The organism is Lunatimonas sp. (assembly GCF_020832325.1).
In the GTDB taxonomy this organism is placed as follows: domain Bacteria; phylum Bacteroidota; class Bacteroidia; order Cytophagales; family Cyclobacteriaceae; genus Lunatimonas.
In genome coordinates, this window is record NZ_JAFIEU010000012.1 from 1 (window position 1) to 57,671 (window position 57,671).

Consider the following 57,671-nt stretch of genomic DNA (forward strand, 5'->3'; position numbering starts at 1 on the left):
CATCTGCCGCAAAGCTGTACGGCATTTCATCATTAGAGTGATAGGTTAATCTATGGGCATTTCCCCCATCCGCATCCATCACAAAAACATCGAAATTACCATAGCGGTCAGAGGCAAAAGCAATTTTCTTCCCGTCCTTGCTCCAAACTGGCATAAAGTCATGGGCTTCATGAAAAGTGAGCTGTGTAGCTCTTCCTCCATTGGAGGCAACTTTATAAAGATCCCCTTTATAGGTAAAAACAATCTGGCTTCCATCCGGTGAGATGGCCGGATACCGGAGCCAATTGGGTGCATTTTCAGCCAGAGCCAATTTGACCATTGCTGTTAGGACAAGAGCTAAACTAAATTTTATCAATCGCATACATTTAAACAGAATTTGAATCCTCTAAAATACCAAAATTCTTAAATGTTATGCGATAATAAATTACTTATGGAAACTTTGCTTTTCAACTGGTTTTCTGAATGAGTTTCCTTTTTGATTAATAAGCCAAAGCCAGTCCTGTTTTATTCGAAAATAAAGGGTTGGGGTGTGAAGCAAAGGATAAAAATTAAAATGGCCAACCAAGCAATCAGTTTTCTTTGCCGGTTCATTTCCCTGTTTCCGCTTACTTCCGGATGATTGATTCCCATTACCCTGCCCAATAAAAAAGCAAAGAGTAACCAGCCAGAGTATCCTTCCAAAGTTGGAAAAATAAAAGTCAGGCCATATTGAACTGCAGCCATCAATAGAATAAGGGCCCATTTGCTGTCATTTGGCAGGTTGGCCTTCCTGTAAATGATATACAAGAACCCAATATATAAGGGAATCCGAATCAGCAAGTCGCTTATATCCTGGTAGGGATTGATAATACCGAGACCTGCGTAAAACACAAATGCTGTAAAAAAGACCAAAGAAATTTTCGAGTGGTGCTTAGGGAAAAGGCCAAAAATAACATGTCCTCCGTCCAATTGCCCTATGGGGAGCAGGTTTAATGCTGTAAAGAACAAAGCCAAATAGCCTGCGAATAAATAAGGGTAATGGATCACCTCGTACATATCCGGCATTTTTTCGGGGTCAGCTAAGGCGTTTTCCATGATGAAAAAAAGCAGATTATATCCTAATCTCAGATTGACATATCCTTCTTCTTCTGCCTTTCCTTTGAAATCAGGGTCCAGGTATTCCGGGTGAATTTCATAAATGTATTCTGCCTCAGGGAGATGGGTAAAACCATACCAAAGGACGAAAAAGGCAACTATAAATCCAGCAAGAGGACCCGCAACCCCGATGTCAAAAAACTTTCTTCTACTATTGATAAAACCTTTCATTTGGATAATAGCTCCAAATGTTCCAAGAGAAAGTGAACCGAGAAAACCAAGCCATCCAGGTATAAAATAGGGCATTGAGGATTTTACACGATGATGGATGGAGGTCAATAAATGTCCCATTTCATGAACAAAAAGAATTCCAATAAAGGGAACAGAAAAATGCATGGATTTCAAAAAATATTCCCAGGTAAGCGCGTGTTCATCACTCCCGAAAAGCCACTTCCCGTACAGCCATTCTCCACCTGCCAATGTGGTGGTAATGATGGTGACCAGAAATAAAGAAATATGTATGAGGTATTCTTTGGGTTTGTACATTTAGGAAAATTAAATCAATCCAAAAAATTCAACCAAGCCCCTTGGATGGGTAATCTGATAACTCTGCATACCTGCTTTCTTTGCGCCTTCCACATTGGCAGCCAAATCATCAAAGAATAAAACTTTCTCACCCGGTATTTTGATTTCATCCAATACAGCCTCGTAAATGGCTATATCTGGCTTGGCCAAACCCATCTCATGGCTTAAAAACACCGAATGGCAAAGTGCATAAACAGAACTTTCCCCATTTTGATCCTGAAGAATTTCTGCCATTTTTTCAATATGAATGGCGTTGGTATTACTTAATATTCCAGTACCATACTCAGATTTCAAACGGCGCACCAAATCAATTCTTTCCTGTGGAATAGTCCGCAACAGACTATTCCAAACACGATCTATTTGGGAATCTGTCCAATCTTCATCGTACAAACGTCTCACTTCATTTCGGAATTCATCCGAATTTATATCCCCTTTCTCATAATCCTTATGGAACTGGGAAGGAAAAAATTGAGCAGTAAGCTCATGTTTATGTGCTGGAAGTATTTTTTTCAACTCATTGATACTGAAATCATAATCTATATCAATAATCACATTGCCTAAATCAAATATAAAAAAATCAATGTTCGGTGGTATTTTCATGATTTTTGAAGTTGTAAATTTAAATTCAAATATGTAACATTGCAGTCCCAAAAGCAAAGTCAATTGCTAAAAAAAACGGGCCTATAACTCAGCTGGTTAGAGTATCTGACTCATAATCAGAAAGTCCCTGGTTCGAGCCCAGGTGGGCCCACTCCCAAGCCGCTTAGAATTCTAAGCGGTTTTTTTATTTTTTGGATAGGGAAAAGTCCTTTGTTTACATTCTTTATTCAAAGAAATTAGACCGGTTTTATAAAGGAAAAACCACCATTATTGTGGCAGAAAGGTTCGAAAATCCTTTATCTTAGCCAATGAAATGTTTTTCAATCAGGGGCAAAACTTGACCTCCTAAAAAATAGGCCGGTCCAAAAACGTTCAAGCCAACAATTTTATGTCAGAAGACCAAAAACAACTGCTGGAAACCCAGCTCTGGAATATAGCCAATGTCCTACGGGGAAAAGTCAGCGCGGATGACTACCGCGACTATATCCTGGGCTTCATCTTTTACAAATACCTCTCCGAAAGGCAGCAAATCTACGCTAACACATTACTGGAAACGGAAGAGTTGAAAGACTATCTCCAACTTACAGACCCTGAACTTCTGGAGGCCATCAAGGATGAATCACTACAGAGCCTTGGATATTTTCTGAAGCCAGAGGAACTCTTTGAGTCAATCACGGCCAAGGGCAATGCCTCCACAGAGACGGACAGCAACTATATACTCGAAGACTTAAAAGCCGTCCTCAACCACATCGAGCAAAGCACCATGGGTACAGATTCTGAAGAAGACTTCAACGACCTTTTCTCAGACATAGATCTCAGTTCCAGCAAAATCGGACGCACACCCAAAGCCCGAAATGAAGTGGTGGTACAGATCCTCAACCACCTTAGCAAGATAGATTTTCGTTTGGAAGATATAGAATCAGACGTTCTGGGAGATGCCTACGAGTACCTGATCGGTAAGTTTGCCGCAGGTGCAGGAAAGACTGCCGGAGAATTTTATACTCCACAGCAGGTGTCAAAAATCTTGGCCAAGATCGTGACCACGGGAAAGGAGAAACTCAAATCTGTATATGACCCCACATGTGGATCGGGCTCCCTCCTACTTCGTGTAGCCAAGGAAGCAGATGTCAGTGAATACTTCGGGCAGGAAATGACCCGTACCACTTACAACTTGGCACGGATGAACATGATCCTTCACGGGGTTCACTACAGACAGTTTAATATACAGCAGGAAGACACCCTTGCCCATCCTCAGCATCTGGAACAGCGGTTTGAAGCGGTGGTGGCAAATCCGCCCTTCTCCGCACATTGGAAGGGAGACGATAATCCACTCTATCACACCGACGAGCGATTCTCACAGTATGGCAGACTCGCACCTAAGACCAAAGCGGACTTCGCCTTTATGCAGCACATGCTGTTCCAATTGGCAGAAAATGGCATCATGGCCAGTGTATTTCCACACGGGGTACTTTTCCGTGGAGGTGCAGAAGGACAGATACGTGAATACATGATCAAAGAAATGAACGTGCTCGATGCCGTGATCGGACTTCCTGCGAATATCTTCTACGGCACCAGCATCCCAACCTGTATCGTGGTGCTGAAAAAGTGCCGGGAACAGGACGACAATGTGGTCTTTATCGATGCCAGCGGAGAAGGCAACTACATCAAAGTCGGCAATCAGAACGAGCTACGGGATGCCGATGTAGAAAAGATCGTACAGACCTACCGGGAGCGCAGGACCATCGACAAGTACAGCTATGTGGCCAGCTTGCAGGAAATCGCTGAAAACGACTACAACCTCAACATCCCTCGCTATGTGGACACCTTTGAAGAAGAAGAGCCTGTGAATTTGGACACTACCGCCGCTGAAATACAACAACTAGACGCAGCACTGAAAAGCAATGAATCGGTGTTGAAAGGATTTTGTGAGGAGTTGGGAATTAAAGCACCTTTCATATGAAAAAGCCTGCAAATTTCCCATCACTCAAGTTTTCTGAATTTCCTGAAGATTGGGAAAAGGAAAAGCTTGGTGAAATGACGGTTTGGAAATCAGGGGGAACTCCTTCAAAAAAAAGAGATGACTTCTGGGGAGGCGACATCCCATGGATATCTGCTTCATCCATGAGGAAAATAGAACTTTCTGAATCTGAACTCCATGTAACAGAACTTGGTGCGAAGAATGGAGCCAAGGTTGCCAAAGTAGGTTCAATCTTGATTCTAGTGCGTGGGAGCATGCTTTTTAACAAAATCCCTGTTGGATATGTCACAAAGAAACTGACTTTTAATCAAGACGTTAAGTCGGTTGAGACAAATAAAAACCTCCACACGATGTTTTTACTCTACTGGTTTTTCCATAAAGAAAACCAATTGAAAAACCTCGTAGTTGGAACTGGTATTGGAGCAGGAAAGCTTGACATGACAGATCTTCTCAAATTAAACCTCCATTACCCTTCTCTACCCGAACAGCAAAAAATCGCCTCCTTCCTTTCATCGGTTGACGAGCGGATCGAGTTGATGGAGCGGAAGAAAGAAAAGCTGGAAGCCTACAAAAAGGGCGTGATGCAGCAGATCTTTTCCCAACAGATCCGCTTCAAGCAGGATGATGGCAGTGCGTTTCCGGATTGGGAGGAGAAGAGATTGGAAGACGTCGTGAACCAATTTCTAGTTCCAATGAGGGACAAACCAAAAAGTTTAGATGGTTCAATACCATGGTGCAGAATCGAAGACTTCGATGGGAAATATTTGTCAACTTCAAAAACCAACCAAGGAGTTTCTCAAAGCACTGTAAAGGAAATGCGTTTGAAAGTTTTTCCCGTTAACACCTTGATCGTTTCCTGTAGCGCATATTTAGGAAGATGTGCAATCGTCAAAAAAGAACTTGTGACAAACCAAACATTTATTGGTTTGGTGCCAAATAAAGCCAAGGTGGACGTTGAATTTCTCTACTATATCATGTCATTGTCAGAGCAAAGATTGAACACACTCTCTTCGGGAACAACAATCTCCTATCTTTCAAGAGAACAATTCGAAAAATTTCCGGTCATTTTACCAGAACTGGCAGAACAGAAAAAAATCGCTGCGTTCCTGAACTCCATTGACGAAAACCTTGAAGCGCTCAACAATCAGATCCAGGGCTTACGTACCTGGAAGAAGGGGCTGTTGCAGCAGATGTTTGTGTAAATCCTCCTGATAAAATCATCAATTCATTCAGGTTATCCCCTAAAACCCCGTCAGGGGTTCAATCCCGCAGGGCATTAACCCCGAGTCTCCACTCGGAAAACAAAACCACTCCACACACCCCTAAACCCCGACAGGGGTTCAATCCCGCAGGGTATTAACCCCGAGTTGCCACTCGGGGTACAAAACGAATCCCCCCAACCCCGGCAGGGGGTTGAATTACAAGCGCATCCATCCCCGATGAATTCAACTCCTTCGGAGTTGGGACGACCATTGGACAACATATTCATATCCCCGAGTTCTCACTCGGGGCCAATAACCTTCGGTAGTCAACTCCTAGCGGAGTTTTTACAGTTATTTGCCAAACTCTTCCAGATGTGGCAATCCCTCCTAGGCATTAAAACATAGCTACCGCACAGAAAAAAAACCTAACTATCTCCTACACCCCTAAAACCCCAGCAGGACATTAACCCAGTGAGACCATTTGAGGAACAAAACCATTCCACACGCCCCTAAAACCCCGACAGGGGTTCAATCCCGCAGGGCATTAACCCCGAGTGGCGACTCGGGGAGTTGAAGAGTCCGCACTGTCCCCCCAACCCCGGTAGGGGTTGAATTAAAAGAGGTGCCGAGGATCATAATTGACCCCGAACTCATTCAGAAGCAACACATACTCCTCCAAAAAACTGACTTTATGGTGATGCTGCTCCTGATTTTTGATGTAATCTACGACCCGACCAAGAGCTGAATACCCAAAAGTAAAGGCCCCGTACCCTTCCTGCCATCCTTCAAAACCATCAAAAATACCTTGGGCCTTTATCATTTGATTGGATGCCAGTTTCATGTCTTTTATGAGATTGGCTAATGATATAGAAGGATGGAGCGAAATAGCCATGTGTAAATGGTCTTCCACTCCATTTATGCGATGGACGTGACAGTTTTTGTTTTTTAAAATTCCATACAAATAATTGAATAACTCTTTTCTTCCATCCTTTTTTAAGATAGGTTTTCTCAGGTAGGTCGCCCAGACGATGTGATAGTGAATAGAGGTATATGTACTGGCCATATCAACAATTTTTATCGCTAAATTTAAAAGGACGCTTAATATGTAGTCGGTAATTAATCGTTTACAATCGGATAAAACTCTAGGCTTGGAATTCAACTCCTCCGGAGTTGGGATAACCATTGGATAACCCATCCAAATCCCCGAGTTATCACTCAGGGCCAATAACCTTCGGTAGTCAACTCCTAGCGGAGTTTTTATGCCCTAAATTATCCAAAATTAATTCAACTCCTGGCGGCGTCTTTTTAAAGCTAATTCAAAATCCTATACTTGTATCAACAGAACCTGAGTAGCATACCATAAGATCTGATCTCGAGTCATTTTTTTTACTACCTTTGCATTAACAGTACACGCCACGCTACCCACTTGAACAGCGTCCCAGGGCGTGGCTTTTGCTTTAGGCCCGTCAGGTTTTGAAAACCTGACGGGGCTTTTCGTTTGTAGAAGCGTTAAAACTTTTCCAAAGTTCGAAACTTTGGAAAAGTTAAGCCCTAGACTTCCTTTTACACTTGGTTTTACGTTGATATTTCCACATCTTTTGCTTCTATAACCGTTTTGTCATAATCACAGAGGCATTTTTTATTGATGACCACACAACCCGAGCAGGCGTTAGAAAACAACCTGGTGCAGCAGTTGCAACAGTTGGGCTATCAGAGGGTTCTGATCCCGGATGAAGTGGCCCTGCTGAAAAACCTGAAATCCCAGCTGGAAAAGCACAACAAAATCCAGCTGAGTGATCAAGAGTTTGCCCAGATCCTAAACGCCCTCAACAAGGGATCGGTCTTCGAGCGGGCCAAAATCCTACGGGACCGTGTGGCATATACCGACGACAGCGGCGAATCCCGCACCGTCGAACTCATCAACCTGATCCACTGGTGCCAGAATGAGTTTCAGGTTGCCCAGCAAGTGACCATGGAAGGCAAATACAAAAACCGCTACGATGTCACCATCCTGATCAATGGGCTTCCACTCACGCAGATCGAACTCAAAAGACGCGGTCTGGAACTCAAAGAAGCCTTCAAGCAGACCAAGTGCTACCGCATTCACTCCTATGATGCAGGGCAGGGACTGTTCCAATACATTCAGCTCTTCGTCATCAGCAACGGCGTCAACACCAAGTACTACGCCAACAGCTCTTTCAACCAGCGCTCTTTCAAGCAAACCTTTTACTGGACCGACATCAAAAACAAACTGATCACCCAGCTGTCAGATTTTACAGACATCTTTCTGGAGAAATGCCATCTCTCCAAGATGATCACCAAATACATTGTCCTAAACGAGACCGCCAAATCTCTGATGGTGCTACGCCCCTACCAATACTACGCGACGGAAGCCATCGTGGAGCGGGTGAAAACCTCACCCAAATACGGCTATATCTGGCATACTACGGGTTCGGGAAAGACCTTGACTTCTTTCAAGACAGCGTAGATCCTGACCAACCTGCCTCAGGTGTACAAGGTAGTCTTTGTGGTGGACAGAAAAGACCTGGACACCCAGTTCCCAGGAATTCAACAGCTTCAGCAAAGGCAGTATAGACGCCACCAGCAACACCAAAAAGCTGGTGGAACAGCTCACAGGCGACGACAAGTTGATTGTAACCACCATTCAGAAGCTGGCCAATGCGGTAAATAAAAGTGTATATACTTCCAAAATGGGGCAATTGCAGGACAAGCGCATCGTATTTATCTTTGACGAATGTCACCGCAGCCAGTTTGGAAAAACCCACGCCGACATCAAAGGGTTCTTCGAAAAGTGCCAGATGTTTGGCTTTACAGGAACCCCCATCTTTGAAGAAAATGCAGGTTCCAACGAATTTGGCAAGCGTACCACCACCATGCTCTTTGGTGATTGCCTCCACAAGTACGTGATCACCGATGCCATCCGGGACGAAAACGTGTTGAAGTTCTCGGTAGAGTACATCAGCACCTTCAAAAAGAAAGACCACATCTTAGACATCCATGTGGAGGCCATTGACGAGGAAGAGGTGATGAATGCCCCACAGCGCCTAAACAATGTGGTGGAATATATCATCACCAACCATCCACGAAAAACCCACAACAGGACGTTTACCTCTATTTTCTGTGTGTCCAGCGTTCCTGTTCTCATAGAATACTACAAGCTTTTCAAAGCCAAAAAACTGACAAGCGAACACAATCTGCGAGTAGCCACCATTTTTTCCTATGGAGCCAACGTTGATCTGATGGATGAGGATATGGATGAGCTCGGAGCAGTGGGAGACGATGATATTCCGCTTCTCCTTGCCGCGGACGATAAATACCTTGCCCCTTACGGCAACAACGGGAAGAAGCATCCCAGAGAGTTTCTCGATGATTTTATCAGAGACTACAACAAGGAATTTGGCACCAACTTCTCCACCAAAGACAGCCAGACGTTTTACAACTACTACAACGATGTGGCCAAGAAGGTCAAAAACAAACAAGTTGATATCCTTCTGGTAGTGAACATGTTCCTAACAGGCTTTGACAGCAAAACGCTGAACACCCTGTACGTGGACAAAAACCTGAAATACCACGGTTTGATACAAGCCTATTCCCGTACCAACCGTATCCTGGACGAACTCAAGTCACAGGGCAACATCGTTTGTTTCCGTAACCTGAAGTCTGCCACAGATCAGGCGATTTCCCTTTTCTCCAACCTGGATGCCAAGGACGAAATCATCATGGCGCCTTATGAAGAGTACGTGCAGAAGTTCAACAAAGCTTACATTGAACTTCTCAGAATCGCTCCCACGGTCAATGCCGTAAGCGATTTACCGGATGAAGAAGCACAGTTGGAGTTTATCAAGGCTTTCCGTGAATTGATGCGGGTGAAGAATGTTTTGGGAACCTTCACAGAATTTACCTTTGAAGATCTTTCCATGCCCGAGCAGGCTTTTGAGGATTACAAAAGCAAGTACCTGGACTTGTACGAGGGCAGCAAAGGTTCACAACAAAAAGAGAAAGTGTCTATCCTGAACGACATCGACTTTGAGCTGGAATTGATCCACCGGGATGAGATCAATGTGACATATATCCTCAAACTTTTGGCCAACCTGAAAGATGCCAAACCAGAGGACCAGGAGAAACAGAAGAAAGCCATCATAGACCTGATGGTGGGGGAAGCACAGCTCCGAAGCAAGCGGGAATTGATCGAGAAGTTTATCCGCGAACAACTTCCACAAATAGAGGACACCGAAAACATTCCGGAGGAGTTTGCCATTTTCTGGACTAAGGAGCGCAGGGAAGCATTCAAGAACCTCTGCGAGGCAGAAGGGCTGGATTCCGAAGGACTGGAAAAAGTGATCGGTGACTTCATCTACACCGAGAAGGAACCGCTGAGAGACGACATCATCGGGCTGCTCCAGCAGAAGCCACCCTTGAAAGTGCGAAAGAACATCGCCGAGCGCATCAAGGATAAGATTCTTGGTTTTGTGGAGACCTTTATCAATGGTGTCACGGAGGCAGCTTGAGGGCAACAATCCGCATTCAAAAATACGTGCCAAAAAAATGCCAGCTGATCTACCTCGGATCCAAATGTTGAGTTTTTGGCGGGACTAATAGCCATTGGATATCTAAGCCAAAAACGAAAAAAGCCTTGCTTGCGCAAGGCTTCAAGTGACCTCGTCAGGATTCAAACCTGAAACCTTCCCGACCTTAGTCGGGATGCTCTATTCATGTGAGCCCTTGTAGTTGACAGAATGTTAAGTCAAATAAACCCCTGACTTGATTAGGAATTTGTGACCTCGTCAGGATTCAAACCTGAAACCTCCTGAGCCGTAATCAGGTGCTCTATTCAGTTGAGCTACGAGGCCATACCCAAATGGGAACGCAAATTTACCCATTAATCTAGATTATGCAATACGCATTCCAGTTGTTTTGGGAAAAATTTTCCCAATTCTCCATATTAAGAATTATTAAGATCAAATGACACGGTAATAAAGTAAGATTTCCTAATTTAGCCCGTTCAAATTTTAACCCGGATTTCTTAAATGAATAAACTTACACTTATTTTAGTCGCCTTGGCCATCTCCTTTCAGGTAGCTGCACAAGAACGGGAACGGACCCCCATTGGAGGAAGGCCAAGCATTCCCGGAGACCTTTTCCTTGACTTTGGATTCAACTTATTAAACAACCGGCCGGATGACTTAGGTACTAGGTTTTTTGCGTCTAGGGTGGTAAACCTATATTATCAGACATCCGTGAATTTAGGCAACAATTCCGGATTCACCTTTAACCCCGGATTTGGATTTGGGTTGGAAAAGCTGGCTTTCCAGGACAATCAAACATTGGTTCCCAACCTGGCAATTTCTCCAGAGTCCAGTCAGCTGGTTCCTATTTCATCCGTTTACGGAAACAACATCAACGTGGAGACAAACACGATGGCCATCAATTATTTTGATATTCCACTGGAAATCCGGTATCACTTGAACAAGTCGAATTATGCAAAGAGTGTTCGGTTTGCCGTTGGAGGTAAATTCGGTTTATTGTACAATGCCCACACCAAAATTCAAGTAACCGATAGCGACGGGCTGACGCAAAAAGTAAAAAATCGTCAAAACTACGGATTGAACCCTATTCGCTACGGCGTGTATACGCGAATAGGTTTCCCTGGATTCACACTATGGTCCTACTACGGGCTTAATAGCTTTTTTAAGGAAGACAGAGGTCCCTTTGGCACCAACGCCACCCAGTTTAATTTCGGAATGTCTGTCACCTTGTTTTAAGCATATTTTACTCAAGCTACTTGCTGGTGTCAAGGCACTAGCAAGTAGTAATATGCACCAAAGCAAACCCCAAAACCAAGTAGAAACCCTCCAAGGATCTCGGCAGGACGGTGCACGTTCAATGCCAATCGGGCAGACCCTACCGCTCCCATGGCAACTATACTGGCGAGGAACGGGTAAAACAACGGCCCTGAATCGTAGCGTATCATCAGCACGCACAAAATCGCCAGCACCCCCGAAAGTGCAGTTGCATGGGCACTGATTTTCCAAAAAAACGTAATAACCGTCAGTATGACTAGGCAAAGGGTAACCAAAACCAAGGTGTAGGTGATAAGCTGATCCACGTTAAGCCGAAAATAGAAGAAAGCAGCCGTCATGCCATAAAACACCGTGACCAGGCTGAAGGGTATCACGCGCTGCTGCCTGTCGGGCAGGTGAAAACTATCGATGGAGTAGGTCAGTCGCATGCCAACCATACTGATCAGCGGCACCACACAAGTAGTCAGACCCACCAACAGCAACAGGGACCACCTCGCGGAAGCGGGTGTAGCCGTAGCTTCAGGCACTAGATACATCAGGATGGCAACGATCAGTGAGGGCATTAATAGTGGCTGAAAAACCACGGAAAGGATCCAGGCTAATTCTTTGTTCACTATAGTTCCTTTCTTAAACGCGCTACCGGAATTTGCAATTGCTCCCGATACTTTGCTACAGTTCTGCGGGCAATATTGTACCCTTTGTTGTTGAGCAGTTTCACCAGTTTGTCGTCTGACAGCGGCTTTTTCTTATCTTCATCCTCAACCAGCTTGCCCAGAACGCTTTTCACCTCCCGATTGGAAACATCCTCTCCCCCATCGGTGGCAATTCCTTCCGAGAAAAAATATTTGAGCGGATAAATACCAAATTCGGTCTGAATGGACTTGCTATTTGCCACTCTGGAAACGGTAGAAATATCCATATCGATTTTTTCCGCTATATCCTTTAGGATCATGGGCCGTAGCTTCGTCTCATCTCCGTCCTGAAAAAACTCGTATTGATATTCCAATATGGCTTCCATGGTTTTTAGCAGCGTTTGCTGACGTTGCTTAATCGCATCGATAAACCACTTGGCAGCGTCCAGCTTTTGCTTGACAAAGGAGACTGTTTCTTTCAGCTTCCGGTCTTTTTTATCGCTTTTGTCGTATGCGTTGAACATTTCCGAGTAAGACCTGCTTACTCTTAGTTCGGGCGCATTTTTGGAGTTGAGCGTGATTTCAAACTTGCCATTAACCTCTGCCAGCAAAAAATCAGGTATCAAATATTGCGTACGCATCAGCCCTTCCGAAACCCCACCAGGTTTTGGATTCAATCGGGTAATCATGTGAATGATTTCCTTCAGCTCCTCTTCTTTGATCTGACATTTCTTCAATATCTTATCGTAATGCTTTTTGGTAAACTCATCGAAGCAGTCCTGAATCACATGAATAGCATGTTGGACAACGGGATCCTCCGGATGGTCTTTTCTTTCGAGCTGGATGATCAAACACTCCTGTAGATTCCTTGCGGCGATACCCGGAGGGTCAAAACCTTGGATTTTTAAGAGAATTTCTTCCAGCTCGTCTTCATCCGTTTCGATGTTTTGGCTGAACGCCAAATCATTCATGATAGCATCCAACTCTCTTCGTATATAGCCATCGTTTTCGATGCTTCCGATTAGCTGTCTTCCGATTATTTTCTGCCTTTCATCCAGTTTCAAAAAATTCAATTGTGAAATCAACTGTTCATGCAAAGTGACTCCACTAGATAGGGGAATCTCTCTGCCCTCATCGTCCGGATTATAGTTCCCATCGCCCTGCATCTTATATCCACCGTATTCATCCCTCAGATACTCGTCCAGGTTGATATCCTGGTCATCCTTTCTCTCCTGTACTTCGATATCATTCGTAAAATCATCCGCAGAGCCCTCTGGGTCCTCATCTTTACCCTCCTCCAGGGCAGGATTAATTTCCAGCTCCTCCTCAATTCTGGCTTCCAACTCTACAGTCGGTACCTGAAGCAGCTTAATAAATTGAATCTGCTGAGGAGAAAGCTTCTGGGAAAGAACTTGGTTTAAATTTAGTTTTTGCATATATCGCTGTACCTAAAGGAGTAAATAAAATCACTGCTCTGATTGCTAAAAGAACCACACTCAATCAGAATTCAAATTTAGGAAATAAGATCAAAATTTTGATAAAAAGCCCATTATATCGTTTTTTTGCATTCTGTTTTTATCAGCATGGCGGTGAATCCAGAAATACATAACGTCAGGACTTCAATCACACCAAACTATGGCATTCAACAAGCGAACAAAAATAAAAGATCTACTGGACCAAACGCCGGAACAGCAAACCATCACGGTGATGGGCTGGGTGCGTACTAGGAGGAGTAACAAGCACGTCACCTTCATCGCCCTTAACGACGGGTCCTGTATCCAAAATTATCAGATCGTCGCTGACCCCGCCTCCATAGACGAGGAACCGCTGAAAAAAGCAAATACCGGCGCATGCATCAAAGCAACCGGTAAGCTAGTGGAGTCACAAGGAGCTGGCCAACGTACCGAATTGATCGTGGAATCGCTGGAAATATTGGGCGAGGCAGACCCCGAGAGCTATCCCATTCAACCCAAAAAGCATTCGTTGGAATTCTTGCGGGAAAATGCCCACCTCCGCATGCGGACGAATACCTTTGCTGCTATCATGCGTGTCAGGCATCAACTGGCGTTCTCCGTTCATGAATATTTCCACCAAAAGGGCTTCTTCTATATCCAAACACCGATCATAACAGCTTCTGATGCTGAAGGTGCCGGCGAAATGTTCCGAGTGTCGGTACTAGACCCCAAAAACCCACCGCTGAACGATCAGGGAGGAGTGGACTTTAAGCAGGATTTCTTCGAACGCGAAACCAACCTAACCGTTTCAGGGCAATTGGAAGGGGAACTTGCCGCCATGGCCTTGTCTGAGATCTACACCTTTGGCCCCACATTCCGGGCAGAAAACTCCAACACCACCCGGCACCTAGCCGAATTTTGGATGATCGAACCCGAAATGGCCTTCTACGATGCCGAAGACAACCAAAACCTGGCGGAGGATTTCCTAAAGTACATCATTTCCAGTGCGCTTCGGCACTGCAAAGAAGATTTGGAATTTCTGGACAAACGAGCCTCCGAGGAGGAGAAAACCAAAAAAGCTGAACAGCGAAACGACATGTCGCTATTGGAGCGATTAAACTTTGTCATCGAGAACAAGTTTGAACGCATAACCTATACCCAGGCTTGGGAAATCCTGAAGGATTCTACCCCTAACAAAAAGAAAAAGTTTGCGTTCCCCATTGAGGACTGGGGAACGGACCTACAATCGGAACACGAACGATTTCTGGTAGAAAAACACTTCAAAAAGCCGGTAATCATTAGCGACTATCCAAAAGCTATCAAATCGTTCTATATGAAACAAAATGCCGATGGCAAAACCGTCGGAGCAATGGATATCCTCTTCCCGGGTATAGGCGAAATCGTCGGAGGATCCCAACGAGAAGAAAACCTGGAAAAGTTGGTGCAGCGCATGGAAGAACTCCATATCAGTCGCGAAGAAATGTGGTGGTACTTGGACACGCGAAGGTTTGGTACTGCTCCACATGCCGGATTTGGTCTGGGCTTTGAACGACTGGTACTTTTTGTGACCGGAATGGGGAATATACGAGACGTGATACCGTTTCCCCGAACACCTGGAAACGCAGAGTTTTAGTAGTAAAAAGCCACAATTCAAAAAATTGTGGCTTTCTTTTTGCCTTCGTTTTCAAAATCGTCTAATTTTATGAGATATGGAAAAATTTTTAAAGTTTCTTAAAACAGAGTCTATTGGGGGACAAATCATCCGGTTTTCACTGGCCGGCTTGCTTTTGTTTGGAGGTTTCACCAAGCTTATCTTGGTAGGCGCATTGGGTCAGCAGCTTTTGGCAGCTATCATCATCGCAGCGATAGAAACCCTTGCAGCCTTTGGCTTAATCTTCCATTTTAAAAGACCGGAATTGGGAATTGCCGGTGCCACATTAGCCATATTGGCCATATGTATCCGGATTATCTACTCCTTAAACTATGTGAAAGAAACCCTCCCCAATGCAAACACTTTTTTGAATGCCCTGACCGCTTTTCTCGGGGTCTATAACAACGGGCTCTTCCACATCAGCTTGTTAATTGGCGCGGCTATTTATTGTTTGGGCAATTCCTACAAAGAATACATCCGTGAGCGCTTGACCCAACCATGGCCACATTAACTGCCTACAAAATATTCATCTTTAAAAAAGTTTCAGGTATGGCTTCCAAAATATCCGAGGCGATGGTTCCCCTCCTTCTAGACACCGAAGCAAGTTCACCGGCTAAACCATGATGAAACACCCCGCAGATGGAAGCTTTTTCTGGACTGTATCCCTGACCTAGAAATGAGCCAATGATACCTGTGAGCACATCCCCAGAGCCACCAGTAGCCATGTAATGGGTTCCGCTGCTATTTACTACCTGCACACCATCCGGAAGGGACACCACTGTATTGGCTCCCTTAAGCACCACCACACAACTGTACGCCATAGCAAAAGCCCGGGCTCGATCCATGCGCTCCAAATGATGCGCACAAGAACCCACCAATCGTTCAAATTCGACCAGGTGTGGAGTAAGCACCCTTCCCTTTAGGTAGGCATGCAGATGGGGATGGAGAGCGAGCAGGTTGATGGCATCGGCGTCCAACACCATGGGACCTCCATAACAAGATAGTACAGCCTCCAGCACGTGATACGCATCCGACGTGGTTCCCATGCCAGGACCAATACCTATCGCAGAATAATTCGTACAATCTGGCAAAGGCAGGGATACGGTCTGTTCCGCTAAACAAACCTCTACCATCACTTCAGGAACCGAGCATTGAATAGGCTCCAACCCACAACGTGGCACACAAACAGATACCAGTCCGGACCCGGTCCTAAGCGCTGCTCTACCCCCCAATGCTACGGCACCCATTTTCCCTAAACTTCCACCTATCAACAGAAATTTACCAAATGATCCCTTGTGACTGAAACGGTGAAATACTTTATGCAGCGATGGAATATCCCTTGCCTGTACGTAATATAGCTTGCTCTCGAAAGCTGAATAATCAAAAGAATCCATCCCGATAGAAACCACCGACACCTCTCCACTATATGCGGCATGTTCGGGCAATAACAAAGACCGCTTGGGAAACTGAAAGGTAACCGTATGCGAGGCCTTTACTGCATCTCCTTGAAGCAAGTCATCGGCAGGCAAGCCCGAAGGCAGGTCAACGGATACCACCGGTATACTGGATTCGTTGACCCGTTGTACCACCGACGCAAACATACCCGAAATGGGTCGGTTAATCCCCACACCAAAAAGAGCATCAATAATCACCTGCCCTTCTAGCAAAATTTCACTTGCATCATCAATCGCCTTCAACGGCAATCCAAGTGGCAACCTATGGATGTTATCGCTAAAATCACCGCTTCCCGCGGCAACATCACCTACTGTGTAAATCGTGATGACATAATCACGCAAAAACAAAAGTCGCCCTATTGCAAGACCGTCTCCCCCATTATTTCCGGTACCACAAATAATTATCACTCGACCAGCTTCCGTTTGGAAGCGTTGGATAAACCATTCCACAAACTTGCTCGCAGCACGTTCCATCAACTCCAAAGAGCTTATCCCCTCGAACTGAATAAAGGCTTTATCCAACCGCTTTACGTCTTTACCAGACAGTAACTTTTGCATACATGATAAATAAAAACAAATGGGCTAAAAACAAAAAAAGCCGATCCCAAGGAACCGGCTTTTGTGTGTTGATAAATGAATTAATCTTGGATTTTTCCAACGGAAGCATACATCAGCTTACGCGCATCCGCTTCCCTCAGTTCAAACTGAATATCGGATACAGGACCCATTTTAACTTCCTTATCGGCTTTCAGCGAAATCGTGATTTGATCTCTTTCTGCTTCGGAGAGGTTATCCTTCTCTTGGTTTACCCACTGAATGATATCCGTCGTATTGATGAGCACATCATTCGCTTGGATGCGGGGCTCTTGCCCATACAAAGCAGTATTCTTTGGTTTACCCAAGTACAAATAAGATATCAAAGTTTTCTTTTGCAGCTTTTGTAACTGGGTAGCCTGTGGAATCTTCTGCTCTACCAAGATCTCCTGCTCTCTCAACACGGTCGTAACCATGAAGAAGAACAACAGCATGAATATAATATCCGGTAGCGCTGAAGTGGGGATATTGGTTTCCGCTTTGGTTTTCTTCTTAAACTTTCCCATAATTAGCTTCCTATTTTGTCAGGTTCCGCAATCGATATGGCCATTGGAATACCCTCTTTGCCTTTTTCTTGCAGTTCGGTTTCTGCAGCCGTCTTTCCGGTCAACGCCCTATACTCGTCTGCACTTAACCCTACGCGCTCAGCATAGATTTCAAAGTAAGCACGCTTAACCAAATCAAGTACCTCCAAGTACACTTCGTAGCTCGTTCCTCTGTTTGTTTTGATAGAGACAACGGCCCCACCTGCACCTGGGTAATCCGAAGAAGTAGGACTCTGCTCTGACAGCGCCCTAAGGGATGCTGGTAGGCTATTATAAAGTGCCAATGCTTCTTCGTCCGGTCTACCGAAGTTTAGAATAAACTTTTTAATGTCATCCGTAAGTCCATCGGTCGACGTCCTGAAATCATTTTCAATCAGCAACTGATCATTTGCATTGATCAAAATATTGAAAATGTTTCGCTCATTCAGCTCTACCTCTGGAGGTGGCTGATTCGGATCTTGCTTCGGAGGAAGGATATTCAGAATACCCTTGTCCGACGCGATAGTTGTCGTAACGAGAAAGAAGATCAGCAGCAGGAAGGCGATATCTGCCATCGAGCCTGCGTTAACCTCCTGACTCATTCTCCCTCTTTTACTCGCCATATTACTTAACTAATTTGGTGATCTCTGTAAGTACAATACCGGCAATGGCTGCAATGAACAACACATACACGGTAATCAACACACCACCCACGGTCTTAGACCCGGTTTCAGTGATGTTGAAAGGATCTGCAGCATACTTGGGGGCAACATCTCCATCTGCAATTGAAAAGGCAATGAAGAATAGGCCTCCGATTAACACTACCCCCACCACCGTTTTCAAAAGGCTTTTTGGATTATCCAGCGATTTGAAAAGCGGCATAAGAATAGCGAAGATCGCACCTAGTATGACTAGCAAGTACCCTGCATATAAGAATATATCAGTAGTATCCATTTCTATTTCGTGTTCTTAAGTTAAACAATATTTTTCACAAAACCAACCAGATATTATCTGGTCAGTTTGTGCTTTACAAGGATATCTACCAAGCTGATAGACGCATCTTCCATATCGTTAACCAAAGAGTCGATCTTGGCCACACAATAGTTGTAAAACAATTGAAGGATAATCGCAACGATCAAACCAGCAACTGTGGTCAACAAGGCGATTTTGATACCACCCGCCACAAGAGAAGGAGAGATGTCACCGGCTGCTTCGATGGAGTCAAACGCACCAATCATACCGATTACCGTACCCATGAACCCAAGCATTGGAGCCAAAGAGATAAACAGGGAGATCCAAACAAGTCCTTTTTCCAAACGTCCCATTTCTACAGAACCGTATGCAATGATTGATTTTTCCACCATATCGATACCTTCTGAGTACCTCATAAGGCCTTGTGTAAATATAGAAGCAACAGGTCCTTTGGTGCTCTTGGTAACGTCTTTAGCAGCTTCGATACCACCTTCTTCCAATGCAGACTCTACTTTAGCCAACAATTTCTTTGTGTTGGTCGTAGAAAGGTTCAAGGTGATAATTCTTTCCAATGCCACTGCAAGCCCGAGGATTAAACAGAGCAATACCGGAGTCATAAAAGTCGGATCACCTTCGATGAACTTGTCTTTGATCACTTGGTGGAAAGTGGCATCCTCATCTAGGATATCATCGTCTGCCATCACCGGAGCTGGTGCTGGTGCGGGAGCAGGAGCCGCAGTTTCGGTTTCTGCTTCTTCAGATTCATCTTGTGCTTTTGTGATAACCGGTGAGAATAAAATTCCGGCAAGCATGAACAAAGCGATTAACTTTTTCATAATGTAGTTTTTAATAGACTTTTAAAGGTTGAACGGTTTCTAATTTCAAATTAAGTTCTTAAAGTTATGATTTTTTCAGTTCAAATTGCAAGCGCTAGCGGGATAATTTCTAATTTAATATTCGTTTTTGCTCGTTTTTCATACCCTCTAAAGTAGAAACAACCTACCAAAATTTCCTAGTGTGTTTGATTTGAATGGAAATTAACGCTTTTCAGTGGGAGGTAAGTAATTTCGAACGACGCTGCGTAGGGTAACCCGGGCTGAACTGATAAAGAACGTAACTTTGCAGAGAGGAAGGGATTCGAACCCTCGATACCCTTTAGGGGTATACACACTTTCCAGGCGTGCTCCTTCAACCACTCGGACACCTCTCTGTTTAGTGTAGTAGTGACGTTTAGTGCGACAAATAAAATTATAAAAATCACCCCATGCAAGTAAATGGTTGGTTTATTATTTAAAAATAGCGGTCTAAAACGATAAATCACCGGTATAAAAAAATACGGAGTTGATAATCAACCCGTTCATTTTTTTCAAGTTTATTCGCTCAATACCGTCATTTCTCCCGCCAGCGGCGTAACCAACTTTCTTTTTATCTCACTCTCGGAGGATTCGTTCGCCAGAAGAAACATTAACTTGGTGACCGCCGCTTCTGTCGTGATATCTGCGCCGCTCAGAACGCCTATCCGCTCCAGGTCCTTGCTGGTCTGATAACGTCCCTGAATCACCCGGCCACCATTGCACTGCGACACATTAAACACCAATATACCCGCTTTCACTGCCTTCTGCATCAATCTCAAAAACCAAGGTTCACTGGGACTGTTGCCTGAACCATAGGTCTCTAACACAATACCTCTCAGGCCCTTTATCTTGATGCAACTCTCAATTACCTTCTCCGTAATACCAGGAAACAACTTTAATACCAGCACCTGATTATTGATCCGATTCAGGTATTTCAATCGTTTTCCTCCAGCCACCGTTCGGATGGCTGGAAAATTATAATCTATCACAATGCCCGATTCTGCAAGCGGTGGATAATTCTCCGATTCAAACGCATCAAAATGGACACTCTGAACCTTCTTGGCCCGATTACCCCGCAATAGCATGTGGTTAAAAAATATGCATACCTCCGGCACAATAGGCTTACCCTCGATCTTTGAAATCGCGATTTCCAGCGAAGTCATTAGATTTTCCCGCGCATCGGACCGCATCTCGGAAATCGGCAGCTGCGCCCCTGTAAATATCACCGGCTTATTCAATCCCTGTAACATATAACTCAACATAGAGGCGGAGTAGGCCATGGTATCTGTGCCATGAAGCACGACAAATCCATCGTAGGTGTCGTAGTTCTCATAGATGATATAGGCCATATCCACCCAGTGTTGTAAATTGATATTTGAACTGTCAATAGGCTCGGGAAAGGAAATTACCGTAATGCTGATATTGAGCTGGGTCAGGTTTGGAATCTTCTCCAGTATCTGGCCAAAATTAAATGGAACCAGCGCACCCTGTGCGTTGTAGGCCATTCCAAGTGTACCTCCCGTATATATAATAAGTACCGAATGCTCAATGTCCTGCTGGGAAGCAGTGTTCAGCCTAACAATTTTATAGTTCATCGTCGAGGTGATTAAAAACGGAAAGTGCATTGTGGGTAGTTTGCTCAGCAACTTCCGCCAGTCCACAACCCAACACGCCGGCAAGATGATTGGCGATCACAGGTATGTGCTCGGGAGAGTTGCGCTTGCCCCTAAAGGGTACCGGTGCGAGGTAGGGCGCATCGGTTTCCAATACAACCGCCTCTAGACCGATCTGCTTGACCACATCGGCTACACCACTGTTTTTATAGGTGACGGTACCTCCTATCCCCAGGTAAAATCCCATCTCCCTGATCAACCCCGCCTGCTCCACGCTACCTGAAAAACAATGAAAAATACCGAATAGGCTACTATCGTATGCATCTCTGATCACTTCGATGGTTTCCGCAATAGAATTTCTGCAATGCAAAATAATCGGCCATCCCTTGTTCTTGGCCCATGCTATCTGCATCCGCAGAGCCTCCTTTTGCTCTTCAACGTAGGTCTTATCCCAATAAAGATCTATGCCAGTCTCCCCTATTCCCGCAAAATCCCGACGATCCATCAACTGTTTCAGTTGACCAAGTACCGTCTCGAAATCAGGGTTTACGTCGCAGGGATGCAAACCAATGGTGGGAATGCAGACCCCCGGAAATCGAGCTTCCAATTCCAGCATGGGTTCCAAGGAATCCAAGTCGATGTTCGGCATGTATATTCTCTTCACGCCGTTCTGTTGACTTCTGAGAATCATTTCCTCCCTGTCCCCGTCAAACTTTCGTGAATAGATATGGGCGTGTGTGTCAATAAATTTCATAGGTTAGGCTTTTAATTCCACCGGCGGACAACCACGCTTACTCGTAGCGGCGGTTTTTCCACCGTATAGGCGAAGGCCAAATATAATAAAGCAAGGTCGCCCAACTGCTAAATAAATAATAACTTTCAAAAAAGATTAAGTCAAAAATCGAAATTTTAGTTTCAGCTCTCGCTGCAAAGGCACGTATAAAAAGCGATTGTACCGCTATTTTTGCGGCCCAACCACCCAGACAAAGTAACGGATGGAAATATACACCTGCTAAAATTAGCGGAAAAAATGCCATCTGACAGCCTAGCAAGAATACCCAATACCAAGAAAGCGACATAGCGCCTCTAGCCCAGCGCTTACGCTGACGCATCAGTCCGCCAAAGGTTTCTATACCCCTCGTGTCTACCAAGCAACCTTTGGAAATTTGGTGAATGGGACGAAATCCCAGCTGAAAAAGCCGCTCGGAAATCGCCAAATCTTCTGTGACGGAATCCCACACCGCCTCGAACCCTCCTGATTTGCGATAAGCTTCTGCGGATATCAGCATGTTGTTTCCCATGGCCGTTAGACAGAATCCAACATCTGCCACTACCTTCACGATACCTAAACTCAGCCACCACTCAATCGCCTGCATCCTTCCAAACCAATGTCGATCTGCCACCCGGGTTACGCCTGTGGCCAGTCCGAATTCGGGACGAAAGCAGGATACCATCTCCAAGGCCCAGTTCGGCGAAACCTTACAGTCGGCATCGGTAAAGAGATAAAGCGCTGCATCCGCATCCTTTATTAGTTCAGCCAGTACCCGCGCCTTTCCATTTTGACCGACCTTGGCCGATTCCTGAAAGGTCCTGACCTTCCAATGTGGCTTCCCCTCCACCCAGTTGGATATTATCTCCAAGCTACGATCGGTGCTTCCATCATCACCTACGAAAAATGTTACCTTGTCTTTGGGATACCGAAGTTCCTCCAAGGCGGCTAGGCAACTGGGCAGGTTATGCTCCTCGTCACGGGCAGCCAGAAATACGGCTATTTGGGGCAGGTGTTCGCCCGCAAGCAATGGCTTCGAATGGTCCTTGAACCGGTAAGCAATTCTCCACCAAAGGATCAAATCCTGGATGATTAAACATGCCGTTCCAATTAACAGGAATATCATAAAGACAGGCTAGTAGCATGGAACCCCTCTCCGTCCAAAAAAGCTAAAAAATCCGGAAGTACCTTCTTTATTTTCGCTGCGGTTTTTTGCTGATCGTGGAAGAGCACAATGGAACCCGGTCGTGTTTTGGCCTGTATTTCTTTGGAAATCAACGCAGCAGGCAAACGCTCTACGTAGTCCCCCGCCAAAATCTCCCACAGAACCACCCTATACATACTGCGTAGTGCGTGTCGCTGTTTTGCCTTCATCCGGCCGTATGGAGGACGAAACATGGTCGGGACAATGCCCAGACACTGACTGATTTCCGCCTGGCAAAGCGCCACATCCAGCATATAGGCATCGAACGTAGTGTTTCTTCCATTTAGATGGTGATAGGTGTGGTTTCCTACAGCATGGCCCGAAGCGACCACTTCGCGTGCCAGTTCTGGATGGCGGGACACGTTTTCCCCCACCATAAAAAAAGTAGCCCCCATGCCCCGCTTTGTCAGCTCCTCCAACACAAAATCTGTGATTCCGGGAACCGGTCCATCGTCAAAGGTAAGATACACTTGCCTGCCCTCCCGGTTGCCGTGCCATACCACTCCGGGGTATATCGACTGCAACCAAGAAGGTATCCGAAAAAGGTGCATGGATTATTTGAACCTTAATGTCAACAATGTGATGTCATCCCTGCGGTGCTGACCGTTGGCAAAAGCATCCAATACCTGAAAGAACCCCTCGTGAAAAGCATTCGGATCTTCACACCAATTCTCCCCCACATAGTCAAAAAACCGGGTATCGCCAAACTCCAACTCATCCATGTCGATGGTTTCGGTAAGGCCGTCGGTGTACAGGTGCAGGATAAAATCACGCAATCCGGTTCGGGTACCGGTTTCCAGAAAGGGAAGCTTTTCGAACGCACCCAATATGGTCGTCCCGGCCTCCAAAAGCTCTGGTGCATCCCCTCCTTTCCGGCAGATCACCGGTGGATTGTGTCCCGCATTTACATAATGCAGGGTCTGGGTCTTATAATTATAGTGTCCTAGAAAGAAAGTGATAAAACGCTCACCGACCGTATTTTCAAAAATGGTAAAATTTAACTGCTCAACGATCATTTTCAAATCCGAAAAACTCCGGAGCAGGGTTCGTAACGCAGCCTGGAAATTTGACATGAGCAGGGCTGCGGGCATCCCCTTCCCGGAAACGTCCGCGATGCAAAAAAACACTTCGTCGTCTGATTTTTGAATCAAGTCGTAGTAATCGCCACCCACCGTGCTGTGCGGATAATAGGTCACCTTCGCCTTCAACTTATCGGTCTGGGGAAGCAAAGCGGGGAAAAGCATTCGCTGCACACTACTGGCAATTTCCACTTCCTTGCGCAGCCGTTCCTGCTCCAATTGCCTTCTGGCAAAACGTTTATTTTCCAAAGCCACCACCAGAATATTGGCCAGCGCTTGGGTGAAGTCCAAATCCAACTCGGCGTCATCCTCCTTCTTACGAAGAAGCAGAATTGCCAACATGGTGTCTTTGTGATAAACAGGCACGTAAATATTCACCTCTGAGAACGAATATTCCTCCGATAGCGTCAAGCTCAATTTCCCCTTCTCCTTGTTTTCTTCCACACCGTCGCCAGGTATTTCATCAGGTACTCTTTCTTTTATATTATGGGCAATTCGAAGAGAGAAATTTCCAGAAGAAGCCACATACAGCATCAAGCTCTTGATATTCAAATGCACCAGACAGGTAAATTTGAATATATTTAAGAGCACAGACTCTGTCTTGTTTTCGTTAATCGCCTGCGTGATCTCAAGCAAGGCCTTTAACTCAAGCTCTTTGCGTTGATATTTTACCGTTTCAGTTGTCACTAAACCTATTTATTTTTGCCTATAGAGCGTTGTGTTTTAACAAACCTTTCTTCGTAGCGAGGTAATAGTACCGGAAACCATCCCGATCCAGATCTGCCCCCTCGAAAACTTCCTGGTCCGGTGCACTGTAACATTTGATATACTCCTTCTGAAAGAGCTGACGCAAGGTTGACAACAGTTTGTGGTCATCCCATCCCGTTTCGTTTTTCAGGTGATCATACGACTGCAAAAAGTACAACTCATCGAGTAAATCAAATTCGTCATCAGACATAATCTAACGTTGTTTTTCCACAAAATTAATGGAATAAACCACTTTTTCGTCCCTTCCAAGTAAAATTTCCCCGCACTGCTCCAACAGCAACCTGCGCCACAAACACGGGATGTGCGATGCTCGTCCACAGATAATGACTCCAATGCGACTGCTGCCCATATCTCATCAAAACCGCCGATAGAGCTGCCCCTTCAAACGAAATCTTTCCCATCCATACCACCCCAAATAGCCAAATACCCGCCTCCCCCGTTGCAAAAAGAAGAGGAGAAAACAAAAAACATACGGGGAAGAAAAACCCCAAAACAGAACCAAAAGCATGTCCAAAGGAACCGTGTAGCCGCCATTTAGAAGCCCAACGCTGCCGCTGCGCAACGAAGTGGCTCCAATACCTAAAAGGCCTTATCTGTACCAAAGCGTGTTGATCGGGAACAAAGGCGACCGAATCCCGCCCAAACCGGGCTGCCACTTTTTTGAGCAGAAACTCGTCGTCCCCAGAGAGGTGCTGAAAGTTACCAGCATATCCCTCTACTTCAAAAAACGTGGACCGACGAAAACTCAAATTAGCCCCGCTGCACATCAGGGGCGCACCAAGCTGGAACGTGGCACCTGTAATTAACTGAACACTGGCCCACTCCACCTGTTGGAAGGCCGCTAGTACTCCGATCCCATGGGCAGCCAAAACCGGTCCAGCGGCCAGGTGTACCCTTTTATTGGAAAAGGCCTCCACCAATGAGGCGAAGGGATTTCCAGTAAAGAGTACATCCGCGTCTGTCGTTACGATCAATTCAGCCCGAGCTGCCCGGATGCCTGCTTCCAGAGCACGCTTTTTCCCTATACCTTCACTCTGGATCACCCTCCAAGAACCAAACGAGTGCATACGTAGAACAGCCTCCATAAAGCCCATGGATCCGTCATCGCTATGATCATCCACCCAGATAACCTCCCACTCAGCTGGTATCCCTGTGCTAACCTGATGCACCATTTGCCCTAAATTATGTAGCTCATTGCGAAAGGGAACGATCAGCGCAACCGCGGCAGCATGCCCTACCGCTTCTGCACTGGAAGCTACGCTCCTTCCCTGTTGGCGCCAGGCAATCCACAATAGAACAATAGCTCCACAATACGCCGTAGCATGGAGCAAGAAGATTGCATGCATCGTCGTAAGAGAGGATAATTTGAAGGCTAAAGCAGGATACATCGCGTTATTTCCACTAAATTGCCGTGGTGAACAAAGAAGGTGAAAATAGCGGAAAAGAAAAAATCATCCTAGGCATAGACCCTGGAACCAATGTGATGGGCTATGGGCTAATACTAATCAAAGGAAATGCTTATGAAGTCATCCAATTTGGGGTGATTCATCTAAAGAAGTACGCAGGTCATGAGCTCAAACTAAAAAAAATCTTTGATCGGGTTACACAGATTATCGATGAATACCATCCGGACTCCGTCGCACTGGAAGCTCCTTTTTATGGGGAAAATATCCAATCCATGCTGAAACTGGGACGTGCACAGGGCGTAGCGATGGCAGCTGCGTTGGCACGGGAAATACCTATATCTGAATATTCCCCCAAAAAGGTAAAGCAGTCGGTGACTGGAAACGGAAACGCTTCCAAAGAACAGGTTGCAGATATGATTAAAACCTTACTGTCGCTCAAGGAAATACCGAAGCTTTTGGATGCTACGGACGCATTGGCGGTGGCTATTTGCCATCATTTTCATTCGGGACGTCTTCAAACAAGGGGAAGCGGGGGCGGATGGAAAGCGTTTATCACCGATAACCCAAACCGGGTGAAGTAACGTTTAATATTGAAAAATCTTTAATTATGAAACAGACTAAAAACCCATGCGCGGTCTACTTTGAGCGCTATCAGGCGGCACTGGAAGAACTCAGCGAGTTGATCGACCGAGCTAAAACCAAGGGGCTATTGGAAACCCAACGGCAGGAGATAGTCCGAAACTTTGAAGTGGTCCATGACTTGGCACTGGAGACCATGCATGCGTATTTCAAGGAACAGGGAAGAGCTCCCTTTTCGGGATCGAGAGATGCTACCGTAGAAGCCTTTAACGAGGACCTGATTGACGATGGGCAGGGTTGGTTGGATATGATTATCTGCCGAATAAAATACAATCCTTTATATCCGGGAGATTATCTCGGGTCCTTAAGCGACAGTGTGGTGAAGAATTATATTAAACTACTGGAAAATTTCGAACGAAATTTTAGGGCAAAAACAGAAAAATAGAAAATAGTTACTTTTGACTGTAGCGTTTTCTACAAGATTTACGTCAGGGCTTTACTGGAAAGGTCAAAATAATTCCAAGCATCAATTACTGGTATCAAAAAACGCTACAGTCATGGAAAAACATCTACATCAAACACGCCGGTTTCCATCAATCCTCCTTTGCTCGTTGGTGCTGCTAGTAAGCATGGTGGGTTGTCAGGATGAAGTCATCACCACCTATACGTACACTACCCAAGTACCGGTCACGCTACAGGTAAGTTCCTTCCGAAATGCGGAAGTAATTATCGAGCCCGGTAGGCCACTGGACAACCCCGGGAAAATCTATATTTACGGGGACTACCTATTCGTGGGAGCACCGGGAGAGGGCATACATATTTTGGACAATACCAACCCCTCATCGCCGAAAAATTTGAACTTTATCCCTATAGAGGGGACAGGGGATTTGGCGATCAATTCTAACATTCTTTACGCGGACAACTACATTGACTTGCTGGCGTTCGACATCAGCGACCCCAACAATATTGCCTTGGTCAAACGAGAGTTGGATGTTTTTCCAACCATGTACAGTAGTCGCGAAGAAGGGATCATTATCACCTACAAAGATACCGTGATCACCACTTCCGAGGAACGAATGTCCATCGGCTTTTGGGGCAGACCTGCATTCCGTAACGACATGATGGCCTTCTCAGGAGCAGAGTCCGCAAGTAGGGCCAGCCAAAGCTATGGACAAGGCGGTTCAATGGCTCGATTTACCTTGCTAAACAATCACCTTTATACGGTGGATCATTATCACCTTCGAGTATTCGATGTGGACGATCCGAAAGACCCGAAATTTCTGACAGACATCTCGTTGGGCTGGGGAATAGAAACCATTTTCCCCTTTCAAGATAAACTGTTTATTGGCTCCATGACTGGGATGTTTATTTACGACGCCTCCGACCCGGCTCGGCCCAAGCAAATGTCCAGATACGACCATATTACGGCCTGTGACCCTGTAGTAGCCAATGAAACCCATGCCTTTGTCACGTTGCGAACAGGAGTGGCCTGTCGATTTGGCGTAGACGAACTGCACGTATTGGATATTGTAGATCCCTATCAGCCCAAACTGGTAAAAACCTATTCCATGGATAACCCCCACGGACTGGGATTATCCGGTAATCACCTCTATATCGCCGAAGCCAATCATGGCCTGAAGAGTTTCGAAGTCAGCAATGTGCTCGACATCAAACCCTTGGAACACTTAAAAGAAATCAAATCGATTGATATCATACCGGGACCAAAATCCCTGATTGTAATTGGACCCGACGGCGTTTGCCAATACGATTATAGCGATCGCAACAAACTCCGCAAACTTAGCTGCATCAGCGTCGGTAACAAGCTAAATCGGTAAGCAATGCGGTGGATTTTCTGCATTTTATGGCTACTGACTTTTTCGCTGCACGCGCAGGAAAGGGGTGCTCCCTACGTGCATCACTTGGAGTTGGGAGTATTGCAGGGTTCTGATGACTTTGGGACAAGGATCAACCCTAGCATAAAGTCCTTACATGGTGTGCAATTTCATCCTAACCACTCGTTCGGATTCCTACTGGGGCTCGATGTGTATCCGCTGGCAGCCATCGTACCCTTTGGGATGGGCTGGCGGGGAACCTTGCATCCTGAAAAAAAGACCACTTGGATGGCTGGAATGGATCTGGGGTACGGTTCTATGGTGCTGGAGAAAAAAATGGTCACAGAGTGGAATCAACACACTTGGTTTGAAGGAGGACTCATGGCACATCCCACTGTCGGAATCAGGAAGAAAAATAAAGGGAAAACAGCTTGGAGTTTTTTATTCGGCTACAAACATCAATCAGCCAACTACTACATGGGGCTACCGGTAGTCGGTGTCGTTAATCCAACACCAAACCCATCCAATCCTTCGGACTGGAGTTCATTGAGAACAGACCGAATCAGATACCGGAATCTTACTTTCTCTGTTGGCTTGCTTTTCCTATGAGTAAGTCAAGTGCCGACGGCGGCGATTCTCCGTCGGCACTTAACTGCCATACTTCACTTAGCCTTCTGCTTATCGGAAAATAAATCCAGAAGGGCCCCTACCTGCGGGCATACTCTTTTTCAGCGATCCTTGCGCATCGACTATCCAAACGTTGCCATTTCCCTGCCAACCTGCGTGATCCCCAATGTAAAGGGAACGCGAACTCCGGTCAAATCCCAAGCCATAGAAATGGGTTCCGCTAAAAAACTCCGCATCCATCACTGCGCCGGAAACGATGGATACCTTCGCAACCTGAGAATCACTGCCCGATGAGGTGATAATATAGGCCTCGCCATTTTCACCCAAAGAGAAGTTTCCATTATAGATCGCATTGGCAAGGGGAATGGTAATCGTCTCATCGATGGAAAAAGCAGCTGAGTTCAATCTGTGAAAATACACATTGGACGCATCCAACGCATACAGGTACCAGTTTCCGCCGTATTGGGCAAAGAAATAGGGTGCTCCCTTCGTCACTTCAATCAATTGTGAAACTTCTTCGGATTCGGGATTAATTACGGCGATACTCGCGCCGGCGGTGCAGGCAACCCATACGCTGCCGTCTATCAAGGCCATCCCCTCGGGTCTGCTGGGTACGGGAATCTGTTCCGACACGGTTCCGCCCTGTAGCCCGGATACCACGGCGACAAAAGAATCTGAATTGTTCCAAGACGCATCGTAGGGACCAAAATCACTGATAAAAAGCTTTTGCCCGGCTACTTGGAGATCCCTAGGGATTTGCAATTTTGCGTCATTCACGGACCCCACATGACTCAGATCAGCAGCACGAACCACCTCAACCTTTCCGGTATTGGCTACCAGATAGAAGTAGTCTCCTTCCTCCCTTACCTGCTGAAGCAGCCCGGCAAAAGGTCGGGAATTTGCGCTCTCAAATACGTCCGTTTGAAGCTCCTCCGTTGTGGGATCATAGTGATAGAGCTCCCCATCGTTTGCACCAAAAGCTCCTTCATGGATAATAAGAACCCCGCGTTCAAACCGCCCCAGGGGCCTTTCAATCGGATCTTCGGCACAAGAGAGGACGAATGCCAATAGAAAGAAAATGCCAACAATCTTAAAAAAACGGTACTTTTTCATAGTGTAAAGGTTAGGTTTAGTTCGTAATTCCTTCCGGGCATGGGGCGAAGCCTCAATACCTGATAATCTGTATTCAATACGTTGTAAATTTGGAACCCTAGAGAGAGTCTTTGCTGCTTGAGGGGTAGCACATACCGCCACCCGCCATCCAAGAGTCCATAGGATGGTAGGGCATTTTGGTTATCCACGCTGATAAATCTACGTCCGACCCATTGTCCATTGATGTAGAACCCCATCCTTCCCCGTTGCATATCGAGACCCAGTTGGGCTTTGTGGGTCGGCGTGTAGGGCAGTTGGTTGCCGACCTCTTGCCTTGACTCGTTTTCAGGACGAAGTATCACAGCATTCGTCCATCCCCATGAACCCGTAAGACCAAGTTTCCAACTCCCTAGGTGTTGCTGTACAGCTGTAACCAGGTCTACTCCGTTACTGCCCACTTCCCGTATATTTTCCGGACTCCAATAGGCAGCCCCAGGTAGCCAGATGATCCAATCGTCTACCCGCATAACGTAGTAGGTGATGCGGGTTTCCCAGCCTCGATCCTCCCGCTCAAATCGATGATGTAGACCTACTTCCCCGCTTAGTGCTGTTTCAGATCGTAAATCAGGATTGCCTCCTGGCACCCAGTACCGGTCGTTCAAGGTCGGCACCTTGTAGCTCCTTGACGCCGCTACTTTCCCGATTATCACATGATCGCTATGCTTTACCAGAGTCCAATCCACGCCTATACATGGCGTGAAGGGAGCCAACCTTTCGCCGTACATCAATTGGCGGAACCCTAGCGACATCGTAACCGAGGGTGCCGGTGTGTAGTTAGTTGCGTGATATACCTCTATGCGTTCATCGTTTGCCGTATAGGTGCTCAGGTTGCCCCGAAAGTAGGTAGCGCGGACACCTGATTTGAATTCAAATGCCGATTTTACGGACCAATCCATTTCCCCAGCTACTAGAAACTGGTCGGTAGTGTTTTCCTCGGTATGGTTAAAAACCATCTCGTCCCGCACCCATCCAGCTTTAAGATTCAGGTGCCCCCCCTCCCCTATTCGATTGAAATCCAACACCCAACGGAAACTTTGATCCGTTTGCACGTCCTTGGTGTTTGAGCCGATCAGGGGCTGAATTTGCCGATCGGCCGCATTCCACCAGAAGGAACTGCTCAGTTGATTTCGCAAATCGAGGTCCCAACTTAGATCCTGAACCATTCCGATGAGCCGTACAGCAGCATGTTCTTGCATTTCCGTTGGCACACCGGGTTTTGCGAGGTTTTGGTAAGGGTAGCGGTTGGTCGCGGCACGGCGGTATACGCGCGTTCTCGAGCGAAATCGATCGCTGGCGTATCCGGTACCAAATTCCTGTTTTGATAAACCAAAACTGCCTACACCTGCGGTTGCCTCAGCATGCCACCCTATTGGAATGAGCGGACGGCTCGTTAGGTGCACGGCTCCGCCAATAGCGTCGGTACCGTAGTGGGCGCCACTACTGCCCAGATGAACCTCCACTTTGTCCATGCCAGAGACAGGGACAATGGAAAGATCCATTTGGCCGAGCGAGGGAGAGCTAATGGGTAATCCATTCCAAAAAAAAGCGTTGTGCCCCGCTGAAGTACCCCGCATCGTAAGCGAAGCAATCATGCCGGGGCCATATTGCCGTACAAACAAGCCCGATTGACGCTGAAAAAGTTCGGATAGTGTGTTCCCTCTCTCTTTGCGCAGCACCAGACTATCGAAGGTAACAATCTGCTGGCCCTTTGCAAATCGGTCCAAGGGCGAGGCCTTTACCTCCACCAGGTCCAAAGCAACCGTGTCTGAAGGTATGGGGGCCATCACGGAGATCAAGCTCAAAAAAAAAGTAAACACAACACCTAGCATCAAATTATCCAAACATTAGCATGAACCAACTCATTCAGCTATTCGAAAACAGGGATGCAAAGATGAGAAACGACGGTACCAGCCGCTCATGTTTTACCAATAAGCGTAGACGAGCGCCATGCGGACATGTAGCTGATCAAGGATAGGATGTTCGCGTATTCCCAAGCCTTTCACCCGAAAGCTCTGAATAGTCAAAATCTGGCAGGTCTCCTGGCTTCCTTGGATTTGCAAGCCTTCTCACTTCGTTTTACAAAAGCAATGGCATGGAGTTGCAAATCACTTATCGGCATGGCCGATACAGGTTACAGTTGCGGGGACAGCTCCGGCATTCTACCGGATTCCCTTTTAATTCTTTGCTCAGGATAGAGCGTAGAAACCAAATTTCGGTACAAACATACACGAAAAAGAAAGATTAAAAAACACGCTGGGGGATGAATCTTTTTGGATACAGAAAAAACAATGGCTTATTTTGGAACAAAATAAAGGCACCTTGAGGGTTTTTAATAGATGGTACTTGATTTGTTGGCTGCTGTTGGCGGCTTTGGTAAGTTGTGAATCCGACCCGAGGAAGCAATCTGATACCGGTTGGCAACTGATACCCATTGCATTCGCAGAGGGCTTTTCGATACAGACGCTGAACGGGGCCATTTGGATAGAAATTCGCGAAGCCTTTCCAAAAGCCAATCGGTCCTATCACTATTTGATTCTACCTGACAATGCTTCTTTTCCCGATTCGCTACGGCAAAAGTCCTTCGATGCGGTGATCCACCTGCCAGGCAAGCATTTGGTATTCACGTCTACCACACATATCCCTCATCTAGAACTACTCGGTAATGAAGAGCTATTAGCCGGCTTCCCGAACACCGACCTGATTTCCTCCGAAATACAGCGCCAAAGGATCAACAAAGGTTTGGTCAAAGAACTGGGAACTGGAGCCTCTCTAAATCTGGAATCGGTACTGGATTTATCCCCGGATTGGATCATGGTTTCGACCCTTGGAAACGACATGCAGCAGGTCACACTGCTATCGAATGCGGGAATACCTGTAGTCTTGAATGGGGATTACGTCGAAAAACACCCGCTGGGCGTGGCGGAATGGATAAAGGTGACCGGAGCCTTGACCGGTAAATTAACTGAGGCAACCGATATCTTTGAGGAAATATCAGCGTCCTACCGGCAAGCGGAAAAGTTGGTTTGGAATAGTCGAATTTCCTCGCCTCCCAAAATCATGTCAGGTGTAATGTACAACGACCTTTGGTATGCTCCGGGTGCCGAATCCTGGGTGAGCATCCTATTGGAGCATGCCGGGGGAGACTACTTGTTTAAGGAAAACAACGGTAAGGGAGGTCTGTCCCTCAGTTACGAATACGTGCTGGACCGGGCCGAGATGGCTGATTTCTGGATAGGTGCCGCTGACTACTCCTCATTGAGCTCCCTGAAACTCGCGGACCCAAAATATCAAGCCTTTCGGCCCTTTCGTACAGGAAACATCTACACCTATACTGCCAAAAAAGGTGCTACAGGAGGCCTGCTGTATTTCGAGGCGGGGTATGTTCGTCCAGACTTGGTGCTAAGGGATTTAATAAAAATCATCCACCCTGATCTGTTACCGGAACATACGCTGTATTTTTATGAACAATTAAATGAAATCTAACGCCCCATCACGCATGCTTTTCCCGGTAGGATGCGCCATCCTCCTGCTGCTATGGTTAGCCAATGTCAGCTTGGGGTCGGTGCGCATACCCGTGCAGGAAATACTGGGCAGGGTGGTCGGAATACCTTTTTCAAAGACCTCCTGGGAAATCATAATCTTGCAATACCGTATCCCAAAGTCCTTCACGGCTATACTGGCAGGAATATGCTTGTCGCTAAGCGGATTGCAGATGCAGACCTTTTTCCGAAATCCACTCGCGGGTCCTTATGTACTGGGCATCAGCTCCGGTGCTGGCCTTGGCGTGGCACTATGGATGATGGCAGGTTTCCTGATACCCGCTACCGGAGTGGCATGGATGCTTGGCCCCTGGCAACTCTTCTTCTCGGCAGCCTTGGGGGCATTTGGCGTCTTGCTTCTTATCAGTGTGGCGGCTTGGAAGGTAAAAGACACCATGACCCTATTGATTATTGGACTGATGTTTGGCAGCTTCACGGCAGCCATCGTGGCACTATTGGCTTACTTTAGCGAGGCAGAGCAGTTAAAGCTATATACGGTGTGGACCATGGGCAGCCTAGGGAGTACTGGCTGGTCCCAGCTAATCGTATTTGCCGTAGGCACACTGATTGGTATCACCCCCCTGGTTCGATCCATCAAATCGTACAACGGTATGCTGCTGGGAGAAAATTACGCCCAAAGTATGGGCATACGCATCGGACGTCTTCGCTGGAAAATGATTATCAGCACCGGCATATTGACTGGTTCTGCAACCGCGTTTTGTGGTCCCATTGGCTTTATTGGCATCGCTGTTCCTCATGTAGCACGATTGGTGTTTCGAACTTCCGACCATAGAACCCTGGTGGTCGCTTCAGCCCTACTCGGCGCAATTGCCCTGTTAGTTTGCGACACCATCAGCCAATTACCGGGATCAGCGCAAACCTTGCCTATCAATGTGATAACTTCCTTCCTGGGTGCTCCCGTGGTGATCTGGCTGATATTCAAAAGAGACTTCAGTCAAGAATTCTAACCGGATCCAACCGAAAATAATATACGGAATCCCAAAACGCATGAAATCTACGGAACCCAGTATACGAAGCAGCAACTTGGAAATTGGCTACCGACCAAGAAACCCTGTGTTTGGCAGACTAGATTTTGCCGTCCGCAGCGGAGAGGTCACCTGCTTGATGGGCCCCAATGGTGTGGGAAAATCCACGCTGGTCAAAACCATCCTCGGGATAATACCCCCGTTATCCGGCGAACTCTGGGTGGCTGGAGAACCCGTTTCTGCCACCAAGACCGGCGATATTGCCAAAAAAGTGGCTGTGGTGCTTACCGACAGAATCGCAAAAAACAACCTGACGGTAAAAGAGATGGTCATGCTTGGCAGGATTCCGCACACGGGATGGTTAGGAAAAATTCACACCGACGACCGGGACGCTGTACAAGCCGCACTTGCGGACGTAGGAATAAACCATCTCTCCGACAGATTATTAAGTGAACTTTCGGATGGGCAAATCCAAAAAGCGCTGATTGCAAGGGCACTGGCACAGGACGGTACCATCCTGATATTAGATGAGCCCACCGCACATTTAGACCTGGTAAACCGATACGAGATCATGTTCCTGTTGCGGGAGTTGGCCACCACCAAAAACAAGGCTATCCTAGTCGTAACACATGACCTGGACATCGCATTGGAAACGGCCGACCAGTTCCTATTAATGGTTGAAGGACCGGCGCTGATTCAGGGAACTCCGGAGGACTTGGTAATCCGAGGTGAGATCAATCGGCTCCTTCCAGGAGACGCCTACCGGTTTGACCTACTCACCGGAAAAATCAGCTATAAGCAGCCCAAAACTTTCCCCTCCATAACCGGCCCTGTCGAATGGATCCCCTGGATTCAAAACATCCTGAAAAAACACCTTATACTGTCGGATCAACTATCTATCGAACTGAAAATCGAGCCATTTGTAATTCGAATGACTATTGGACAGGAAACGAAAGAAGTTTTCAGCCTAAAAGAAATGATAACGTTTCTGAAAGATACATATTCGTAATTCCGAAGACTTATCTTAGCATCCATCCAGATGAATAAGTTTTAGTTAGCCGAAATATGGGTCTTTTCAGCGGACCGCCATATGTAAGTACAAACGCCCCTGGAGGGGTGCGGCTTGATCAAACCACCGATTTAGAGGTGACCCGAATTCTCCCACCCCATATCCCTCTCGACGGAATAAGGGACTGGAAAACTATGGATTAGAAGCCCAACGCCTAGATCGCCGTCATAAACCCTCCGTCAATCGGAATGCTGACACCGTTGATGTACGCTGCAAGGGGAGAAGCCAGAAAAGTCACCAAATAGCCGTACTCCTCTGGCCTGCCCAATCGGCCCGATGGAATGGACAAGATTTTCTGTTCGATCAAAGCCGCCGGACTCTTTCCCGCCTTAACCGCTTGGCCCTCGACCACTTCCATAAGTCTCTCGGTATCAAAGGACCCTGTTAGGATTGTATTTACGGTCACACCACTGGAAGCCACCTCCCTTGAAAGAGACTTAGCCCAACTGACCACAGCAGACCGGATGCTATTGGACAAAACCAGATTGGAAATAGGCTCTTTGACGGAGGAGGAGGATACGTTAATGATTCTCCCAAATCCTGCTTTCAGCATACCCGGCAGCAGTGTTTGGGTAAGGATCACATAGGATTTAAACAACAGGTCAAATGCCTGTTGAAAGTCCTCCACTCTCTTTTCCATTACCGTACCGGGTGCTGGGCCATTGGTATTATTAACCAAGATGTGTACCGGTACATCCGAAAAGTAAGCACTCACCGCCTTTTCAAAACCCACCGGATCTGCGTAGTCCACCACCAGATACCGATGGGTTTGACCCGCCTTCACGGACAGCGATTGCAACGCCTTTTGCAGCTTCTCCTCACTTCTCGCCATGAGTATGACCTCTGCACCCGCTTCCGCAAGTTGTTGGGCCGAGGCCAAGCCCAGCCCGCGGGAGCTACCGCCCACAACTGCCCGCCTTCCTGTTAAATCAATTTCTATCATTCTCTTGTTTTTTTCAGCGTTTTGGAATCCGATCAAGAATTTTTAACAAAACCTATAAACTTTATAGGGTATATTGTTTCGTAATTCAAAATATGCGTATATTTGTTGCACTAATAATTGGTATGACATACGAGCAATTTAGTAAATATTCCTTCTTACTGGACCGTACTGCACGAAGGGTGAAGCAATATGCACAAAGAAAATTCAAACAACAAGCGTTTGATGTAACCGTAGATCAATGGTTAGTGTTGAAAAACCTTTCGGAGAGTGAAGCACTCAGCCAGTCTGAATTGGCTCACTTGGTATTTAAAGACCACCCCACCTTGACGCGGATCATAGACATTCTTTGTAAAAAAGGGTATGTGGAGCGGCTTCCCCATCCGCAGGACCGGAGAAGTTTTCAGTTATTACTTACCAGTTCTGGTAAAGAAAAGGTACTGGAGCTAAAACCACAGGTATCTGAAATCCGACAAGAAGCGTGGAAAAACCTCAATCAAGAGGATTTTAACGAGTTTAAACGGATACTCAATACGATCTACACCAATCTGGAGGATTAATAAACACAGATTGGAAAAATTAGTTGTTATACTAAGTATATTTGTATCAAAATAACGTTGCCTTCAAGGGCTTACCTATTTACTCATAAAATCAAACAAAGGATGATTACTACGGATATTTGCATTATCGGAGCTGGACCGGTTGGGTTGTTCGCCGTTTTCGAGGCAGGACTGCTGAAAATGCGCTGTCACCTGGTGGATGCGTTGCCACAGGTAGGAGGCCAGCTTTCTGAAATATACCCCCAGAAGCCTATTTACGATATTCCCGGCTACCCGGAAATCAAGGCGCAGGAACTGGTAGATAATCTAATGGACCAAATAAAGCCCTTCAAGCCAACTTTTACGTTAGGTGAACGGGTAGATCAACTAGCAAAACAAGACGATGGTTCCTACGTCCTCACTACGAACGAGAAAACTCAGATCCATGCTCAGGTGATTATTATCGCGGGGGGACTTGGTTGTTTTGAGCCACGTAAGCCGGTCATCGAAAAACTGGAAGTATTCGAAGGAAAGGGTGTTACCTACATGGTAAAAAATCCCGAGCAATTCAGAGACAAGAAGGTAGTCTTAGCAGGAGGTGGAGATTCTGCTTTGGACTGGACGCTTTACCTTGCCGATGTTGCTAAACGAGTTACTTTGGTACATCGAAACGAAACCTTCCGAGGAGCACCGGATACTGCAGCGAAGGTTTTTGATTTGGCCAATAGCGGTAAAATTGACCTCATCCTTTCGGCCAATTTGAAAGAGCTTGGAGGAAACGGACACTTGGATAGTGTCTATTTAGAAGATAAGTCCAAGGCTCCCATTAAGATTGAAACCGATTACCTCATCCCCCTATTTGGATTGAGTCCAAAACTTGGACCCATCGCGGATTGGGGACTGACCATCGATAAAAATGCTATTGAGGTGGATACCACGGATTATTCGACTGGGGTAGAGCGCATCTACGCCATCGGGGATATCAATACATATACCGGAAAACTCAAACTGATCCTTTGCGGATTCCATGAGGCGGCCATCATGATGCATTCCGCTTTTAAATTCGTGTATCCAGACCAAAAGCTAAGTTTCAAATACACCACTGTAAACGGAGTAAACGCCTTTTAAACGATCCTTTTCAAATGATACATTTTACCGTTGAAGATCATGACGGAAACCGTCAGCCCATCGAAGCACCGGACGATATGGGCTTAAGCCTGATGGAAGTCCTGAAAGCATCCGAATACCCAGTACTCGCAACTTGTGGCGGAATGGCCCTTTGTGCTACCTGTCATGTAGAGATTCTGGAGGGACAAGATGCTCTCGGAGAGGCTACCGACACCGAGTTGGACCAATTGGAAGCCCTTCCGGAGTATTACCCCACGAGTAGATTGGCCTGCCAGATTCGCATCTCGGATCTGCTGGAAGGTGCTGTGGTGAAGCTACGCGGAGAGGACAACTAACATCCAAACAGTCCGCGCTCGCAGTACGCCTCAAGGCGATGTCGGGTGCGGACTGTTTGTTTTACAAATCACCAAAGCCATTTTTCCAACACCCCCTTAAATGTCTCTTGTCTGACGGGCTTGGAAACAAAATCATCTATGCCAGCTTTTCGGCACTGCTCCACTTGGCCTTCGAGTACATTCGCGGTTAAGGCCAAAATCGGAATTCTTTTTGTGGTTTCTCCAGACCGTATCTTAGTAGCCAGTTCGTATCCATTCATCCCAGGCATGTGGATATCCGTAATGACCAAGTCGGGCTTTTCACGGAGGTACAGATCAAAGGCATCCTGCCCGTTTTCTGCTTCTATCACAGTAAGCGAGGGAAACAAATTAGACAAATACACCTTCACCAACATCCTATTCACCGCATTGTCCTCGGCTACCAACACCTTCACATCCAACTCAGCTGATTTCTTCGCCCCATCCAGGCCGCTGAGTTCCGGAGCGACCTGCAAGGCACCCCATTTCTCAAATTGATATACCATATCCATCAGCAAAAATGGCTTAATAAGCTTCCTTCTGCATCCCATGGCGTAGGTCGCCGAGAAGGTTTCCTCTGGGGTATCCGCCGGAAACACCATGCAGCATCTATTCCGTATACTCGGTGGCAGCTTACCAATGAAATGTCTCATTTGATAGGAAAACTCCCCTTCCTGACTTTTTTCCACATGGACAAATAGCAGGTTTACATCGGGATGTCCACTTAGCCACTCCAGCGCATCGGTGAACGCAAAAATGCTCGTAGTTGCTATTTTCAGGTGATTCAGGTAAAATACCAGCGCTTCTTCTATGCCCCCTTGAAAACCTACGAGGAGAGCGGGTGAAAAATCCGGAAATGCTTTGGTCAGAAATGGATTTTCCTCCACCAATTCTATATCGGGCAGCTCAAACGAGAACACGCTTCCTTTCCCCTCCTCTGAGGAAAGCTCCAGCTTACTCCCCATCAAGTTAAGTAACCTGGTAGAAATGGTCAAGCCGAGTCCCGTACCTCCGTATTTCTTGGTAGTGGATGCATCTGCTTGTGAAAAAGCTTCAAAAATCATCGCCTGCTTTTCCTCTGGTATCCCTATACCGGAGTCCTGCACCTCAAACCTTAGCCTGACCGAATTCCCCCTTCTCTCCTCGAGGGAAATTCTCAGTACCACCTCCCCTTCGTGCGTAAACTTAAAAGCATTATTCAGTAGGTTAATCAGTACCTGTTTGATTTTGATTTCATCCCCCAAAAACTTGTGAGGTACCTCCGGTGCAACATGCAGCACAAATTCGATGTGGTCTTTTGCTGCCTGAAAGCTGAGCACATCGGCAATGTTTCGAATGACCTGCCGCAGATTGACCTTTTGAATATCCAACTCCATTTTACCGGCCTCGATTTTAGACAGGTCTAATACGTTGTTGATCAGATCTAAAAGTACATTTGCCGACGAAAAGGCAGTGGCAACGTAGCGCTTCTGCTGTTCACTCAGGGCGGTGTTGCCCAATAGCTCGGTAAAACCTATTACACCGTTGAGCGGTGTGCGGATTTCATGGCTCATGTTTGCCAAAAACTCCGACTTGGCCAGATTGGCTTGTTCTGCTTCCTCTTTGGCCTCCTCAAGAGCCTTCCGGTATGCGATCTCTGCCGTGATGTCCCGGACCACGATTATCTTTCCAAATACTTCCATCCCTGCTCCCGTAATGAGGGACACTGACGCTGCATACCAACGTCTTTCCGACGGGGTGTGCCATGGAAAAACAGTCTTATCCGGGCCATTTTCCTGCTGAAGCCCTTGGCGGATCGCCTCCCAAATCGATGGAACTTTGGCCATATCTCCCCCAATCATGTGCAAAATGGCCGGATTGTGGTTCACGAGCTTCCCCCTTTGATCTACTACCAACACCCCATCCGCTATGCTTTCGAACAGGGTCTTATAGACGATAGGTGTCTCCTTGAAGAGGCGAAACCTTACCAAGCCCCAAAACACAAACACACCGGTTCCGATAAACGATATGGGAATCGGATCTAATTGCGAAGCTACAATCCCCATCAGGTGGATGATATACGCAACAATGGGTAAAACCGCCCCGAGCCATACAAGGTACACTTGCCTAGCATCCGTCACTGTGCCCAGTACAAGCATCCGAACCAAGTAAACCTGACTCATCAACAAAAGCGCCACCGTGTATCCTTGATGTATCCAGTAGATCGGTCCCTTTTCGGTCACCAGCACATGGAGGTTTCCATGAAAGACACTGTCATAGGACGTATAAAAGAGATAATGGCTGTCGTTAGAAAAAACCGCCAGCAAAATCCCCAAAGGCACGATAAAAATCGAATTGGCGTAACGTCCAATAGCTTGCTTTCCATTTCCGGAATAATGCAGTACCAGAAGAAACAACATGGGGCCAAACAAAACAGCTCCTAGATATTGCAGCTTCAAAAAAAGTACCTTGTTTGATAATTCTGTCGAAGCGAGCTCTCCTGCATAGAAAAATGAATACAAACTACAGGACACCATCAAATACGCAAAGTACTTGACCTCCTTGGACTTCCTTAGCTTGTGGCTGTTTAAAGCGAGTAGCAACGGAATAAAGCCGGAAATCAGCATCCAAATAACAAATCCGTTTAGGTTTGCATTTTCACTCATGCTCTTTACAAACGTTTAAACTCTCCCCCTCAATTGCAAATCTTCAATAAAATATAAATTTAGCAATAAATCCAATCCTCACCTTGCCATTTGCATAATTATATTTTACTGAATTACGCGAAGGAATAACAAAAACACCTGCCTTTTCAACCTCTCATATAAATTCCGGCTAACCCGTAACAAGAAAACCAGGGACAGCATTGAATTCTATTTTCACCTTCACTAAATTATGATCCGGAACGCCACATCGCGTGGGCGCCAAGTCACTTAATCACCTGAAATGCCATGCGCATCCGATTTACCCGATTGCCCAAGCCTTTTGCTGTCCCCGCTTCCCTGTCGTTGTGGTGTGTTTTGCCACTGATCGTCTTTGCATGCAGCCATGAACCTTCCGCTTTGCCGCCATCCGACCCAGATAATGGCGGCCTCATCTTGCCCGCCGGATTTGAAGCCCTAACCGTTATCGACAGCGTGGGCCTTACCCGTCATATCGCGGTTACGGAGACCGGTGACATCTATGCGAAGCTGCGGTATTCCAGAGACAAGCTTGGAGGAACCGTAGGTATCCGGGACATTGATGGAGATGGAAGGGCTGACTCCATCGTCCGCTTCGGCGATTACGAAGACGTGGGCGGATCAGCAGTCGGGGTTACCATTCACGATGGCTACCTGTATACCAGCACCGTTAGACAGGTACTTAGAAATAAACTTATTCCCGGGGAACTGGTACCAAGTAGTCGCACCGAAGTGATACTGACAGATACAGACCCCAACGTGGCCCGCAACTGGCACACAACCAAGCCTGCAGCATTTGATGGGCGGGGAAACATGTACATACCGTTTGGGTCTCCATCAGACGCAGGACAGGACATCACCATGTACGGCCCAACCGGCATTCCCGAGGGAAAAGGCCTGGATCCTAGTCCAGAAAGGGAAATGCATGCCGGTATCTGGAAGTTTGATGCTAGCCTAGAAAATCAAGTACAAACGGACGGTATCAAGTACGCTACCGGGCTGCGCAGTATTGTCGGTATGGCGTGGAGTCCGCTGGACGACCACTTGTATGCTGTCGTTAACGGAATTGACAATTTTCACACCCTGTATCCCAAAATCTACAGCGCATGGCAAGCCGCTGTCCTGCCCTCAGAAATCCTGGCACGGGTGAAAGAGGGTTCCGATTTTGGCTGGCCCTACGCCTATTACGACCAGCTTCAGGGCAAAAACGTCCTTGCTCCCGCCTATGGAGGAGATGGCTATACGGTGGACCGGGCATCCGCATTCGACGATCCAGTAATTGGCTTCCCAGGCCATTGGGCGCCCATGGAAATTCTTTTTTACCGTGGTAATCAATTTCCTGAGCGGTACAAACAGGGCGCCTTTGTCGCCTTCCACGGTTCTACCGACCGATCCCCCTATCCACAGTCCGGTTACATCGTCTGCTTTGTGCCCATCAAAGATGGAAAAGCCTCGCACTGGGAGGTGTTTGCGGATGGCTTTGCCCGGGTAGACACCGTCGAAAATACCGGAGATGCGGTGTATAGACCCATGGGGTTAGCAGAAGGCCCGGATGGGTCCCTGTACATTTCCGAATCCAATAAGGGAAGAATTTGGCGGGTAATGTACAAAGGCAACAAAAAAGCATTTGGTGAAAAGGAATTAGACGCCATGGCCCGACTGACAGAAAACAAAACCTATATCAAAACACCTGTAGAGGGCATGGATAACTTGGACAAAGGCAGTCTATTGGAAGGAGGAATCCTATACAATACCTATTGCGCCACCTGCCACCAGCGCGACGGAGAGGGGGACAAAAACCGGTTTCCGCCGCTGGCACAATCCGAGCGGGTAGTGGGTCCTGTAGAACCTGTGGTAAACGCCATCCTGTACGGCATTCAGGGTGAAATCACCGTACGTGGCAAAACCTACAATGGTTACATGCCGCCTCACGAGAATATTCTCGATGACCATGCGGTAGCCTCTATCACCACCTATATTCGCAGCCGTTGGGGAAATAAGGCAAGCGCTGTGACACCAAGTGAGGTGGCTCGGATACGGGCCAGTTCCCGCCCCGTCAGTCCGTAATACACCGGAATATTTCAGGTTTTTCACTAGATTATTGGCTATATTTAAATATCAAACAGAACCTTCCAAAAGATCTGCACCCTACTCCAAATCGATTTCAGAGCAGGCATGCCTACGGGCTAGTTAGAGTAGGGTGTAATGAGTACATTACGTACAATTTCAGCGTAACTCAAACCACATTGGCAACCATTATGATTTGCTTAACGGTATATCCAACCGGCCTCCTCCGAACTGCCAAGATCCTGGCCGCTGTGTGCACATTTATAGCAGGCATATTATCGATCTTCTCCTGCCACCCTACCACCCCCTATTACGAAAATTGGCCGGTGTATAAAGCGGACGTGTGGAGCAGCAGCTATGCCTCATTGGACTTGATCCACCGCGAAAACGTAGCCAAACTGGAAACCGCTTGGATTTTTTACCCAGACGATGCCCCGGAGAGTGCGAGGCCGATGAACAGTGAAAGCAATCCACTGATTATTGACGGAATCCTGTATACGACTTCGGCCCGCAGTCTATTATATGCTGTAGATGCCTCCACCGGAACACTACTGTGGTCCTTTGACCCCTTCGAGGGCGGTAGAGGTGGTGGAATCAAACGGGGTGTGGCCTACTGGGCGAATGACGACGACAAACGGATCTTGTTCACCGCTGGAGACCATTTGTTTGCCGTAAATGCCACAAACGGGCAGCCCATCCCTAATTTTGGCGCAGACGGGAAAGTCAGTCTGAACGAAGGCATGCGGGGTGACCCGGACAAAATTTCGGTAATCCCCACCTCCCCGGGAATTGTATTCGAGGATCTGATCATTCTGGGCACGGAGGTATCCGAGTTATATGATGCAGAACCGGGTTATGTAAGGGCTTATCACGTACTCACAGGCGAACGGGTATGGACATTTCACACAGTACCTCTTCCTGGCGAAACCGGGTACGAAACTTGGCCAGCGGACGCCTGGAAGTACTCGGGAGGAGCCAACAATTGGGGTGGGCTCAGCTTAGACCCCGAAAGAAGCATGGTATTCTTCTCTACAGGGTCCCCTACCTATGATTACTATGGTGCCGACCGCAAAGGCATGAATCTTTTCGGGAATTCGGTGGTTGCCGTCGACGCCCGAACAGGCGCCTATAGATGGCACTTCCAAACTGTACATCATGACCTTTGGGATTACGATCTCCCTGCGCCACCCAATTTGGTAACCGTGGTGCACGACGGAAAGAAAATCGATGCGGTGGCACAAACCTCGAAAGTCGGATTCTTGTATATTTTGGACCGGGACACAGGTGAATCTCTCTTCCCTATCGAAGAGCGTCCCGTGCCTGTATCAGACGTTCCGGGTGAAGAAGCCTGGCCTACACAGCCTTTTCCTCTAAAGCCTGCGCCGTATGCCCGACAGCATTTGGAAGAATCGGACATCGCCTTCTATTCCCAGGGTTCCCACGACTCACTAGTATCCGTGTTCCGATCGCTTCGCTACGAGGGATTGTTTACTCCCCCCTCGGTACAAGGGACATTACAATTTCCGGGATCGCGTGGAGGATCCAGTTGGGGAGGTGCTGCATTTGATGCGTCTACGGGTCTTTTGTATGTAAAGTCTAACGACTCCCCCGAGATCATGCGCCTGAAAAAAATGGAGCCGGAAAGTAATATCCGTAATTTATCGGTCTACAGACAAGGAGAATCCATGTACCAAACCTACTGCGTGAGTTGCCATGGAAAAGATAAAAACGGGGATGAATTCGGCAACCCATCCCTTGTTGGCTTAAAAGGACGAATAAGTCCGGAAGATGTACTGAAAAAGATCAAAGTGGGTGGTGGAAAAATGCCCGGATTTTCCAGTGTTCTTCAGACCAAGCAGCAAGAAGAAGCCATACTGGCGTACCTTTTTGAAACCGAAGGCAGCCGAAGCAACCGGGAGACAGCCTTAATCGAAGAAATCCACATAAACCAGCAGGCAAATAAAGAGGTCTTGCTCACCGATACCCTACCCAAGTACTTAAACTTAACCGCCTATGGCCATTTCAGAGATCCAAAGGGAAGGCCGGGCATCAAACCTCCCTGGGGAATGTTGCATGCCATAAACTTGCACACCGGTGACTATGCCTGGAGCGTCCCGGTAGGCAATAACCCCGAATTGCAAACCGGTCCCGAGGATACGGGAGAAGCCGGTTCCGCCGGGCCATTAGTCACCTCGGGAGGATTGGTATTCATAGCCGGGACACGAGATAATCACTTCAGGGCCTTCGACAAATCTACCGGTGAAAAACTATGGGAGATTGCCTTACCCGGCTTTCCCAATGCAAATCCCAGCACGTATCGGGTGGGCAAAAAACAATTCATTGTTCTATCGGTAGGCGGTGACGAAATGCATCCTGCTGGCAGCGTAATGGCCTTTTCACTACCCGATTAGCCGCCTGAAGATGGTAGGCTGAAAATTAGGCCTTTCCACCCTTTCTGACCGCTTCCGAACATTTTTTACGGGAGGGGTTAGCCACCCTTTCAAAAATCCCCAAACCCTGCTCTTTTTTGGCCATAATCCGTTATCTTCACGGTTTAAATTACAGGAAAATATGGGAGCGATTATAGAAACCAAGAATATCCAAAAGACCTATCGGATGGGCGTGGAGGAAGTCAAGGCACTCAAGTCGGTGAGCATAACCATTAACCGGGGAGAGTATGTGGCATTCATGGGGCCTTCTGGATCTGGAAAATCGACCTTGATGAATATAATCGGATGCCTGGACACACCAACTTCGGGCAGCTATACGCTCAATCAAAAAAACGTCAGTGACATGACGGAAAATGAACTCGCAGAAGTGAGAAACAAAGAGATTGGTTTTGTGTTTCAAACGTTTAACCTGCTTCCCAGAGCTTCTTGTTTGGAAAATGTTGCTCTTCCGCTAATTTATGCGGGCTTTGGTAAAACAGAACGGTCCGAAAAAGCGTTTTTGGCTTTAAAGAGTGTTGGGTTAGAAGACAGGGTGCACCACAAGCCAAATGAGCTCTCCGGGGGTCAGCGCCAACGAGTTGCGATCGCAAGGGCCTTGGTAAACGATCCGAGTATCATCTTGGCCGATGAACCTACCGGAAATCTGGATTCAAAGACCTCTCACGACATCATGGATTTGTTCCATGAACTCCACCAAAAAGGGAATACGATTATCATGGTAACCCACGAAGACGACATTGCTCACTATGCACACCGGGTAATTCGTTTGAGAGATGGCCTGGTAGAGTCTGATAAGGTCAATCCAAACCCAACGATTGGTAAACAGGAAATGGTCTAAACCGCCTAGTATTGTATTCCGTACATTATCTGGAGAAAAACAATGAAAATATATACCAAAACCGGAGATAGTGGAGACACCTCCCTGCTAGGTGGAAAACGGGTTTCTAAGTCAAATTTACGCATCGATGCCTATGGTACGGTGGATGAGCTAAATGCATTTCTGGGCTTATTGAAAGATCAAGAAGTAAACAGAAACAGGGCGGCTTTTCTAAAAACAATCCAAGATCGGCTCTTTACCATTGGTGCCATCCTTGCCACACAGGAAGACGCCATCCACGTCAAAAAGCCAGATCTAGAAGTCTCTGACGTACTAGCATTGGAACTGGAGATAGACCAAATGGAGGAATCGCTAGATCCATTGAAGAACTTTATCCTTCCGGGCGGACATCCTTCTGTTTCGTATGCACACCTGGCGCGGACCGTTTGCCGCCGTGCGGAACGACGGGTAATCGAGCTGCATACGGAGGTCCCCGTAGAAGAACTCATTATCCAATACCTCAACCGCCTTTCGGACTACCTCTTTGTACTTGGAAGAATGATGGCAAAGGAATTGAAGATACAAGAAACCGTTTGGGCGCCAAGAAATTAATCAAAATGAACAAAACTATCGAAATTCAAGTCACCAAAAGTGTCGTATCCAAGTTACCTGAAACGGATTTTGACAACTTAACTTTTGGCTATACGCTCAGTGACCACCTGTTTGTTGCCGATTTCGCACAGGGGGAATGGCACAATCCCCGTATAGAACCCTATGCGCCTCTTACCCTCAATCCTGCAAATGCCACGCTCCACTACGGCCAATCCGTGTTTGAAGGATTAAAAGCGTATAAAAACGAAGCTGGAGAAGTGTTGGTTTTTCGACCCGACGCGAACCTACGCAGGCTAAATGAGTCAGCCAAGAGAATGTGCATACCCGAGGTTCCCGAAGAGCTGTTTATGGAGGGCCTAGCCAGACTGCTAGAGGTAGATAGGGATTGGGTGCCCTCCAAGGCAGGCTGTTCACTGTATATCCGGCCGTTTATCTTTGCCACAGACGATTTTCTGGGGATTCGACCTTCTCAAAAGTACAAGTTTATGATCCTTACCAGCCCGGTGGGACACTATTATTCCAAGCCGGTGGCGGTAAAAGTGGAAACACACTACAGCCGGGCGATCGAAGGAGGAACTGGGTTTGCAAAGGCAGCCGGAAACTATGCAGGGTCACTGTTCCCGGCGTTGGCTGGCCAAAAACAAGGATATGATCAGCTTCTTTGGACGGATGGAAAAACCCATCAGTACATCGAAGAAAGTGGAACGATGAACGTAATGTTTGTTATTAACGGCGTATTGGTCACCGCACCTACCACTACGGGAACCATCCTAAAAGGTATCACCAGAGACAGCGTACTCACCCTGGCGAAAGAAATGGATATGCCTGTCGAAGAGCGGTTTTTGCCGGTAGCGGAACTACAGGAATCACTGGAAAACGGAACATTACAGGAGGCATTTGGCACGGGAACCGCGGCTACGGTAGCCCATATCAGATTGATCCATGTGAACGGGAAAGACTTCGAACTTCCTCAAAAGCCTGCAGATGCGTTCTCTAACAGGGTCCTCCAAAAATTGGATGCCATCAAATACGGTAAAGAAGAAGATCTGCGCGGTTGGGTATATAGGTATTGACCAGTTGGGTATTGGGTAAGTGGATTCCTTTTCAATCCAGAATTTCCTTTAGTGTGAACTTAACAACGCCCACTCCCCAAGATTACACCCTGTACAAATACGGCACCAAAGGGGCAGCGGGAGACGGTACCAAGGGGCCAGTAGATGAGAGGGATCTGAGCCTAGGCCCGCCATGCGAACGTCTGGCAGTACGAAAGTATGCACCAACGGATAAATTCTCCACAGGTCGTAGGAGGGAGTATACCATCTTCAGACCTTCGTTCGGGCATCTGCCCACAGAAAAAACAAGTAAAGACACATGAAATCGAGTATGACGCAAGCGACACCCAGTGGGAGGATTATAATTGCGAGATTCCATGTGACCGCCGAAAAACAATTATAGACACATGAAATCGAGCATGACCTAGCCGTCACACACTGGAATGATTATTTCCCATGCGAGATTCCATCTGACCTTTGAAAAACAAAAAATAAACAGATGAAATTTTTCTTAGTTGCTACAACGTTGTTTTTGGTCCTTTCATTGGATTTAGCGGGACAAAGCTACCTGGTTCTTCAAAAAGGAGATAATCAAAAAACCCGCATCCGATACAAGGTGGGAGAAACCATGACATATAAACTCAGGGATATCCCCTACTACATGACAGATGTGATCCGGGAGATTCAGCAGGGGCACTTACTTCTCGGCGAAAACATCGTCGCACCAAGACAAATTGAAATCATTGATATCCGTCAAAAAGACGAGCGAAACAGCACCCTTCGAAACCTTACGCTATTGCCGGCCGGAGCCGCGTTGCTGCTGCTAACAGCCGAGACGGTGAATAGCTTGTATGGAGAAGGAAGCATCCAATACAGCAATGCCTCCGTCGCCATAGCTGGCGGCTTAGTTGGCACTGCACTGATCATGTCACAGGTTCGGTACAAAAAGTTTCGGATAAAAGGAAGGAGGAACCTGCTCGTACTGACCCAGGAAGAATGGGAAAAGTAATCCGCTTTCGCTAACGGGAGCCGGAAATCACCGGCTATACGCAGATGCTACGGTGACACGTTAACGTCGATACTTTTTCAGCAATCACCGATATTCCGAAGTTCAGATAGGTATTCCCTTTAAATTTTACGAAATTTGCATTTCAAAAAAATAACACATCATGACACAAGACCAGTTGAAAGACTTGAAGGCCCGCGTTTCGGCCTTGAGGAGGTATCTTTGACTACGATCGTAAGAAAGCCGAAATAGAAGAATTTGAGGCCATTTCAGCTCAGCCGGATTTTTGGAACAATCCGGAGGAAGCCGAAAAGGTGATGAAACAAATCCAAGCACGAAAAGCGTGGACCTCCTCGTTTGAATCATTGGAAACCCATCTGGGTGATTTGGAGGTATTGTATGAGTTTTACAATGCAGATGAAGTTTCCGAGGCCGAACTGAAAACTGAGTTTCTGAAAGTCCGAAAAGACCTGGAGGACTTAGAGTTGCGTAAAATGCTCAGCAGTGAGGAAGATCAGCTCAATGCCATGCTGGAGATCAATCCGGGAGCAGGCGGAACGGAAAGCAACGACTGGGCCTCCATCCTGATGCGAATGTACATCATGTGGGGTGAAAAAAACGGTTACAAAGTCCGTGAGGTTGACCTTCAGGAAGGTGAAGTGGCCGGTATCAAATCTGTTACGTTAGAATTTGAGGGACCCTTAGCCTATGGATTTTTAAAGTCAGAGATCGGTGTACACCGTTTGGTGCGTATATCCCCCTTTGATAGCGGCGGCCGTAGGCACACTTCCTTTGCTTCGGTGTACGTCTATCCGGTAGTGGATGACACGATCGAGATAGAAATCAACCCCTCGGACGTTGAATTTCACACCTCCCGGTCTGGAGGAGCGGGCGGTCAAAATGTAAACAAGGTAGAAACCAAAGTGCAGCTAACCCACAAACCCACGGGCATTGTGGTGGTTTGCCAGATAGAACGTTCTCAGTTAGCTAACAGGGAAAAAGCCATGCAAATGCTGAAATCCCGGCTCTACCAGTTGGAAATGGAAAAAAGAAATGCGGAACGTGCAAAGATCGAATCCAATAAGATGAAAATTGATTTTGGATCCCAAATCCGAAATTACGTACTGCACCCCTATAAGCTGGCCAAGGACGCACGGACGGGCTACGAGACCTCCGACGTGCAATCCGTATTGGACGGAGATCTGAATGAGTTTATCAAAGCCTTTCTACTTGCGCAGAGCGAAGAAGAGGCAGCGCGTGATTAACTGGTATGCCTTCGAAGGATGATGATCCTTCGAAGGCTATCTAATTCCTAGGCAGCAAATCCACCCCTCTCCCGACATCCGGCAGGTATCACCTTTCACCGCTTACCCAGTTGCTACCCCCACAGCCTTCCATATATAATTTGAACTTTTTCCTGCTGTGCACCAGCTATTTTCTGTTTTTCAGCAGTTTTAACATGATTATTCCAGAGCTGCCCGCATATCTAAGTAGTTTGGGGGGCGAAGACTACAAAGGCTATATCATTGCCTTGTTCACCCTTTCTGCGGCGCTTTCCCGCCCCTTTTCCGGCAAGCTTGCTGACCGCATCGGACGCATTCCCGTGATGGTCATGGGGGTGATCGTCTGTGTGGCGGTTAGCCTGCTTTACCCAGTCCTTACCACCGTGGGAGGATTTCTTTTTCTGAGGTTTCTACACGGCTTTTCTACGGGATTCACGCCTACGGGGTCATCGGCATACTTAGCCGACATCATTCCTTTTCAAAAACGCGGAGAGGCCATGGGAATACAATCACTTTTCGGATCACTCGGAATGGCTGCGGGACCGGCACTGGGAGGCTATATCGCGGGAATTTGGGGTATAGAACCGCTGTTTTACCTTTCCGCTTTTATTTCACTCTTTTCCATTTTGATACTGTTTAATCTGAAGGAGACCTTGCAAAACAAAGAAAAACCCCGATGGAACCATCTAAAATTAAGCCGATCTGAACTGGTAGAAACCCGCGTGTGGGCTCCATCTCTGATTTTAATATTTTCGGTGTTTTCATTTGGCGTGGTACTGACCATCATACCCGACTACTCCGACCATCTCAACATGGAAAACAAAGGCCTTTTCTTTGCGGTGTTCACGATTGCCTCTCTGGCGATACGGGTATTGGCCGGACGTGCATCCGATAAATTTGGACGAATTCCCGTACTAAAGGCAGCCACACTGACTATGGTAGCCGCCATGCTTACGGTCGCTTATGCAGATACCAAATGGATGCTACTGACAGGGGCGATACTGTATGGTTTCTCTATAGGCATGAACAATCCCACTATCACGGCCTGGACGATCGACCTCTCTCTCGAACGATTCCGAGGTAGAGCCCTTGCCACCATGTACATCGCTTTAGAAGCAGGAATTGGGCTGGGTGCATTGGTATCCGGATGGATCTTTGCAAACCAAGTGGAAAATTTCGGTAAGGTATTTACCACCAGTGCGGCAGCAGCCGGTATCGCTTTTTTGCTGTTATGGTTAATTCCAAAAAATAACGCCCATCCAAGTGCCACCCCTGTCGCTGCCCACCACAGCGGAAGAGATCGTCCCGCCTCCTAACCTCTCGATCTCACTGCTAAATGGCACATCAAAAAATAAACCCCTGAGAGAGTTTCCCAGGGGCCTATTTCTACAGGATATACTGCGAAAGGTCTCGGTTCTGAACCAAGGAACTCAATCGCTCTGTAACCATCTCCTTGGTAATCATAATTCTGCTATTTGGCATGATGGTATCCGGGACTTCAAACAAAAATTCATTGAGCAAATGGCTCATCACTGTGTGAAGACGCCGCGCACCGATGTTTTCTACTTCCTCATTGATGCGGAACGCCAATGCTGCCACTTCTTGGATGGCTTCATCGGAAAACTCCAGATAGACTTCCTCTGCCTCAAAGAGAGCCGCATATTGCTTGGTCAGCGCGTTTTTCGGCTCTTTTAAGATCCGATAAAAGTCATCTTGAGTCAAGCTGGTCAGTTCCACACGGATGGGGAAACGACCCTGCAACTCCGGTATCAAATCCGAAGGCTTTGCTACGTGAAAAGCTCCCGCTGCAATGAATAGCACGTGATCGGTATGAACCATCCCATATTTCGTATTGACCGCACTGCCTTCCACGATGGGCAGCAAATCCCGCTGCACACCCTCTCTACTCACATCAGGGCCTGAACCTCCCTTGCCGGATTTGGAGGCGATTTTATCGATTTCATCGATAAAAATAATCCCATTGTTTTCCGCTAGGCGAATGGCCTCCTCCTTGACTTCGTCAAAATCAATCAGCTTGGAAGCTTCCTCCTCCATCAGGATCTTTCGTGCCTCACGGATACTTACCTTACGCCTTTTGGTACGCTTTGGCATCATGTTGTTCAGCATATCCTGCAATCCAGCCATACTTGCCTCGTCCATCATCCCGTTGCCGATCATCCCAATTCCTGTAGAAGGAGATTGCTTTACGTTGATTTCCACCTTTCGCTCTTCCAGCTCGCCTTTTTGAAGCTTTTCACGGAATTTTTCCCGGGTGCGCTCATTCAGTTCCTGTTCGGACGCCTGATCGGGATTGAATCCAGCAGAAGTTGTCGCAGTACTGAAACCACTCCCCTTTACAGGAGGAATCAGAATATCCAGCAAAATATCCTCTACGATCACAGCGGCCTTTTCTTTCACCTCTTCGTTCCTCACCTCCTTTACCAAGGTGACCGACTGTTCTACGAGATCCCGAACCATCGATTCCACGTCACGGCCCACGTAGCCGACTTCGGTGAACTTTGATGCCTCCACTTTGGTAAAAGGAGCTTGGGCGATTTTTGCCAGGCGCCGGGCTATTTCCGTTTTCCCTACCCCGGTGGAACCGATCATAAGGATATTATTGGGTACAATATCTCTTTGCAAATCTGATTTTACCATCAGCCTGCGTATTCTGTTTCGGAGTGCGATAGCTACGTTCCGTTTGGCATCGTGCTGGCCGATGATGTATTTGTCCAGCTCAGCGACGATTTGTTTGGGTGTCAGATTGTTCATGGTATGGCTTCTTTGCCAAGGCTAAAACTTCCTCAGCGATTGTATGTTTGTATGTATTCCTAATAAATGTGCCGAGCCGGCTACCCGATAGGCGGAGATCGCATACGAAAGAGCAAACTTTGGCGCACGAAACAACAACCCTCCGGAGAATCCTCCCAACCCCCTTCCGTTGAAATCAGCAAACTCCTGGCGGACCAAATAGTTGTATCCTGCCCTTAGCTCCAGGGATTCGTGAACCAACACTTCGGCTCCTAGTACCAATCGTCTGAATAAACGATCAGAAAACCTGCCACTGCCTATCACGGTGCTTGGGACCACCAAAGAGTGGTCGGTATCGTACAGCAGGTTTCTCGCCGTGAGGTGAAACCGTACCGGCATATGTTCCGCTTTATAGCTAATTCCTACCCGCACATCCGAAGGGAGTCGGAGCGGCAATTCCTCCAGATAATTACGCAGCACCACCCCTACCTGCTTGGCTGTGATGGCGATGACCAAATCTTGCTCGGGATGGTGGTATCCCAGCCCGAGGTCAGCCACTAAGGCATAGGCTTGATAGCTCTCCAACACCGAGCCCATAAGCTTGATATTCAAACCGTACCGGAAGACACCTTTTGTGGCACCCAATGCAGCTGTCAGGGCAAACTCACTGGCGTGAAAGGTACCTAATGGAAACCCCACCTCATCGTATCCTTCAAACTCACCGTAATTAGCAAACTGAAGTCCTAGCGCTGCACGCCAACCCTCCCTTGGCTTCCAACCATAACCGACCGTGGCAAATTGTATATCTCCGGGAAAATGGAGATAGTGGGCGGATAGGGCATCCCCTTCGGCGGAATCCAGCATCGCAGGATTTGAGAGAAACATCAAAGGGTCACTTCCCGAAGTAATGTTTACCCCTCCAAGTCCTGCCAATCCCGTAAACGTAGGCTGATCGGCGAATCCAAAGGCGCTTTGGGAAACCTGCCCCAAAAGCGGATGGGAACCCCATACACAAAGAGTTCCCATCCAAAAGACTATATAGGCTACTTTAGCAGTCACCGGAGGTGTTCCGATGACTATCGAAGGTGAAAGGAAGGGGATCATCCACCAACTCTTCTAACAACGCAAAATCCAGCACCTCTTGCACATGCTCTACCAGGTGGAACGTGATTCCTTTCAGGTATCTATCGTCAATTTCCTCGAGATCTTTCTGGTTTTTCCTGCAAAGAATGATATCGGTAATTCCTGCGCGCTTCGCCGCGAGTATCTTTTCCTTAATTCCACCTACGGGCATTACTTTTCCCCGAAGGGTGATTTCTCCCGTCATAGCGATTTTTGCCCGAACCTTCCGTTGGGTGTATGCAGATGCAATTGCGGTCAGCATGGTGATACCGGCAGAGGGGCCATCTTTGGGCACCGCACCGGCAGGAACGTGGATATGAAGGTCGTAATGGTCAAATACCCGGTGATCTATTCCCAACTTATCGGCTTTCGATCGAAGGTAGGAAAGTGCCGTCATCGCAGACTCCTTCATCACATCGCCCAATTGGCCCGAGAGGGTCAACTTACCTTTGCCTTTACTCAGACTTGCTTCAATAAAGAGTATCTCTCCACCCACAGAAGTCCATGCCAATCCGGTAACTACACCCGAGACGCTGTTGTCCTGATATAATTCCTTATCAAACACCTCTCCACCCAGTACTTTCCGCACGGTCTGCGGGGTGATCTTCTTCTGATACGTTTCCTCCATAGCGATCGCCTTGGCTACGCTACGAGTTACCTTACCGATCAGTCGTTCTAGGTTTCGTACCCCTGACTCTCGGGTATAATCTTCTATGATCTTGACAATAGCCTCTCTGCTAAACAGGATGTCCTTCCCTTTCAATCCGTGCTCTTTGCGTTGTTTTGGGATTAGGTGCCGCACAGCGATTTCCACCTTTTCTTCGAGCGTGTAGCCTGTGACTTCGATGATCTCCATTCGATCTCTTAAGGCAGGCTGCAAGGTCTCTAACGTATTGGCTGTTGCAATAAACAGCACCTTGGACAGGTCGTATTCAATTTCAAGGTAATTATCGGAAAAGGCACTATTTTGCTCCGGGTCCAGTACTTCCAAAAACGCTGAGGACGGATCCCCGCGAAAATCCGAGCTAAGCTTGTCGATTTCGTCCAGCACAAATACCGGATTGGAGGCCTTCACCTTTTTCATGTTTTGGATGATCTTACCGGGCATGGCACCCACGTACGTTTTTCGATGTCCTCTGATTTCCGCCTCGTCGTGCAGACCGCCTAGCGACATACGCACGTATTTACGCCCCAAGGCCTTTGCGATAGACTTCCCAAGGGATGTCTTACCGACACCGGGAGGACCATACAGACAGAGAATTGGACCTTTCAGGTCATTCTTCAACTTCAGAACAGCCAGATATTCGATGATTCGCTCTTTGACTTTGTCAAGCCCAAAATGGTCCTTGTCCAGGACATTCTTTGCACGCTTCAGATCAAAATTATCGGTGGTAAACTCGTTCCACGGAAGCTCTACCATCACCTCTGCATAATTTAGTGCAATGGGGTATTCCGCAGCAGACGGATTCATCCGCAGGATCTTAGATACTTCTTTTTCAAAATGACTCTTGACCTCTTTGGACCACTTCTTTTTCTTCCCCCTCATCAAAAGATCTTCTACCTCCTTTTCGGGACCCTCCTCTCCAAGTTCTGTCTGAAGGACCTTCATTTGCTGCCGCAAAAAATAATCCCGCTGCTGTTGATCGATGTCGGTGTGCACTTTCTTTTGGATCTCACTTTTGAGCTCCAGCATTTGAATATCCTTCATCATCAGCTCCAACAACAGAGTCGCACGTTCTATGCCGTCGTTGATTTCCAGTAGCCGTTGTTTGGATTCTACTGGGGCATTGATATTGGAAGAAAGAAAATGAGTAAGGAAGGGGGTGCTGTCTATATTGTCCAATGCCACTTGGGCTTCCCGGGGTATTTCGGGATTTAACTGTAGAATCTTAAAGGCTGCCTCTTTGAGAGACTGCTCCAATGCTTCTATTTCCTTGTTGTTTTTCGGAAAAGACTCCTCCAAATAATCCACTTTGGCAATAAAATAGGGATCATCCGATACCTCTTCCCGTATCTTAAAACGCTTTTTGCCTTGTATGATGATGGTGGTATTGCCGTCGGGAAGCACGATCATTTTGATGATCTTGGCAAGGGTACCCACTCCATAAATATCCTGCCATCCTGGGTCGTCTTGATTGGGGTTTCGCTGTGCACATACACCGATGAGCTTATCACCCTTTTGGGCTTTCTTCACGAGCCGAATAGAGCGTTGCCTTCCCACAGTGATCGGAATCACCACTCCTGGAAAGAGTACTGTATTTCTGACAGACAAAATGGATATTTCATCCGAATAGTTGTCCTCCTTCACATTGTCTTCCTCTTCGTCGTCTGTTATCAGATGGATAAGCTCTCCGTCCCCAGAATAGTCTCCTAACAGCAATGATTGATATAGTTGATTTCCAAAATTGCTCATATAGTCAATATGACAGTACACATGTCATTTTAATTAAAATTTAGGCCAAAGGACCCGTTAGCATCGATTAAATAGTGTAAACAAGCCCTATGCCAATGTAACTTCAGACACAAATTGTCAGCAGACCCATTAAGATATCACTTTATATTTCAAAAACAAAAACCCTGACTATACTGCTTAACCTAAGCGAGGACCAAACATCTCTGTACAAATCCATCCCCTCCCGTTTTTCGTCTAGTCCTTCACGATATTGACAGGAAACAGACTTAGCTTCCTACAAATAACTTTAAGATATCGTTACCGATAGCGAAAACCATGATCATGAGCAGAATAACCATACCCACCTTCTGCGCATTCTCCAAAAACTTATCGGAAGGTGCTCTGCCAGAAACCATTTCATATAGTAAAAACATCACGTGTCCTCCATCCAAAGCCGGGATGGGCAATAGGTTCATAAAT

Annotated in this window: 49 protein-coding genes, 3 tRNA genes, 2 pseudogenes and 1 riboswitch (1 of these 55 running past the window's edge); of the genes and pseudogenes, 26 read left to right on the forward strand and 28 right to left on the reverse strand. The window is 46.9% G+C overall.

What is annotated here, in order from left to right; translation table 11 throughout:
- The 3 genes and pseudogenes from JJU34_RS03750 to JJU34_RS03760 form a co-directional block, all read right to left on the reverse strand.
- Nucleotides 1-361 (reverse strand): annotated as a pseudogene (locus tag JJU34_RS03750) (peptidase S41); the annotation flags it as partial.
- A 143-nt stretch (nucleotides 362-504) separates the two neighbouring features.
- Nucleotides 505-1,620, reverse strand: a complete 1,116-nt coding sequence (locus tag JJU34_RS03755; RefSeq protein ID WP_228690989.1) for a site-2 protease family protein — start codon at nucleotides 1,618-1,620, stop codon at nucleotides 505-507.
- Nucleotides 1,621-1,629: 9 nt separating this feature from the next.
- Nucleotides 1,630-2,259: an HAD family phosphatase gene (locus JJU34_RS03760; RefSeq protein ID WP_228690990.1), complete on the reverse strand. Its 630-nt coding sequence runs from the start codon at nucleotides 2,257-2,259 to the stop codon at nucleotides 1,630-1,632.
- A 77-nt stretch (nucleotides 2,260-2,336) separates the two neighbouring features.
- Between JJU34_RS03760 and JJU34_RS03765 the strand changes: the two genes are divergently transcribed.
- From JJU34_RS03765 to JJU34_RS03775, 3 genes are all read left to right on the forward strand, one after another.
- Nucleotides 2,337-2,410 (forward strand) — tRNA-Ile (locus JJU34_RS03765).
- A gap of 237 nt (nucleotides 2,411-2,647) precedes the next feature.
- Nucleotides 2,648-4,219 (forward strand): type I restriction-modification system subunit M, encoded by a 1,572-nt coding sequence (locus JJU34_RS03770; protein WP_228690991.1) that lies wholly within the window; start codon nucleotides 2,648-2,650, stop codon nucleotides 4,217-4,219.
- A complete protein-coding gene (locus JJU34_RS03775) occupies nucleotides 4,216-5,439 on the forward strand; it encodes a restriction endonuclease subunit S (protein ID WP_228690992.1) in 1,224 nt (407 codons plus the stop codon). Before JJU34_RS03770 ends, JJU34_RS03775 begins: the two co-directional genes overlap by 4 nt.
- A gap of 613 nt (nucleotides 5,440-6,052) precedes the next feature.
- On the opposite strand, the gene tnpA is transcribed toward JJU34_RS03775, so the two are convergent.
- Nucleotides 6,053-6,502 (reverse strand): IS200/IS605 family transposase, encoded by a 450-nt coding sequence (gene tnpA, locus JJU34_RS03780; protein WP_228690993.1) that lies wholly within the window; start codon nucleotides 6,500-6,502, stop codon nucleotides 6,053-6,055.
- A 582-nt stretch (nucleotides 6,503-7,084) separates the two neighbouring features.
- On the opposite strand from tnpA, the pseudogene JJU34_RS03785 reads away from it, so the two are divergent.
- Nucleotides 7,085-9,968 (forward strand): annotated as a pseudogene (locus JJU34_RS03785) (type I restriction endonuclease subunit R).
- Between the two features lie 268 nt (nucleotides 9,969-10,236).
- Here the strand turns inward: JJU34_RS03785 and JJU34_RS03790 are convergent.
- Nucleotides 10,237-10,310, reverse strand: a tRNA-Arg gene (locus JJU34_RS03790).
- Nucleotides 10,311-10,487: 177 nt separating this feature from the next.
- On the opposite strand from JJU34_RS03790, the gene JJU34_RS03795 reads away from it, so the two are divergent.
- Nucleotides 10,488-11,222, forward strand: coding sequence for a porin family protein (locus JJU34_RS03795; protein ID WP_228690994.1), 735 nt, complete (start codon nucleotides 10,488-10,490; stop codon nucleotides 11,220-11,222).
- 29 nt (nucleotides 11,223-11,251) lie between these two features.
- On the opposite strand, the gene JJU34_RS03800 is transcribed toward JJU34_RS03795, so the two are convergent.
- On the reverse strand, nucleotides 11,252-11,875 hold the full coding sequence (locus JJU34_RS03800; RefSeq protein ID WP_228690995.1) for a PA-phosphatase: 624 nt from the start codon (nucleotides 11,873-11,875) through the stop codon (nucleotides 11,252-11,254).
- Nucleotides 11,875-13,329 carry an RNA polymerase factor sigma-54 gene (gene rpoN, locus JJU34_RS03805; RefSeq protein WP_228690996.1) on the reverse strand — a complete coding sequence of 485 codons (1,455 nt, stop codon included), beginning with the start codon at nucleotides 13,327-13,329 and terminating at the stop codon, nucleotides 11,875-11,877. Before rpoN ends, JJU34_RS03800 begins: the two co-directional genes overlap by 1 nt.
- A gap of 199 nt (nucleotides 13,330-13,528) precedes the next feature.
- On the opposite strand from rpoN, the gene asnS reads away from it, so the two are divergent.
- Together asnS and JJU34_RS03815 are read left to right on the forward strand one after the other, a co-directional pair.
- The gene (gene asnS / locus JJU34_RS03810) at nucleotides 13,529-14,980 is read left to right on the forward strand and encodes an asparagine--tRNA ligase (protein WP_228690997.1); all 1,452 of its coding nucleotides are present in this window, start codon (nucleotides 13,529-13,531) and stop codon (nucleotides 14,978-14,980) included.
- A 76-nt stretch (nucleotides 14,981-15,056) separates the two neighbouring features.
- Nucleotides 15,057-15,509, forward strand: a complete 453-nt coding sequence (locus JJU34_RS03815; protein ID WP_228690998.1) for a hypothetical protein — start codon at nucleotides 15,057-15,059, stop codon at nucleotides 15,507-15,509.
- Nucleotides 15,510-15,513: 4 nt separating this feature from the next.
- Here the strand turns inward: JJU34_RS03815 and JJU34_RS03820 are convergent, their stop codons facing one another.
- The 13 genes from JJU34_RS03820 to JJU34_RS03880 all read right to left on the reverse strand — a co-directional run bounded on the left by JJU34_RS03820 (nucleotide 15,514) and on the right by JJU34_RS03880 (nucleotide 26,175).
- The gene (locus JJU34_RS03820) at nucleotides 15,514-17,010 is read right to left on the reverse strand and encodes an NAD(P)H-hydrate dehydratase (RefSeq protein ID WP_228690999.1); all 1,497 of its coding nucleotides are present in this window, start codon (nucleotides 17,008-17,010) and stop codon (nucleotides 15,514-15,516) included.
- An 80-nt stretch (nucleotides 17,011-17,090) separates the two neighbouring features.
- Entirely contained in the window at nucleotides 17,091-17,552 is a 462-nt protein-coding gene (locus tag JJU34_RS03825; protein WP_228691000.1) for a biopolymer transporter ExbD, read from the reverse strand.
- Between the two features lie 2 nt (nucleotides 17,553-17,554).
- Nucleotides 17,555-18,193 (reverse strand): biopolymer transporter ExbD, encoded by a 639-nt coding sequence (locus JJU34_RS03830; protein WP_228691001.1) that lies wholly within the window; start codon nucleotides 18,191-18,193, stop codon nucleotides 17,555-17,557.
- A gap of 1 nt (nucleotide 18,194) precedes the next feature.
- The gene (locus JJU34_RS03835) at nucleotides 18,195-18,524 is read right to left on the reverse strand and encodes a hypothetical protein (RefSeq protein ID WP_228691002.1); all 330 of its coding nucleotides are present in this window, start codon (nucleotides 18,522-18,524) and stop codon (nucleotides 18,195-18,197) included.
- 53 nt (nucleotides 18,525-18,577) lie between these two features.
- Nucleotides 18,578-19,378, reverse strand: a complete 801-nt coding sequence (locus JJU34_RS03840) for a MotA/TolQ/ExbB proton channel family protein (RefSeq protein ID WP_228691003.1) — start codon at nucleotides 19,376-19,378, stop codon at nucleotides 18,578-18,580.
- 286 nt (nucleotides 19,379-19,664) lie between these two features.
- A tRNA-Ser gene (locus JJU34_RS03845) sits at nucleotides 19,665-19,752 on the reverse strand.
- Nucleotides 19,753-19,914: 162 nt separating this feature from the next.
- Entirely contained in the window at nucleotides 19,915-20,991 is a 1,077-nt protein-coding gene (locus tag JJU34_RS03850) for an asparaginase (protein WP_228691004.1), read from the reverse strand.
- Nucleotides 20,981-21,763 (reverse strand): TatD family hydrolase, encoded by a 783-nt coding sequence (locus tag JJU34_RS03855; protein WP_228691005.1) that lies wholly within the window; start codon nucleotides 21,761-21,763, stop codon nucleotides 20,981-20,983. Before JJU34_RS03855 ends, JJU34_RS03850 begins: the two co-directional genes overlap by 11 nt.
- 37 nt (nucleotides 21,764-21,800) lie before the next feature.
- Nucleotides 21,801-22,904 carry a glycosyltransferase family 2 protein gene (locus tag JJU34_RS03860; RefSeq protein ID WP_228691006.1) on the reverse strand — a complete coding sequence of 368 codons (1,104 nt, stop codon included), beginning with the start codon at nucleotides 22,902-22,904 and terminating at the stop codon, nucleotides 21,801-21,803.
- Nucleotides 22,901-23,533 carry a polysaccharide deacetylase family protein gene (locus tag JJU34_RS03865; RefSeq protein WP_228691007.1) on the reverse strand — a complete coding sequence of 211 codons (633 nt, stop codon included), beginning with the start codon at nucleotides 23,531-23,533 and terminating at the stop codon, nucleotides 22,901-22,903. The genes JJU34_RS03860 and JJU34_RS03865 overlap by 4 nt, the downstream gene beginning before the upstream one ends.
- 3 nt (nucleotides 23,534-23,536) lie before the next feature.
- Nucleotides 23,537-24,748, reverse strand: coding sequence for a SpoIIE family protein phosphatase (locus tag JJU34_RS03870; RefSeq protein WP_228691008.1), 1,212 nt, complete (start codon nucleotides 24,746-24,748; stop codon nucleotides 23,537-23,539).
- A gap of 19 nt (nucleotides 24,749-24,767) precedes the next feature.
- Nucleotides 24,768-25,019, reverse strand: a complete 252-nt coding sequence (locus tag JJU34_RS03875) for a hypothetical protein (protein WP_228691009.1) — start codon at nucleotides 25,017-25,019, stop codon at nucleotides 24,768-24,770.
- A 25-nt stretch (nucleotides 25,020-25,044) separates the two neighbouring features.
- Nucleotides 25,045-26,175, reverse strand: coding sequence for a glycosyltransferase (locus JJU34_RS03880; RefSeq protein WP_228691010.1), 1,131 nt, complete (start codon nucleotides 26,173-26,175; stop codon nucleotides 25,045-25,047).
- A gap of 68 nt (nucleotides 26,176-26,243) precedes the next feature.
- On the opposite strand from JJU34_RS03880, the gene ruvC reads away from it, so the two are divergent.
- The 4 genes from ruvC to JJU34_RS03900 all read left to right on the forward strand — a co-directional run bounded on the left by ruvC (nucleotide 26,244) and on the right by JJU34_RS03900 (nucleotide 29,255).
- Nucleotides 26,244-26,816, forward strand: a complete 573-nt coding sequence (gene ruvC, locus JJU34_RS03885) for a crossover junction endodeoxyribonuclease RuvC (RefSeq protein ID WP_228691011.1) — start codon at nucleotides 26,244-26,246, stop codon at nucleotides 26,814-26,816.
- Nucleotides 26,817-26,842: 26 nt separating this feature from the next.
- Nucleotides 26,843-27,259 (forward strand): nucleotidyltransferase substrate binding protein, encoded by a 417-nt coding sequence (locus tag JJU34_RS03890; protein WP_228691012.1) that lies wholly within the window; start codon nucleotides 26,843-26,845, stop codon nucleotides 27,257-27,259.
- 112 nt (nucleotides 27,260-27,371) lie between these two features.
- Entirely contained in the window at nucleotides 27,372-28,649 is a 1,278-nt protein-coding gene (locus JJU34_RS03895; RefSeq protein ID WP_228691013.1) for a hypothetical protein, read from the forward strand.
- A gap of 3 nt (nucleotides 28,650-28,652) precedes the next feature.
- Nucleotides 28,653-29,255, forward strand: a complete 603-nt coding sequence (locus tag JJU34_RS03900) for a hypothetical protein (protein WP_228691014.1) — start codon at nucleotides 28,653-28,655, stop codon at nucleotides 29,253-29,255.
- A gap of 69 nt (nucleotides 29,256-29,324) precedes the next feature.
- On the opposite strand, the gene JJU34_RS03905 is transcribed toward JJU34_RS03900, so the two are convergent.
- Nucleotides 29,325-30,386, reverse strand: a complete 1,062-nt coding sequence (locus tag JJU34_RS03905; RefSeq protein WP_228691015.1) for a DUF5074 domain-containing protein — start codon at nucleotides 30,384-30,386, stop codon at nucleotides 29,325-29,327.
- Nucleotides 30,383-32,227, reverse strand: a complete 1,845-nt coding sequence (locus JJU34_RS03910) for a TonB-dependent receptor (RefSeq protein WP_228691016.1) — start codon at nucleotides 32,225-32,227, stop codon at nucleotides 30,383-30,385. Before JJU34_RS03910 ends, JJU34_RS03905 begins: the two co-directional genes overlap by 4 nt.
- A 209-nt stretch (nucleotides 32,228-32,436) precedes the next feature.
- A riboswitch (cobalamin riboswitch) is annotated at nucleotides 32,437-32,650 on the reverse strand.
- A gap of 73 nt (nucleotides 32,651-32,723) precedes the next feature.
- Here JJU34_RS03910 and JJU34_RS03915 point away from each other — a divergent pair.
- The 3 genes from JJU34_RS03915 to JJU34_RS03925 are packed head-to-tail and all read left to right on the forward strand — an operon-like array spanning nucleotide 32,724 to nucleotide 35,959.
- Entirely contained in the window at nucleotides 32,724-33,908 is a 1,185-nt protein-coding gene (locus tag JJU34_RS03915) for an ABC transporter substrate-binding protein (RefSeq protein WP_228691017.1), read from the forward strand.
- A complete protein-coding gene (locus tag JJU34_RS03920; RefSeq protein WP_228691018.1) occupies nucleotides 33,898-34,932 on the forward strand; it encodes an iron ABC transporter permease in 1,035 nt (344 codons plus the stop codon). Before JJU34_RS03915 ends, JJU34_RS03920 begins: the two co-directional genes overlap by 11 nt.
- Nucleotides 34,933-34,972: 40 nt before the next feature.
- Nucleotides 34,973-35,959 carry an ABC transporter ATP-binding protein gene (locus tag JJU34_RS03925; protein WP_228691019.1) on the forward strand — a complete coding sequence of 329 codons (987 nt, stop codon included), beginning with the start codon at nucleotides 34,973-34,975 and terminating at the stop codon, nucleotides 35,957-35,959.
- Between the two features lie 214 nt (nucleotides 35,960-36,173).
- Here the strand turns inward: JJU34_RS03925 and JJU34_RS03930 are convergent, their stop codons facing one another.
- Nucleotides 36,174-36,962, reverse strand: coding sequence for an SDR family oxidoreductase (locus JJU34_RS03930; protein ID WP_228691020.1), 789 nt, complete (start codon nucleotides 36,960-36,962; stop codon nucleotides 36,174-36,176).
- Nucleotides 36,963-37,084: 122 nt separating this feature from the next.
- Between JJU34_RS03930 and JJU34_RS03935 the strand changes: the two genes are divergently transcribed.
- From JJU34_RS03935 to JJU34_RS03945, 3 genes are all read left to right on the forward strand, one after another.
- Nucleotides 37,085-37,519, forward strand: a complete 435-nt coding sequence (locus JJU34_RS03935; protein ID WP_228691021.1) for a MarR family transcriptional regulator — start codon at nucleotides 37,085-37,087, stop codon at nucleotides 37,517-37,519.
- 102 nt (nucleotides 37,520-37,621) lie between these two features.
- Entirely contained in the window at nucleotides 37,622-38,626 is a 1,005-nt protein-coding gene (locus tag JJU34_RS03940; RefSeq protein WP_228691022.1) for an NAD(P)/FAD-dependent oxidoreductase, read from the forward strand.
- Nucleotides 38,627-38,640: 14 nt separating this feature from the next.
- On the forward strand, nucleotides 38,641-38,961 hold the full coding sequence (locus tag JJU34_RS03945; RefSeq protein WP_228691023.1) for a 2Fe-2S iron-sulfur cluster-binding protein: 321 nt from the start codon (nucleotides 38,641-38,643) through the stop codon (nucleotides 38,959-38,961).
- Nucleotides 38,962-39,029: 68 nt separating this feature from the next.
- Here the strand turns inward: JJU34_RS03945 and JJU34_RS03950 are convergent, their stop codons facing one another.
- Nucleotides 39,030-41,624, reverse strand: a complete 2,595-nt coding sequence (locus tag JJU34_RS03950) for a histidine kinase N-terminal 7TM domain-containing protein (RefSeq protein ID WP_228691024.1) — start codon at nucleotides 41,622-41,624, stop codon at nucleotides 39,030-39,032.
- Between the two features lie 285 nt (nucleotides 41,625-41,909).
- Between JJU34_RS03950 and JJU34_RS03955 the strand changes: the two genes are divergently transcribed.
- The 9 genes from JJU34_RS03955 (at nucleotide 41,910) to JJU34_RS03995 (ending at nucleotide 52,242) form a co-directional block, all read left to right on the forward strand.
- Nucleotides 41,910-43,706 carry a c-type cytochrome gene (locus JJU34_RS03955; RefSeq protein ID WP_228691025.1) on the forward strand — a complete coding sequence of 599 codons (1,797 nt, stop codon included), beginning with the start codon at nucleotides 41,910-41,912 and terminating at the stop codon, nucleotides 43,704-43,706.
- Nucleotides 43,707-43,897: 191 nt separating this feature from the next.
- Entirely contained in the window at nucleotides 43,898-46,117 is a 2,220-nt protein-coding gene (locus JJU34_RS03960; protein WP_228691026.1) for a PQQ-binding-like beta-propeller repeat protein, read from the forward strand.
- A 160-nt stretch (nucleotides 46,118-46,277) separates the two neighbouring features.
- Nucleotides 46,278-46,994, forward strand: coding sequence for an ABC transporter ATP-binding protein (locus JJU34_RS03965; RefSeq protein WP_301005314.1), 717 nt, complete (start codon nucleotides 46,278-46,280; stop codon nucleotides 46,992-46,994).
- A 42-nt stretch (nucleotides 46,995-47,036) separates the two neighbouring features.
- Entirely contained in the window at nucleotides 47,037-47,585 is a 549-nt protein-coding gene (locus JJU34_RS03970; protein WP_228691027.1) for a cob(I)yrinic acid a,c-diamide adenosyltransferase, read from the forward strand.
- A gap of 5 nt (nucleotides 47,586-47,590) precedes the next feature.
- The gene (locus tag JJU34_RS03975; RefSeq protein ID WP_228691028.1) at nucleotides 47,591-48,658 is read left to right on the forward strand and encodes a branched-chain amino acid aminotransferase; all 1,068 of its coding nucleotides are present in this window, start codon (nucleotides 47,591-47,593) and stop codon (nucleotides 48,656-48,658) included.
- A 53-nt stretch (nucleotides 48,659-48,711) separates the two neighbouring features.
- The gene (locus JJU34_RS03980; RefSeq protein ID WP_228691029.1) at nucleotides 48,712-48,960 is read left to right on the forward strand and encodes a hypothetical protein; all 249 of its coding nucleotides are present in this window, start codon (nucleotides 48,712-48,714) and stop codon (nucleotides 48,958-48,960) included.
- A gap of 176 nt (nucleotides 48,961-49,136) precedes the next feature.
- Nucleotides 49,137-49,646: a hypothetical protein gene (locus tag JJU34_RS03985; RefSeq protein ID WP_228691030.1), complete on the forward strand. Its 510-nt coding sequence runs from the start codon at nucleotides 49,137-49,139 to the stop codon at nucleotides 49,644-49,646.
- A 160-nt stretch (nucleotides 49,647-49,806) separates the two neighbouring features.
- Nucleotides 49,807-50,908, forward strand: a protein-coding gene (gene prfB, locus JJU34_RS03990) for a peptide chain release factor 2 (RefSeq protein ID WP_228691031.1) whose coding sequence is annotated in 2 segments (ribosomal slippage) — nucleotides 49,807-49,866 and nucleotides 49,868-50,908 — 1,101 coding nt in all. Because the reading frame shifts where the segments join, the coding sequence is not laid out codon by codon here.
- A gap of 110 nt (nucleotides 50,909-51,018) precedes the next feature.
- A complete protein-coding gene (locus JJU34_RS03995; RefSeq protein ID WP_228691032.1) occupies nucleotides 51,019-52,242 on the forward strand; it encodes an MFS transporter in 1,224 nt (407 codons plus the stop codon).
- A 70-nt stretch (nucleotides 52,243-52,312) separates the two neighbouring features.
- Here the strand turns inward: JJU34_RS03995 and hslU are convergent, their stop codons facing one another.
- From hslU to rseP, 4 genes are all read right to left on the reverse strand, one after another.
- The gene (hslU, locus tag JJU34_RS04000; protein ID WP_228691033.1) at nucleotides 52,313-53,698 is read right to left on the reverse strand and encodes an ATP-dependent protease ATPase subunit HslU; all 1,386 of its coding nucleotides are present in this window, start codon (nucleotides 53,696-53,698) and stop codon (nucleotides 52,313-52,315) included.
- Nucleotides 53,699-53,719: 21 nt separating this feature from the next.
- Complete coding sequence (gene porQ / locus JJU34_RS04005; RefSeq protein ID WP_228691034.1) at nucleotides 53,720-54,703, reverse strand: type IX secretion system protein PorQ; 984 nt, start codon at nucleotides 54,701-54,703, stop codon at nucleotides 53,720-53,722.
- A gap of 22 nt (nucleotides 54,704-54,725) precedes the next feature.
- Nucleotides 54,726-57,212 (reverse strand): endopeptidase La, encoded by a 2,487-nt coding sequence (gene lon, locus JJU34_RS04010; protein ID WP_228691035.1) that lies wholly within the window; start codon nucleotides 57,210-57,212, stop codon nucleotides 54,726-54,728.
- Nucleotides 57,213-57,478: 266 nt separating this feature from the next.
- Nucleotides 57,479-57,671 carry the 3' portion of an RIP metalloprotease RseP gene (gene rseP / locus JJU34_RS04015; protein ID WP_228691036.1) on the reverse strand. 1,127 nt of this gene lie beyond the right edge of the window, so the window shows 193 of its 1,320 coding nt (coding positions 1,128-1,320); its start codon lies beyond the right edge, outside the window; it ends in the stop codon at nucleotides 57,479-57,481.

Excerpts from the sequence above, each read along its gene's own strand:
- JJU34_RS03755 (WP_228690989.1), bottom strand. The coding sequence starts at position 1,620 with ATGTACAAACCCAAAGAATACCTCATACATATTTCTTTATTTCTGGTC.
- JJU34_RS03760 (WP_228690990.1), bottom strand. The coding sequence starts at position 2,259 with ATGAAAATACCACCGAACATTGATTTTTTTATATTTGATTTAGGCAAT.
- JJU34_RS03770 (WP_228690991.1), top strand. The coding sequence starts at position 2,648 with ATGTCAGAAGACCAAAAACAACTGCTGGAAACCCAGCTCTGGAATATA.
- JJU34_RS03775 (WP_228690992.1), top strand. The coding sequence starts at position 4,216 with ATGAAAAAGCCTGCAAATTTCCCATCACTCAAGTTTTCTGAATTTCCT.
- tnpA (WP_228690993.1), bottom strand. The coding sequence starts at position 6,502 with ATGGCCAGTACATATACCTCTATTCACTATCACATCGTCTGGGCGACC.
- JJU34_RS03795 (WP_228690994.1), top strand. The coding sequence starts at position 10,488 with ATGAATAAACTTACACTTATTTTAGTCGCCTTGGCCATCTCCTTTCAG.
- rpoN (WP_228690996.1), bottom strand. The coding sequence starts at position 13,329 with ATGCAAAAACTAAATTTAAACCAAGTTCTTTCCCAGAAGCTTTCTCCT.
- asnS (WP_228690997.1), top strand. The coding sequence starts at position 13,529 with ATGGCATTCAACAAGCGAACAAAAATAAAAGATCTACTGGACCAAACG.
- JJU34_RS03815 (WP_228690998.1), top strand. The coding sequence starts at position 15,057 with ATGGAAAAATTTTTAAAGTTTCTTAAAACAGAGTCTATTGGGGGACAA.
- JJU34_RS03820 (WP_228690999.1), bottom strand. The coding sequence starts at position 17,010 with ATGCAAAAGTTACTGTCTGGTAAAGACGTAAAGCGGTTGGATAAAGCC.
- JJU34_RS03825 (WP_228691000.1), bottom strand. The coding sequence starts at position 17,552 with ATGGGAAAGTTTAAGAAGAAAACCAAAGCGGAAACCAATATCCCCACT.
- JJU34_RS03830 (WP_228691001.1), bottom strand. The coding sequence starts at position 18,193 with ATGGCGAGTAAAAGAGGGAGAATGAGTCAGGAGGTTAACGCAGGCTCG.
- JJU34_RS03835 (WP_228691002.1), bottom strand. The coding sequence starts at position 18,524 with ATGGATACTACTGATATATTCTTATATGCAGGGTACTTGCTAGTCATA.
- JJU34_RS03840 (WP_228691003.1), bottom strand. The coding sequence starts at position 19,378 with ATGAAAAAGTTAATCGCTTTGTTCATGCTTGCCGGAATTTTATTCTCA.
- JJU34_RS03850 (WP_228691004.1), bottom strand. The coding sequence starts at position 20,991 with ATGAACTATAAAATTGTTAGGCTGAACACTGCTTCCCAGCAGGACATT.
- JJU34_RS03855 (WP_228691005.1), bottom strand. The coding sequence starts at position 21,763 with ATGAAATTTATTGACACACACGCCCATATCTATTCACGAAAGTTTGAC.
- JJU34_RS03860 (WP_228691006.1), bottom strand. The coding sequence starts at position 22,904 with ATGATATTCCTGTTAATTGGAACGGCATGTTTAATCATCCAGGATTTG.
- JJU34_RS03865 (WP_228691007.1), bottom strand. The coding sequence starts at position 23,533 with ATGCACCTTTTTCGGATACCTTCTTGGTTGCAGTCGATATACCCCGGA.
- JJU34_RS03875 (WP_228691009.1), bottom strand. The coding sequence starts at position 25,019 with ATGTCTGATGACGAATTTGATTTACTCGATGAGTTGTACTTTTTGCAG.
- JJU34_RS03880 (WP_228691010.1), bottom strand. The coding sequence starts at position 26,175 with ATGCATGCAATCTTCTTGCTCCATGCTACGGCGTATTGTGGAGCTATT.
- JJU34_RS03890 (WP_228691012.1), top strand. The coding sequence starts at position 26,843 with ATGAAACAGACTAAAAACCCATGCGCGGTCTACTTTGAGCGCTATCAG.
- JJU34_RS03895 (WP_228691013.1), top strand. The coding sequence starts at position 27,372 with ATGGAAAAACATCTACATCAAACACGCCGGTTTCCATCAATCCTCCTT.
- JJU34_RS03900 (WP_228691014.1), top strand. The coding sequence starts at position 28,653 with ATGCGGTGGATTTTCTGCATTTTATGGCTACTGACTTTTTCGCTGCAC.
- JJU34_RS03905 (WP_228691015.1), bottom strand. The coding sequence starts at position 30,386 with ATGAAAAAGTACCGTTTTTTTAAGATTGTTGGCATTTTCTTTCTATTG.
- JJU34_RS03920 (WP_228691018.1), top strand. The coding sequence starts at position 33,898 with ATGAAATCTAACGCCCCATCACGCATGCTTTTCCCGGTAGGATGCGCC.
- JJU34_RS03925 (WP_228691019.1), top strand. The coding sequence starts at position 34,973 with ATGAAATCTACGGAACCCAGTATACGAAGCAGCAACTTGGAAATTGGC.
- JJU34_RS03930 (WP_228691020.1), bottom strand. The coding sequence starts at position 36,962 with ATGATAGAAATTGATTTAACAGGAAGGCGGGCAGTTGTGGGCGGTAGC.
- JJU34_RS03935 (WP_228691021.1), top strand. The coding sequence starts at position 37,085 with ATGACATACGAGCAATTTAGTAAATATTCCTTCTTACTGGACCGTACT.
- JJU34_RS03940 (WP_228691022.1), top strand. The coding sequence starts at position 37,622 with ATGATTACTACGGATATTTGCATTATCGGAGCTGGACCGGTTGGGTTG.
- JJU34_RS03945 (WP_228691023.1), top strand. The coding sequence starts at position 38,641 with ATGATACATTTTACCGTTGAAGATCATGACGGAAACCGTCAGCCCATC.
- JJU34_RS03950 (WP_228691024.1), bottom strand. The coding sequence starts at position 41,624 with ATGAGTGAAAATGCAAACCTAAACGGATTTGTTATTTGGATGCTGATT.
- JJU34_RS03955 (WP_228691025.1), top strand. The coding sequence starts at position 41,910 with ATGCGCATCCGATTTACCCGATTGCCCAAGCCTTTTGCTGTCCCCGCT.
- JJU34_RS03960 (WP_228691026.1), top strand. The coding sequence starts at position 43,898 with ATGATTTGCTTAACGGTATATCCAACCGGCCTCCTCCGAACTGCCAAG.
- JJU34_RS03965 (WP_301005314.1), top strand. The coding sequence starts at position 46,278 with ATGGGAGCGATTATAGAAACCAAGAATATCCAAAAGACCTATCGGATG.
- JJU34_RS03970 (WP_228691027.1), top strand. The coding sequence starts at position 47,037 with ATGAAAATATATACCAAAACCGGAGATAGTGGAGACACCTCCCTGCTA.
- JJU34_RS03975 (WP_228691028.1), top strand. The coding sequence starts at position 47,591 with ATGAACAAAACTATCGAAATTCAAGTCACCAAAAGTGTCGTATCCAAG.
- JJU34_RS03985 (WP_228691030.1), top strand. The coding sequence starts at position 49,137 with ATGAAATTTTTCTTAGTTGCTACAACGTTGTTTTTGGTCCTTTCATTG.
- hslU (WP_228691033.1), bottom strand. The coding sequence starts at position 53,698 with ATGAACAATCTGACACCCAAACAAATCGTCGCTGAGCTGGACAAATAC.
- porQ (WP_228691034.1), bottom strand. The coding sequence starts at position 54,703 with ATGGGAACTCTTTGTGTATGGGGTTCCCATCCGCTTTTGGGGCAGGTT.
- lon (WP_228691035.1), bottom strand. The coding sequence starts at position 57,212 with ATGAGCAATTTTGGAAATCAACTATATCAATCATTGCTGTTAGGAGAC.